The 54145-nt window shown below is 65.5% G+C and carries 55 protein-coding genes (1 of these 55 running past the window's edge); 25 read left to right on the top strand and 30 right to left on the bottom strand.

The features are described 5' to 3' along the window. The 5 genes in view from HV753_RS23150 to HV753_RS23170 are tightly spaced (at most 17 nt apart) and all read right to left on the bottom strand, a layout consistent with a single transcriptional unit that may run on beyond the window. On the bottom strand, positions 1-453 hold the 5' portion of the coding sequence (locus tag HV753_RS23150; protein WP_175176917.1) for a COG4648 family protein. Its footprint begins 96 nt before the window's first position; 453 of the gene's 549 nt are visible here — the first part of the coding sequence; it begins with the start codon at positions 451-453; its stop codon lies off the left edge, out of view. Next, entirely contained in the window at positions 450-704 is a 255-nt protein-coding gene (locus HV753_RS23155; protein WP_175176918.1) for an acyl carrier protein, read from the bottom strand. Before HV753_RS23155 ends, HV753_RS23150 begins: the two co-directional genes overlap by 4 nt. A gap of 17 nt (positions 705-721) precedes the next feature. Continuing rightward, on the bottom strand, positions 722-982 hold the full coding sequence (locus HV753_RS23160) for a phosphopantetheine-binding protein (RefSeq protein WP_175176919.1): 261 nt from the start codon (positions 980-982) through the stop codon (positions 722-724). A 5-nt stretch (positions 983-987) separates the two neighbouring features. Beyond that, positions 988-1827 (bottom strand): lysophospholipid acyltransferase family protein, encoded by an 840-nt coding sequence (locus HV753_RS23165; protein WP_175176920.1) that lies wholly within the window; start codon positions 1825-1827, stop codon positions 988-990. Beyond that, positions 1824-2552, bottom strand: a complete 729-nt coding sequence (locus HV753_RS23170; RefSeq protein ID WP_175176921.1) for a beta-ketoacyl synthase chain length factor — start codon at positions 2550-2552, stop codon at positions 1824-1826. The genes HV753_RS23165 and HV753_RS23170 overlap by 4 nt, the downstream gene beginning before the upstream one ends. Before the next feature lie 134 nt (positions 2553-2686). On the opposite strand from HV753_RS23170, the gene HV753_RS23175 reads away from it, so the two are divergent. The 7 genes from HV753_RS23175 (at position 2687) to HV753_RS23205 (ending at position 9457) form a co-directional block, all read left to right on the top strand. Then, positions 2687-3343, top strand: a complete 657-nt coding sequence (locus HV753_RS23175) for a 4'-phosphopantetheinyl transferase family protein (protein ID WP_246288364.1) — start codon at positions 2687-2689, stop codon at positions 3341-3343. 88 nt (positions 3344-3431) lie between these two features. Continuing rightward, entirely contained in the window at positions 3432-4649 is a 1218-nt protein-coding gene (hmpA, locus tag HV753_RS23180; protein WP_175176923.1) for an NO-inducible flavohemoprotein, read from the top strand. Between the two features lie 58 nt (positions 4650-4707). Continuing rightward, positions 4708-5145 (top strand): RrF2 family transcriptional regulator, encoded by a 438-nt coding sequence (locus tag HV753_RS23185; protein ID WP_175176924.1) that lies wholly within the window; start codon positions 4708-4710, stop codon positions 5143-5145. A 105-nt stretch (positions 5146-5250) separates the two neighbouring features. Then, the gene (locus HV753_RS23190) at positions 5251-6498 is read left to right on the top strand and encodes a D-amino acid dehydrogenase (RefSeq protein WP_175176925.1); all 1248 of its coding nucleotides are present in this window, start codon (positions 5251-5253) and stop codon (positions 6496-6498) included. Positions 6499-6681: 183 nt separating this feature from the next. Then, on the top strand, positions 6682-7590 hold the full coding sequence (locus HV753_RS23195; RefSeq protein WP_175176926.1) for a DMT family transporter: 909 nt from the start codon (positions 6682-6684) through the stop codon (positions 7588-7590). Between the two features lie 79 nt (positions 7591-7669). Continuing rightward, a complete protein-coding gene (locus HV753_RS23200; protein ID WP_175176927.1) occupies positions 7670-8629 on the top strand; it encodes a proline dehydrogenase family protein in 960 nt (319 codons plus the stop codon). A gap of 21 nt (positions 8630-8650) precedes the next feature. Beyond that, positions 8651-9457, top strand: a complete 807-nt coding sequence (locus tag HV753_RS23205) for a helix-turn-helix transcriptional regulator (RefSeq protein ID WP_175176928.1) — start codon at positions 8651-8653, stop codon at positions 9455-9457. Here HV753_RS23205 and HV753_RS23210 read toward each other — a convergent pair. Beyond that, positions 9427-10071, bottom strand: coding sequence for a flavodoxin family protein (locus tag HV753_RS23210; protein WP_175176929.1), 645 nt, complete (start codon positions 10069-10071; stop codon positions 9427-9429). The genes HV753_RS23205 and HV753_RS23210 overlap by 31 nt on opposite strands. A 141-nt stretch (positions 10072-10212) precedes the next feature. On the opposite strand from HV753_RS23210, the gene HV753_RS23215 reads away from it, so the two are divergent. Beyond that, entirely contained in the window at positions 10213-11097 is an 885-nt protein-coding gene (locus tag HV753_RS23215; RefSeq protein WP_175176930.1) for a LysR substrate-binding domain-containing protein, read from the top strand. Here HV753_RS23215 and HV753_RS23220 read toward each other — a convergent pair. Then, positions 11054-12376, bottom strand: coding sequence for an MFS transporter (locus HV753_RS23220; protein WP_175176931.1), 1323 nt, complete (start codon positions 12374-12376; stop codon positions 11054-11056). The two genes, HV753_RS23215 and HV753_RS23220, sit on opposite strands and share 44 nt — an antisense overlap. Positions 12377-12484: 108 nt before the next feature. Between HV753_RS23220 and HV753_RS23225 the strand changes: the two genes are divergently transcribed. From HV753_RS23225 to HV753_RS23240, 4 genes are all read left to right on the top strand, one after another. Beyond that, positions 12485-13393, top strand: a complete 909-nt coding sequence (locus HV753_RS23225) for a LysR substrate-binding domain-containing protein (RefSeq protein WP_175176932.1) — start codon at positions 12485-12487, stop codon at positions 13391-13393. A 14-nt stretch (positions 13394-13407) separates the two neighbouring features. Then, the gene (locus HV753_RS23230; protein ID WP_425485925.1) at positions 13408-14295 is read left to right on the top strand and encodes a LysR family transcriptional regulator; all 888 of its coding nucleotides are present in this window, start codon (positions 13408-13410) and stop codon (positions 14293-14295) included. A gap of 119 nt (positions 14296-14414) precedes the next feature. Continuing rightward, complete coding sequence (locus tag HV753_RS23235) at positions 14415-15044, top strand: glutathione S-transferase family protein (RefSeq protein WP_175176934.1); 630 nt, start codon at positions 14415-14417, stop codon at positions 15042-15044. 31 nt (positions 15045-15075) lie between these two features. Further along, positions 15076-16047, top strand: a complete 972-nt coding sequence (locus HV753_RS23240) for a pyridoxamine 5'-phosphate oxidase family protein (RefSeq protein WP_175176935.1) — start codon at positions 15076-15078, stop codon at positions 16045-16047. A gap of 12 nt (positions 16048-16059) precedes the next feature. Here HV753_RS23240 and HV753_RS23245 read toward each other — a convergent pair whose 3' ends face one another. Continuing rightward, positions 16060-16515, bottom strand: coding sequence for a winged helix-turn-helix transcriptional regulator (locus tag HV753_RS23245; RefSeq protein ID WP_175176936.1), 456 nt, complete (start codon positions 16513-16515; stop codon positions 16060-16062). Positions 16516-16629: 114 nt separating this feature from the next. Here HV753_RS23245 and HV753_RS23250 point away from each other — a divergent pair, with 114 nt between their 5' ends. After that, a complete protein-coding gene (locus HV753_RS23250; RefSeq protein WP_175176937.1) occupies positions 16630-17856 on the top strand; it encodes an MFS transporter in 1227 nt (408 codons plus the stop codon). A gap of 73 nt (positions 17857-17929) precedes the next feature. Here HV753_RS23250 and HV753_RS23255 read toward each other — a convergent pair whose 3' ends face one another. From HV753_RS23255 to HV753_RS23280, 6 genes are all read right to left on the bottom strand, one after another. Further along, positions 17930-18223 (bottom strand): hypothetical protein, encoded by a 294-nt coding sequence (locus tag HV753_RS23255; RefSeq protein WP_175176938.1) that lies wholly within the window; start codon positions 18221-18223, stop codon positions 17930-17932. A 1-nt stretch (position 18224) separates the two neighbouring features. Then, the gene (locus HV753_RS23260; protein WP_175176939.1) at positions 18225-18965 is read right to left on the bottom strand and encodes an ABC transporter ATP-binding protein; all 741 of its coding nucleotides are present in this window, start codon (positions 18963-18965) and stop codon (positions 18225-18227) included. Further along, positions 18953-19783, bottom strand: a complete 831-nt coding sequence (locus tag HV753_RS23265) for an ABC transporter permease (protein ID WP_246288365.1) — start codon at positions 19781-19783, stop codon at positions 18953-18955. The genes HV753_RS23260 and HV753_RS23265 overlap by 13 nt, the downstream gene beginning before the upstream one ends. Further along, positions 19783-20790 (bottom strand): ABC transporter substrate-binding protein, encoded by a 1008-nt coding sequence (locus HV753_RS23270; RefSeq protein WP_175176940.1) that lies wholly within the window; start codon positions 20788-20790, stop codon positions 19783-19785. Before HV753_RS23270 ends, HV753_RS23265 begins: the two co-directional genes overlap by 1 nt. A 217-nt stretch (positions 20791-21007) precedes the next feature. After that, on the bottom strand, positions 21008-22777 hold the full coding sequence (locus HV753_RS23275) for an acyl-CoA dehydrogenase (protein ID WP_175176941.1): 1770 nt from the start codon (positions 22775-22777) through the stop codon (positions 21008-21010). Between the two features lie 30 nt (positions 22778-22807). Beyond that, positions 22808-24493, bottom strand: coding sequence for an acyl-CoA synthetase (locus HV753_RS23280; protein WP_175176942.1), 1686 nt, complete (start codon positions 24491-24493; stop codon positions 22808-22810). 163 nt (positions 24494-24656) lie between these two features. Between HV753_RS23280 and HV753_RS23285 the strand changes: the two genes are divergently transcribed. Further along, positions 24657-25367, top strand: a complete 711-nt coding sequence (locus tag HV753_RS23285; RefSeq protein ID WP_175176943.1) for a Crp/Fnr family transcriptional regulator — start codon at positions 24657-24659, stop codon at positions 25365-25367. Here the strand turns inward: HV753_RS23285 and HV753_RS23290 are convergent. Together HV753_RS23290 and HV753_RS23295 are read right to left on the bottom strand one after the other, a co-directional pair. Further along, on the bottom strand, positions 25364-26077 hold the full coding sequence (locus tag HV753_RS23290) for an aspartate/glutamate racemase family protein (protein ID WP_175176944.1): 714 nt from the start codon (positions 26075-26077) through the stop codon (positions 25364-25366). The two genes, HV753_RS23285 and HV753_RS23290, sit on opposite strands and share 4 nt — an antisense overlap. Beyond that, complete coding sequence (locus HV753_RS23295) at positions 26074-26532, bottom strand: MarR family winged helix-turn-helix transcriptional regulator (RefSeq protein WP_175176945.1); 459 nt, start codon at positions 26530-26532, stop codon at positions 26074-26076. Before HV753_RS23295 ends, HV753_RS23290 begins: the two co-directional genes overlap by 4 nt. A gap of 237 nt (positions 26533-26769) precedes the next feature. On the opposite strand from HV753_RS23295, the gene HV753_RS23300 reads away from it, so the two are divergent. Together HV753_RS23300 and HV753_RS23305 are read left to right on the top strand one after the other, a co-directional pair. Continuing rightward, the gene (locus HV753_RS23300; protein WP_175176946.1) at positions 26770-29055 is read left to right on the top strand and encodes a nitric-oxide reductase large subunit; all 2286 of its coding nucleotides are present in this window, start codon (positions 26770-26772) and stop codon (positions 29053-29055) included. 65 nt (positions 29056-29120) lie between these two features. After that, positions 29121-29993, top strand: a complete 873-nt coding sequence (locus HV753_RS23305; protein WP_246288366.1) for a formylglycine-generating enzyme family protein — start codon at positions 29121-29123, stop codon at positions 29991-29993. Between the two features lie 4 nt (positions 29994-29997). On the opposite strand, the gene HV753_RS23310 is transcribed toward HV753_RS23305, so the two are convergent. Continuing rightward, entirely contained in the window at positions 29998-30777 is a 780-nt protein-coding gene (locus HV753_RS23310; protein WP_175176947.1) for a Crp/Fnr family transcriptional regulator, read from the bottom strand. A gap of 191 nt (positions 30778-30968) precedes the next feature. Here HV753_RS23310 and nirK point away from each other — a divergent pair, with 191 nt between their 5' ends. The 3 genes from nirK (at position 30969) to aceE (ending at position 35270) form a co-directional block, all read left to right on the top strand. Beyond that, positions 30969-32051: a copper-containing nitrite reductase gene (nirK, locus tag HV753_RS23315; RefSeq protein ID WP_175176948.1), complete on the top strand. Its 1083-nt coding sequence runs from the start codon at positions 30969-30971 to the stop codon at positions 32049-32051. 82 nt (positions 32052-32133) lie between these two features. Then, on the top strand, positions 32134-32460 hold the full coding sequence (locus HV753_RS23320) for a c-type cytochrome (RefSeq protein WP_175176949.1): 327 nt from the start codon (positions 32134-32136) through the stop codon (positions 32458-32460). Positions 32461-32606: 146 nt separating this feature from the next. After that, a complete protein-coding gene (gene aceE, locus HV753_RS23325) occupies positions 32607-35270 on the top strand; it encodes a pyruvate dehydrogenase (acetyl-transferring), homodimeric type (protein ID WP_175176950.1) in 2664 nt (887 codons plus the stop codon). 14 nt (positions 35271-35284) lie between these two features. On the opposite strand, the gene HV753_RS23330 is transcribed toward aceE, so the two are convergent. Continuing rightward, positions 35285-35908, bottom strand: a complete 624-nt coding sequence (locus HV753_RS23330) for a LysE family translocator (RefSeq protein WP_175176951.1) — start codon at positions 35906-35908, stop codon at positions 35285-35287. Between the two features lie 177 nt (positions 35909-36085). On the opposite strand from HV753_RS23330, the gene gorA reads away from it, so the two are divergent. Then, entirely contained in the window at positions 36086-37444 is a 1359-nt protein-coding gene (gorA, locus tag HV753_RS23335; protein ID WP_175176952.1) for a glutathione-disulfide reductase, read from the top strand. A gap of 57 nt (positions 37445-37501) precedes the next feature. Here gorA and HV753_RS23340 read toward each other — a convergent pair whose 3' ends face one another. Further along, positions 37502-38326, bottom strand: a complete 825-nt coding sequence (locus HV753_RS23340; RefSeq protein WP_175176953.1) for a DUF72 domain-containing protein — start codon at positions 38324-38326, stop codon at positions 37502-37504. Positions 38327-38635: 309 nt separating this feature from the next. On the opposite strand from HV753_RS23340, the gene HV753_RS23345 reads away from it, so the two are divergent. Then, positions 38636-39268, top strand: coding sequence for a LysE family translocator (locus tag HV753_RS23345; protein ID WP_054422234.1), 633 nt, complete (start codon positions 38636-38638; stop codon positions 39266-39268). Beyond that, complete coding sequence (locus tag HV753_RS23350; RefSeq protein ID WP_175176954.1) at positions 39268-39564, top strand: hypothetical protein; 297 nt, start codon at positions 39268-39270, stop codon at positions 39562-39564. The genes HV753_RS23345 and HV753_RS23350 overlap by 1 nt, the downstream gene beginning before the upstream one ends. A gap of 27 nt (positions 39565-39591) precedes the next feature. Here the strand turns inward: HV753_RS23350 and HV753_RS23355 are convergent, their stop codons facing one another. From HV753_RS23355 to HV753_RS23385, 7 genes are all read right to left on the bottom strand, one after another. After that, positions 39592-40599, bottom strand: a complete 1008-nt coding sequence (locus tag HV753_RS23355; protein ID WP_246288367.1) for a porin — start codon at positions 40597-40599, stop codon at positions 39592-39594. Between the two features lie 107 nt (positions 40600-40706). Next, the gene (locus tag HV753_RS23360) at positions 40707-42623 is read right to left on the bottom strand and encodes a CocE/NonD family hydrolase (RefSeq protein ID WP_175176956.1); all 1917 of its coding nucleotides are present in this window, start codon (positions 42621-42623) and stop codon (positions 40707-40709) included. Beyond that, a complete protein-coding gene (locus tag HV753_RS23365; protein WP_175176957.1) occupies positions 42620-44203 on the bottom strand; it encodes an ABC transporter substrate-binding protein in 1584 nt (527 codons plus the stop codon). The genes HV753_RS23360 and HV753_RS23365 overlap by 4 nt, the downstream gene beginning before the upstream one ends. Positions 44204-44235: 32 nt before the next feature. After that, positions 44236-45240, bottom strand: a complete 1005-nt coding sequence (locus tag HV753_RS23370) for an ABC transporter ATP-binding protein (protein ID WP_217481493.1) — start codon at positions 45238-45240, stop codon at positions 44236-44238. Next, positions 45237-46223: an ABC transporter ATP-binding protein gene (locus tag HV753_RS23375; protein ID WP_175176958.1), complete on the bottom strand. Its 987-nt coding sequence runs from the start codon at positions 46221-46223 to the stop codon at positions 45237-45239. Before HV753_RS23375 ends, HV753_RS23370 begins: the two co-directional genes overlap by 4 nt. Positions 46224-46231: 8 nt before the next feature. Next, the gene (locus HV753_RS23380; protein ID WP_175176959.1) at positions 46232-47140 is read right to left on the bottom strand and encodes an ABC transporter permease; all 909 of its coding nucleotides are present in this window, start codon (positions 47138-47140) and stop codon (positions 46232-46234) included. Beyond that, complete coding sequence (locus HV753_RS23385; protein WP_175176960.1) at positions 47137-48111, bottom strand: ABC transporter permease; 975 nt, start codon at positions 48109-48111, stop codon at positions 47137-47139. Before HV753_RS23385 ends, HV753_RS23380 begins: the two co-directional genes overlap by 4 nt. Before the next feature lie 270 nt (positions 48112-48381). Here HV753_RS23385 and HV753_RS23390 point away from each other — a divergent pair, with 270 nt between their 5' ends. Then, positions 48382-49332, top strand: a complete 951-nt coding sequence (locus HV753_RS23390) for a LysR family transcriptional regulator (protein ID WP_175176961.1) — start codon at positions 48382-48384, stop codon at positions 49330-49332. On the opposite strand, the gene pdxR is transcribed toward HV753_RS23390, so the two are convergent. Continuing rightward, complete coding sequence (gene pdxR, locus HV753_RS23395) at positions 49322-50809, bottom strand: MocR-like pyridoxine biosynthesis transcription factor PdxR (protein ID WP_246288368.1); 1488 nt, start codon at positions 50807-50809, stop codon at positions 49322-49324. The genes HV753_RS23390 and pdxR overlap by 11 nt on opposite strands. Before the next feature lie 123 nt (positions 50810-50932). Between pdxR and HV753_RS23400 the strand changes: the two genes are divergently transcribed. Next, positions 50933-51661 (top strand): GNAT family N-acetyltransferase, encoded by a 729-nt coding sequence (locus HV753_RS23400; protein WP_175176963.1) that lies wholly within the window; start codon positions 50933-50935, stop codon positions 51659-51661. Then, positions 51652-52551, top strand: a complete 900-nt coding sequence (locus HV753_RS23405; RefSeq protein WP_175176964.1) for a DMT family transporter — start codon at positions 51652-51654, stop codon at positions 52549-52551. Before HV753_RS23400 ends, HV753_RS23405 begins: the two co-directional genes overlap by 10 nt. Positions 52552-52574: 23 nt before the next feature. On the opposite strand, the gene HV753_RS23410 is transcribed toward HV753_RS23405, so the two are convergent. The 3 genes from HV753_RS23410 to HV753_RS23420 form a co-directional block, all read right to left on the bottom strand. Continuing rightward, entirely contained in the window at positions 52575-53459 is an 885-nt protein-coding gene (locus HV753_RS23410; protein ID WP_246288376.1) for a DMT family transporter, read from the bottom strand. Positions 53460-53515: 56 nt separating this feature from the next. Then, positions 53516-53851, bottom strand: a complete 336-nt coding sequence (locus HV753_RS23415; protein ID WP_175176966.1) for a thioredoxin family protein — start codon at positions 53849-53851, stop codon at positions 53516-53518. 114 nt (positions 53852-53965) lie between these two features. Continuing rightward, the coding region (locus tag HV753_RS23420; RefSeq protein WP_175176967.1) for a M20/M25/M40 family metallo-hydrolase at positions 53966-54145 on the bottom strand (180 nt) is incomplete at its 5' end.

The raw sequence follows: 54145 nt of genomic DNA on the forward strand, positions 1-54145 counted from the left end.
CCAGCTCCATGGCGCCCACGCGGCCAAGCCTGCGGCAATGGCGCCGTTGAAGGCAAAAAAAACGCACCACGCGCGCGTGACGTTGCGGGTATATCGCACGCCTTCCGCCGGCAGGTCGGGATGGCGCAAACGCGCCAGTTGTTCGACCACCGGTCGGCCCACCCGCAGGCTGATGCCGAAAACGGCAAGCATCATGGCGTTGATCAGGACCGGATACCAACGCAGCCACGCGGTTGAGTTCGAGACCGCCAGCACCAGACAGAAGGCGACTGCCACGGCGGGCAGCAAGCGGCCACCAGGCTGTCCTGCGCGCGCGGTCAGGCCGCGCGCCAGCCACAGCATGGCCAGCGGCAAAGCCAGCCAAGCCGGATTGACACGTCCCAGCGTCGCATGAACGACAAAGGGATACGCCACACCGGCGGCAGCCAAGCCTGCCGCGACGCCGCGCCTCATGCGTCGGGAGCCTGCTTTTGCCACATGGCCTGGACGACGTCCTCGACGGTGCGCACCGTGCGGAAATCGTTGGCATCCAGCTTGCGGCCGGTCTGGCGGCGGACGTGGTCGATGAGGTCGATGGCATCAATGCTGTCGATCTCAAGATCCGTGTAAAGATTGGCTTGAGGCGTGACGCGCTCCGGTTCGATCTCGAAGAGTTCGACCAGCGCATCGCGCAACGTATTGAAGATGTCCTCGCGGGTTTGCATCTAGGACTCCGTGTGCGTTAAGTGCGCCGTTGCGCGGTGACGAAAGCCGCAAGGCTGGTGATGCTGGTGAAGTGCTCGCGCATGTTGCGCGTTTCGGGATCAATGGTGATGCCGTAGCGCTTTTGCAGGGCAAGGCCCAGTTCCAGCGCATCTACCGAGTCCAGCCCCAGGCCGTCGCCAAAGAGTTGCGCGTCGGACGCGATATCGTCGGGTGTGATGTCTTCCAGCCCCAGCGATTCGATGACGAGCGTTTTGAGCTCAAGTTCCAATTGATTCATCTCGCTTAGACTCCGCTACCACCATCCTGGGTGGCTTGTTCGTTCAGGTGAGCGCCGGCTGGCGCGATGCGCGCCAGCTCGGCTTCGAAATAGGCATGCAGCCAGGCGTTCATTTTGCGTCCGGCGATGGGCAGGGGGTGCGCGCCGCTCCAGCGGGCCGGGTCGATGTCCTCGCCGACCTGGATCACGTAGCGCATGCGGCGGGGGGGAATCCGGTACCAGGGTTCGCCCTTGGTCAGGCTGCGCGGGGTCATCTTGATGACCACGGGTGTCACGACGCGCGCGCCGCGCAGCGCGATTGCGCAGGCGCCGCGATGAAACTGCGGGGGCGCGTCGGGCGGCGTGCGCGTGCCTTCGGGAAAGACGATCAGCGTTTCGCCGTTGCGCAGGACATCGGCGGCGCGGTCGAACATGTCGAAGCTCTCATCATTGGTGATGTAGCCGGCGTTCGCGATGGGGCCGCGCGTGAAAGGATTGGTGGCCAGCCCATGCTTGACGATGCAATTGGCGTTCTTGACGTGGCCCACCAGAAACACGACGTCGAGCAGCGACGGGTGGTTCGCCAAAATCATCTGGCCAGGCTTGCCCAGGCGATCCGCCCCTTTGAATTCCACGGTCAGGATGCCGACGCGGACCATGAACCGGATAAACAGCTGGAAGGTGCGGTTCAGCGCCGAGCGCGCGCGGCGCTGGCGCTCTTGTTTGCCACCGGGCAATAGGCGCTGCGGCGGAAACACCAGAACTCGCAGCAGCAGGCCGCCCAGGCCGAACATCGTGAATGCCATGCCCGTGGCGACCAGGCGCCAAAGCCAGAAGTCCTGGCGGGGTTGCGTGGTGCTTGTCATGCGGCGCGTGTCCAGGTCCAGCGCCGGGCGTGATTCTGGTGCGCCCAGGCGGGGGTTTGCAATGTCAGGTGGCGCAGCAGGCTCAAGGGATTGGGCCAGGCCTGCGCAGCCTGGGGGAATGCGTCGGCGGGACTGGCCGTCATTGCCAACGTCCAGTCCGTTCCCGGACGCAGGTGGAACGCCGTGGCATAGGTGTACGGCACGTCGTCGATCCAGGGGGCGTAGGGGGCAGGCGGGCGCTCTTCCGCCAACACCACCAGGACGTCGTCGTGCCCTTGGTCGAACAGCATTGCGCCTTCGATGAAGGCATGTTCCAGGCCGTCGTCTTCGACGGAGAGGGCGATCGATTCAGCGGTTTCGCGGCGTATGATCGACCACTGCGCGGCGATCGCGTTGTGTACCGACAAGCCGAATGCAGTGGGCGACAGCGGTTCATTGGCCGCCAGGGCTTGCAGCAGGCCGAAGTTACGGGTGGTTTCCCCGTGACGTGATGCAAAAACCAACGGCATGCCGGGGCATTCCGCAGCCAGCGGCCAGGCGCACTCGAACACCGCGCGCGCCAGCGGGCTGAGCCGGCGGCGCTGCATGGGCGGCAGAAAGTCGAGGCAAGGTGCGCGTTGGTCGCCAAGGGGACAGTAAGGTTGTTCGGCCCACCGTAACCAGTCCGCGGGCGTATCGATTCCTTGCGCCCACCCTTGCCATTGCGCGATTGAAAACGTCAACATAGCGCGCGATTCTACTACGCCGGTATAGGTTGATTTTGTTTTTGATAGTTACTTTGTAGCCAAATCGACACTCTGAACGCCGGCTTAATTAAAACAAATTGATACTTTTTGCTGTGGAAATTCAGGAACTAATCATGTATTGGGCGGACAAAAGCGCCGCCGATCATTATCAAGAGAAGGATTTGTCCGCCGAGGACGCTCGCCGGGTGCCCGGGCCGGGTAGCCGTCAGGCAAGAAAGGACGACTGGCAGGTCAGCCGTGCCTTGCTCCACCACGTCAGGCAATCCCCCGGAGCGGAAGGCGTCACCTCGCTCAGCCATAGCGGCGGCCACGCAATCTGCGCCCGAGCGCCGGCTGGCTGGGCAGTGGGCGCTGATCTTGAACGCATGCGTGCACGGGATGAGGCGCGGCTGGCGGAATGGATCTGTTCCCAGGCAGAGCAAGAGGCGCTGTTGGCCTTGGAAGACACGGCACGGCGGCAGCACTTTTATCTGCTTTGGACATTGAAAGAAGCCTTTATCAAGGCGGCTGGATTGGCGTTCCCAGCGGACATGGCCTCCGTTGGCTTGATGCCGGACGCATGCGGCGGATGGCGTCTGAGGGCGCCGCCAGGCAAGTGGCACGCGCGGAGCTGGCGCCTGGGGAAGGAATGGATGGCGTCGGTGGTCTGGTCCGCGCCCGATGCTGAAGTGGAGGGGCCGCCAGTGGGGGAGCCGCAGTGGCGGGCCGCGGCGGATTGCGCATTGCCGCGATTGGCCGTTGCCGGCGATTGGCCGCATTCCGCGTCTTGAATGCGCCAGGTATTTTCCTGCTGCTTTTAAAGATGTATTATAAATGCATCTTTAAAAGCGAGCCTGCTCGCAACCCCAGGAGCACTTGATGTTGACCCCTCAAACCCGCGCGCTGGTCAAAGCCACGGCCCCCGTTCTCAAGACGCACGGCGTGGCGCTGACGCGGCATTTCTATGCGCGCATGTTCGACCACAATCCCGAACTCAAGCACATCTTCAATCAGGCGCATCAGGCTGGCGGCCAGCAGCAGCATGCGCTGGCGGGCGCGGTGACGGCCTATGCGGAACACATCGATGATCCGTCGGTGCTGATGCCGGTAGTGACGCGCATCGTGCACAAGCACGTCAGCCTGGGCATCCGGCCGGAACACTACGCCATCGTGGGCAAGCATCTGCTGGCTTCCATCCGCGAGGTGCTGGGCGAGGCCGCGACGGATGAGCTGATCGACGCCTGGGGCGCGGCCTACGGTCAACTGGCGGATCTGCTGATCGCTGAAGAATCGCGCTTGTATGCGGAGTCCGCCGGAAAGCCGGGGGGCTGGACGGGCTGGCGAGCGTTCCGGGTGGTGGGAAAACAGGCCGAAAGCGCTGAGATCACGTCCTTCTACCTGGCGCCGTCCGATGGCGGCACGGTGCCCGGCTATCAGCCGGGCCAATACGTGTCCGTGCGGGTCTATGTGCCCGAATTGGGGCTGATGCAGCCCCGCCAATACAGCTTGTCGGACGCGCCGGGACATGACCGCCTGCGTATTTCGGTCAAGCGGGAGCCGGCAGGCGTAGAGACGCCGGCGGGCCGCGTGTCCAATGCCCTGCATGATCGTCTGGAAGAGGGCGGGGTGCTGGACGTGGCGCCGCCGCAGGGGGATTTCCACCTGAAGGAAGGCAGCGACGCGCCCGTGGTGTTGTTGAGCGGCGGCGTGGGGCTGACGCCGATGGTGTCGATCCTGAATCATTTGGTCAGCAACAATGACACGCGCCAGATCCGCTTTGTCCATGGCTGTCGCAACCGGTCGGTGCATGCCATGAAAGAGCACGTCAACCGCATTGCCGCCGAACGGGACAATGTGCGCAAGTCCGTGTTCTACGAAGAAATCAGCCATGGCGACGAACCGGGTCGCGACTATGACCATGCCGGCCGCCTGGATCTGCGTGCCATCCGCGACGAAGTTATCGTGCCCGGCGCGGATTACTACCTGTGCGGCCCGGCCCCCTTCATGCTGGCGCAGCGCGAAGCCCTGTTGGCGCTGGGAGTTGGATCCGACCGCATTTACGCTGAAGCCTTTGGCAGCGGCGGTGCGCCGGCCTGAGCGGTGTATCCTGGCGGCCTGACCTGCCTGGGCCGCCCGGCACCCTGCCTTCCATCCTATGCAACTGACCCGATTCACCGACTTCGGCTTGCGCGTGCTGATGTATTTGACGCAATGCCGCGACCGGCCCGCCGCCGTCACCATCCCTGAGATCGCGGGGCGGTTCGACGTGTCCCGCAATCACCTGGTGAAGGTGGTGCACTTCATGGCGCAGCGGGAATGGGTGGTCACGACGCGCGGCAAGGGCGGCGGCCTGAGCCTGGCTCGGGCGGCGTCGGATTACCGGGTGGGGGATCTGATACGCGAATTGGAACAGCAGGGGCCGCTCATCGATTGCCGCGAACCGCCCTGTGCGCTGGACGGCTCCTGCCGCCTGTCGGGCGTGCTGGCGCAAACCCTGAACGCCTTCTACGACGCGCTTAACGGCTACACGCTGGCCGACCTGGTGCGGGACCCGACGGCCGCGGCCATTATCAAACTGCATCGCGCCGCCTGAGCCGGGGCATGACGTTTTGTTATGGATGCTGCGGCATTTGGCATTTGCCGCGCTGGCGCCGCGCGTACCAGAATGGGGGCATGTTCCTTTTTTTGAGTTGCAGGTATGCGCGTGTGCGTAATCGGTGCGGGCGTTGTCGGCGTGACGTCCGCCTATTTCCTGGCGCGGCAGGGTCACGATGTCGTGCTGGTGGACAGCCAGGCGCGTCCGGCCGAGGTATCCAGCTACGCCAATGGCGGCCAACTCAGCTATAGCTACGTGGCGCCGCTGGCCGGCCCGGGCGTGCTGTCCAGCGTGCCCGGCTGGCTGCTGCGCCAGGATTCTCCGCTACGTTTCCGGCCCCGGCTGGATCCGCATCAGTGGCGCTGGTGCCTGCAATTCGCGTTGGCGTGCCGGGCGTCGGTGGCCAAGGCGTCGACCGCCCAATTGCTGGGCCTGTCCTATCTCAGCCGCGATGTCATGCATACCTTGCTGGCGCAGGAGGATCTGGATTTTGGCCATTTGAAGAACGGCAAGCTGATCGCCTACCGCAGCGCGGCGATGCTGGACAAGGCGCGCGCGCAGGTGGCGTACCAGGCGGGGCATGGCGCGCAGCAGCAGGTGCTGGACGCCGCGCAGACATTGGCGATGGAGCCGGCGCTGGCCGCCATGGGCGGCAAGCTGGCCGGCGCCATCTACACCCCCAGCGAAGAGGCGGGAGATTGCCGCCAGTTCACCGAAGCCTTGTTTGACCGCTTGCAGGCGATGGGCAACGTGGAGTGCGCCATGTCGAACCCGGTATCCGGCTTGCAGCGTGAAGGCCGCCGGGTTGTCGCCGTGAATACGCGCGACGGCGATATTGGCGCCGATGCCATCGTGCTGGCCACCGGCATCGGCACACGCGCCTTGCTCAAGCCCCTGGGGCAGGATGTGCCCCTGTATCCGTTGAAAGGCTACAGCCTGAGCGTGCCGCTGTCTGGCGACGATGCCGTCGCGCCGCGCATCAGCGTGACGGACTACGAACGGCGCATCGTCTATGCCCGCGTGGGCGCCGTACTGCGGATTGCGGCCATGGTCGACATCGGCAGCGCCAACGCTGATATCGATACGGCTCGTGTAGCCCTGTTGAAGCGGCAGGTGCATGAGGCCTTTCCATCGCTGGACTTGCGCCAGGCCATCCCCTGGGCCGGCTTGCGGCCCGCCACGCCGACGGGCAAGCCGCTGATCGGGCGCAGCCAGGCGGCGGACAACCTGTGGTTGAACATTGGCCAGGGCGCGCTGGGCTTCACCTTGGCCTGCGGCAGTGCCGCCTTGTTGACGGCACAGATGGCGGGTTTGGAACTGCCGCTGGACCCGGCGCCGTTCCGCCCCTGAGCGTTCTGGCAGTGCTGCCGTGGCAGGAATGGCCAAATGTCCATTTTGCGATAGTCACTGTCTTTTCATCGGGAGACGGGCGAATCCGCGCTCAATAGGATAGCGATCGTCCCCCCGTGCCCGCCGTTTTGACGGCGCGGTTCACGGCGGGATCCGATTCCCTCTCCTGCGAGCGCATTCATCATGTCCTATCTGTTCCCCCTGTTCGCCATTCTGTTCTGGGCGGGCAATGTCATCGTGTCAAAGATGGCCGCCAGCGCCATCTCGCCCACGGCGATCACGTTCTACCGGCTGATCCTGGCGCTGTTCCTGATGGGCCTGTTCACGGCGCGTCCGGTTTGGCGCAACCGCAAGACGATCTTGCGGCACTGGCCCAAGCTGGCGTTGTATGGCGCCTTGTCGTCGGCGGTGTTCCAGGCGCTGTCCTACCGCGCGGCCGAAACCACGACCGCCACCAACATGGCCATCCTGACGGCGCTGATCCCCTTGCTGAGCATGCTGCTCAGTGTTGTCATTCTGCGCGACCCGCTGACCCTTGGCATGGCCGCGGGCGGGGTGATGTCGTTCCTGGGGCTGCTGTACCTGGTGGGGCAGGGCGACATGCTCAGCGTGTTCCAGCACGGCATGCACACGGGTGACGGGTTGATGCTGCTGGCGGCCTTGTCCTATGCGCTGTACGGCGTGTTGCTGCGCCACTGGAAGGTGCCGGTTCCGGCCTGGCAGTCCACGTTCGTGCAGTCGATTTTTGCGTTGTTGTACATGTTGCCCTTGTACCTGCGCGTGCCGGCGGCGCAGGCCTCGCTGGATGTGAACACCATCCCGCTGATTCTCTACGCGGGCATCTTTTCGTCGGTGCTGCTGTCGTACTTGTGGATTGAAGGCGTGCATCGGCTCGGCCCCAACCAGTGCAGTATTTTCATCAACCTGCTGCCCTTGTTCACGGCGTTGGCGGCATTTGTCATGCTGCGCGAGCAGTTGCATGGTTATCACCTGCTGGGCGGTGCCGTGACCTTGGCGGGTGTGCTGTTGGCGCAGACCGTGCAGCGTCCCCTGTTCCGCCGCGCGCCAGCCCAGGCGCTGGGCGCCCGATAGGCACGGCTGGCGGGTTCACGGGCGTTCAAGACACGCAAGCGCCGCCACGCGATAGTGCAGCGCTTTAGCGGGAGCGCTCATGAGCCTATTCCAAAGAACCACCATCGCGCTGGCGCGCAGCCCCACGATGGGCCGCGCGATGCGGGCGCTGGCCGCCCGGTCATCGCTGGCACGTCGTTTTGTCGGCGGCGCGGACGTCGATGCGGCGGTGCAGACCGCCTTAAGGCTGCGCGACGTGCATGGCATCCGGGCGTCGCTCTTCTATCTGGGCGAGTATGTGGCGGACCCCGTTGCCATCGAACACAACGTGGCCCAGGCCATCGATGCCTGCAACGCGCTTGGCAAGGCGGGGCTGGACGCACATGTGTCCGTCGACCCCACCGCCATCGGGTACATGGAGAGCGACGCGCGGGGCGCGGAAAATGCCCGGCGCATTGGCAACGCCTTGCGGCAAGCCGCGGGTGGCGGGCGCGACTGGATGGTCCTGGACATGGAAGACTCAGGCATTCGCGACCGCACCTGCGCGCTGCATCGGGACTTGCTGGAGGCGGGTCTGCCCGCAGGCCTGACCTTGCAGGCGCGGCGGCGGCGCACACCGGAAGATCTGGTCTGGGCGATTCAGCAGCGAACCTCGTTGCGGCTGGTGAAAGGGGCGTTCCCGGAACGGGCGCTTGACCACGCGGGCCGCGAACGCATTGATCAGGCCTATCTGGATGCGGCGTCCATCATGCTGTCGCGCGAGGCGCAAGAGTCCGGTTTCTACCCGGTCTTTGGCACGCACGATGACCGTCTGGCCGGCGCGATCATGGCACTGGCGCGCGCGCGCGGCTGGTCGCCGGACGCCTTTGAATTCGAGATGCTCTACGGCGTGCGCCCGGATTGGCAGTTGGCCCTGCGCGGCTTGGGCTATAACGTCAGGGTTTATCTTCCCTTCGGGGGCGACTGGTGGCCTTACGCCATCCGCCGGGTGGGGGAAAATCCTCGTAATGCGTGGCTGCTGGCCCGTTCCCTGACCTCGGACGGGCGTTATTTCAGCTAAGCGCACGCGCTTGAAGGCTTCATGGCGGGTTCTCAACACATCTGGCATTGCGGCGCCGGCCTGCCCGGCGACGTGCTGATCGCGGAGTTGCGCGCGTATCGCTACGCGCCGCATTTCCACGACGCCTGGTCCATCGGTGCGATCGAACATGGCTGCTGCACGTTCACCGTCCATGGTGAGGCCCACGCGGCCAGCGCGGGCGATCTGGTTGTGATCGCGCCTGGACAAGTGCACACCGGCGGCACGTCCGCCGCGCCGCTGGCCTATCGCATGGCGTACATCGACGCCCAGTGGTTCGACGACCACGCGCACGCCTTGTTTGCCGGTGGAGCGCGATTGCCTGGGGCGGTCATCACGGCGCCCAGCCTTTGCGCGCAATGGTTGGCCGCGCTGACCCCGGATCCGATGCCTGACCCTGTGCGCCGCGAACGCCTTTCCGCCGCCTTGTTCGGCCTGCTGGCCGCGCATGCCGACGCGCCGGAACCGGCGTTGGCGGATGCGTCCGACGTCTGCGCCTTGCTGCGCGAGCGCATGGCGGCAGACCCGTCATGCGCGCTGGATTTGGAGGCGCTGGCGCAATCGCAGGGCCGCCATCGCACGACGCTGGTCAAGCAGTTTGCCCGCCGCTATGGCTTGCCGCCCCAAGCCTGGCTGCGCAATTGGCGGGTGGCGCGCGCCCGGACGCTGCTGCGTGGCGGGTTGCCACTGGCGCAGGCTGCCCACGCGGTGGGATTTGCGGATCAGGCTCATCTGACCCGCGTCTTCAAGCAGGTTTACGGCAGCACGCCGGGCGTGCTTCAACGGGCAGGCGCATCCCACACGTTGTGAGCGCGGGGCGTTTCCACTCGGTAGTCCGAGTATTTCCGCGTGAAGAAGGCGCCGCCCAACCGTTCCGCCGCCAGCAGGGGCTGGCTGGGATCCGCCGCGACTTCCCCGCGCTTATTGCCCGCCCCATGCACATAGCCGACAAAGTCGGAATGTGTGTAGCGCGCGTATTCCTGCACCTGATGCACGATGCCCAGCGCCGCGCCAGGATAGGTTTCCTCGGACGCGACCGTCAGGCCCAGCCGTTTGCCGGTCATCGCAGCCTTGACCCGTTCCGGTTCAGGGCCCGATCCGGCGTAGTGGCTGAAAGAACGGTCGAAGAATGCCTTGGTCTGCGCCGACATCCCATACCAATAGATCGGCGTGCAGATCAGGACGCCATCGGCGGGCAGGAAATGCTCCAGGAACAATTCACCGTAGCGGTCGGTGGGCGCGGACCCATGCCGCAGATCGGGCAGGAAGCCCTGGATGTAATCGTCCAGGAACAGCAGGGCGGTGGAGGCGCCTGCGTCGTGGGCGCCGCGTTGCGCGGCCGCCGCCAGCGCGGCGCTGTTGCCGTCGCGCCGGGGGCTGCCCACCAGAATCAGCAAGTTTTTTTGGTGATGAGTTGAATTCATGTTTTGTTCCATGGTTCTTGATCGCTACGCATGACACGGGTTCCGCCATGCTTGGTATCCAATGTAGGGAGATGGGGACCAGGCGACAAATGAAGATTCCTTGTTTAAGATGAATTCATTTCATGTGAATGGTGAAGCCTCATGTTTGCCTCGCTTCCCGTCACGGCGTTGCGCGCGTTTGAAGCCGCAGCCCGGTTGCGCAGTTTCAAACTGGCCGCCGCCGAGCTCGCCGTGACACCCACTGCGGTATCGCATCAGATCAAGACGTTGGAACGTCAGGCGGGGTTCGCGCTGTTTGATCGTGTGCCGCGCGGCGTGCGGTTGACCGACAAAGGCGCGCGCCTGTTTGTCAGCGTGCATGGCGCGTTGCTGGACGTTGCCCAGACCTTGGACGCCTTGCGGCCAGCGCCGGCATCGGGGGCGCTGACGGTATCCACCACGCATTCCTTCGCGGCGCTCTGGCTGGTGCCCAGGCTGGGCCGTTTTTACGAGGCCTACCCGCAATATCAGCTGCGCCTGAACGCCAGTGCCGATGCCATTGATCTGTTGCAGGATGCCAGCGTGGATGTGGCGATTCGGTACAGCCTGCATGCCTATCCCGCTTTGCACACCGCCTGCAAGCTGCCCGAATGGTTTGGCGTGTACGGTGCGCCCTCGATGATTGCGCGGGCGGGAAAACATGCGCCGGCGCTGGTGACGGTGCGTTGGCGCGATTCCCAGCTGTATGAGCAGGGCTGGCAGGCGTGGTGCGTAGCGGCGCGGTTGCCAGCGTGGCGCAAGCCCGCCGCCGTGCATGCCTACACGGAAGAGCACTACGCGCTACAGGCCGCCATTGCCGGCCAGGGCCTGGTGCTGGCCAGTTCCGTCATGGTGTCGGACAGCGTGGCCGCGGGCACGCTGGCGGCCTATCGGCCCAACGTGCGGGTGGCTGGGTCGGCCTATGCCGCGTTGTGTGCGCCGGGCCGCGAACGCCATCCGCCGGTCAGGGCATTTCTGGACTGGCTCGGCCGGGAGTTCCAGGCGTAGTGCTGATGCCATGCCAGTCCGTCCGAAGGGCCAAGGGTCCAGGCAGCAGAGGCAGCGCCACCAGCATGCACAGGCCGGCGAGCACCCAGGTCAATGGCCAAGAGCCTGCCGCGACCACATGCGGGATGGCCAGCGGGGTCAGGAACAAGCCCAGGTAGACGCAGCTGTTGGCCATGCCCAGCGCCGTGCCCGCGCGCGACGCCCCGGCCAAGGTCGCCAGTTCGGTGTAGGCCACGCCATGCCATGCGGACGCGCAGATGCCCGCCGCCGCCAGCAGACCGCCCGTGGCCAGCACCGCGCCTGGGGTAGCCGGTGCGTCACTGACCACCCAGCCCACCGTGCCCAGTGTTGCGAACAATAGAAAACTCAGCCACGCGCAGCGGCGTAGAAAAGAGCGCCGGTTGCCGTGACGATCCGTCCATCGGCCACTTGCGATCCGTGCCACCATGGCGCCCAGTTGCACTGCGACCATCACGCCGGTCAGGGTGCCGATGCCGGCCTGGCTGAAGTCGTGCAGGAAGACGGTGGCGAACGTCAGCACCGCGAATTGCGGGCAGCACATGATGCCGATGGCCAGCGCAGCCCGCCAGGCACGGGCATCCCGTAACGGCGAGGCCCCCGCGTGGCCAGGGTTCGACGGCGCGCAGCGGACATGCGGGGGTTCCCGCAACCAGCATGCGGCAAGGGCGACGGCCATCCCGCATAGCAGGCTCAGCACGCCAAAGACCGCTCCGAACCCCGCGTGCGCCGCCAGCCATGGCAGCAGCAGGGCGCCCGCGCCACCGCCCAGCGGCACGGCGGTTTGCCGGATGCTCATCGCCAGGCCGCGCTCGCCTTCGTCGAACCAGGCCATGACCGCCCGGCCGCTGGCGCCGTTGACGCTTCCGCCCAGGATGCCGACCAGGATCAGGCCCAGCGCCAGCAGTCCCAGGCTGGGTGTGGCGCCGGACGTGGGCACCGCGAAAGCGCTCATCCAGGCCAGCGCCGCCGCCGTGGTGCCCAGGCCGGTCAGGAGCACCGGGCGGTCGCCCCAGCGATCCGTCAACATGCCCCAGGGCAATTCAAACAGCGCCACGCCCAACCCCATCAGCCCCAGCGCCAGGCCCAATTGGTCATTGTTCAACTGATAGCCTGAACGCATGAACACGGCGGTGGTGGGCAGGCCTGCCGCCGCGGCAGAGAACGCGGCATTGGCGGCCACACCCACCGTCAGCACTTTCCAACGATGGGTCGGGCGTTCGGCAAACGCAGGCGTCGCCAGGGTGGGAGATAGGGACATGCTGGGCTCCGGAGGTCATCAAGAAAAGTCCAAGCCAGTCTGCGCTTCTGCTATCGTTCTGAAAATCAGGAAATTTTGGTTTAACTGTTTTGAATATCAGGACTGTTCATGCGACCGGTCACCTTTGACCTTGATGTGCTGCGCAGCTTCGTTGCCGGGGTCGACCTGGGCAGCTTCGGGCGTGCCGCGGATCGTCTTGGCCGGTCCACCTCCGCCGTCAGCGCTCAGCTGAAAAAGCTGGAGGAGCAGGCCGGTGTGCCGCTGCTACGCAAGGAAGGACGCGGCCTGGCGCTGACCGATGCTGGCGAGACCATGCTGGCTTACGCGCGCCGGCTGCTGGAGTTGAACGATCAGGCCTCGCGTGCGGTGCGTGGCGTTGAACTTCAGGGGCAGGTGCGCCTGGGATTGCAGGAAGACTTTGGCGAAATGCTGCTGCCGCAGGTGTTGGGGCAGTTTTCGCGGGCGCATCCCAAGGTCAGAATCGAGGCGCGCGTCGCACGCAACGCGGATCTGCTGGAGCGCATTGCGGTGGGGCAGTTGGATCTGGCGCTGGCCTGGGACCACGATGTGCGCTTGCCGCTTGGCCAGCGCCTGCTGGAACTGCCGATGTGCTGGATCGGCCCGGCGCAGCCCCCGCCGTCCGTGTTCAATGACGACGGCGAGGTGCCGCTGGTGGGATTCGAGGCGCCTTGCCTGTTCCGGGGGTGTGCGACGGAAGCGCTGGACCGTGCGAATTTGCCTTGGCGGATTGCCTTCACCAGCCCCAGCCTGGCAGGGTTGTGGGCCGCGGTATCCGCTGGCTTGGGACTGACGGTGCGCACGTCGTTGGCGCTGCCCGCCGCCGTGCGTGCGTTGGCGCCGGGAGAGCAGGGCTTGCCCGACCTGCCATCGATTTCGCTTTCCTTGTACCGCGCCCAGGCCCAGCCGGATGCCGCTGTCGCCGCCTTGGCCGATATCGTGCGGCAGTGCATTCACGACAGTGCCGCCGGACGCTTGGGTTGGAGATCCGCGCCGTGAATCGATTCCATGAAATGGCCGTGTTCCTGGCCGTGGCCGAAACCCAGGGCTTTGCCGCCGCTGCCCGGCGGCTGGAGATGTCCGCGCCCACGGTGACGCGCAGCGTCGCGGCGCTGGAGCGCCGCTTGGGCGCCTTGCTGCTGGTTCGCACGACCCGTAGCTTGAGGTTGACCGAAGCCGGCGAGCGCTACGCCGCCGATTGCCGCCGCATTCTGGAAGACGTGGAACAGGCCGACGATGCCGCCGCCGGCGTGATGGCCGCGCCGCGCGGCGCGCTCAGCATCACGGCACCTGCGTTTTTTGGTGAATTGCACGTGATGCCGGTCGTACTGGGCTACCTGCGCGCGCATCGCGACGTGTCGGTGCGCACCTTGCTGGTGGATCGCGTCGTGAACCTGCTGGACGAAGGCGTGGACGTGGCCGTGCGCATTGGCGCCTTGCCGGATTCGACGCTGACGGCGGTTCCCGTGGGGCAGGTGCGCCGCGTGGTCTGCGCCACGCCCGGCTTTCTGCGCCAGCATGGGGAACCCAAGGATCTGGACGCGCTGCCGGGCTTTTGCACGATCACCGCAGCCATGGAGGGGCGCGGCGCGCAATGGCGTTTTCAGCAAGACGGCCAGCCCAGGCGGCTGAACGTGCAATCGCAGCTGACCGTGACGTCATTCCAGGCCGCGGTGCTGGCGGCTTGCGAGGGCTGGGGGCTGACGCAGGTCGTGTCCTATCAGGTGGCCCGGCATCTGGCCAGCGGCGCCTTGCAGGTTGTGCTGCGTGACTTTGAACTGCCTCCGTTGCCGGTGCACGTGGTGTATCCCGAGGGCCGCCGCAGTTCGGCCAAGGTACGCAGCTTCGTCGAATTCTGCGTTGAAGCGCTGCGCCGCGACCTGGCTACGCTGCCGGGCTGATCCGGCGTTTTGCCGGGGTTTCTTTCACGGCGCGCAAGAGTGTCTTGCCGGCGGTGGCGGTTCTCGTTCGGCGCGGATCGGACCAAGATGGAGGCCTGTTCATCCCCTTGGGAACTCGCATGACCACCGCCGCTTTGACCTTCTACAGCTTCCCCCTGTCCGGCCACGCGCATCGCGTCGCGCTGATGCTGTCCCTTCTGGATGTGGCGCACCGCCGCGTTGACGTGGATCTGCGCCAGGCGGAGCAGAAGCGTCCCGAATTTCTGGCAATGAACGTGTTCGGCCAGGTGCCCGTCATCGATGACGACGGCGTGGTGGTGGCGGATTCCAATGCCATCCTCGTCTATCTGGCCAAACGCTATGGGGGCGGGGCCTGGTTGCCCGAGGATCCGGTGGGCGCAGCGCGCGTGCAACGCTGGTTGTCGGTGGCGGCGGGCCCGTTGGCAAATGGCCCGGCGGCGGCCAGGCTGGTGACGGTGTTCGGAGCCTCCTATGACGTGAACGCCACGTTGGCGCGCGCCCATGGTTTGCTGGGTGTGATGGACAGTGAATTGGGTCAGCGGGATTTCCTGGCGGATAGCGCGCCGACGATCGCCGACATTGCCTGCTACGCCTACGTGGCCCATGCGCCCGAAGGCAATGTGTCCTTGGCGGATTACCCGCATGTCCGCGCCTGGCTGGCGCGCATTGAAAGCCTGCCGCGCTTTGTGCCCATGGCCAGCACCCCCGCGGGGTTGCTGGCCGCTTGAACGCCGATGCCGTGCCGGCAAGGAGTGCATCATGAATCCATTCGATCCCGTCACCAGCAAACCGCCCTGGCATGCCGGCGAACGGCTGTTGCAGACGCACGTTGGCATGGCGGAGCGCATGGCGCAGATTGGCCCCAAGGTCATGCGGGATTACATGCCGGACCAGCACCGCGAGTTCTTCGCCCAGCTGCCTTTCCTGGTGATGGGGACGGTGGACGGCCAAGGCGATCCGTGGGCGGGCGTGCTGGAAGGGCTGCCGGGGTTCGCCATGTCGCCAGACCCGCATACCTTGCGCGTGGCGGCCATGCCGGACGCCGATGATCCGCTGCGCGCCGGGCTGGGCCCGGACCAGGCCGTGGGACTGCTGGGAATCGAACTGCACACGCGGCGCCGCAACCGCATGAACGGCCGGATCGCGGCGTGGGATGGCAAGCGCTTTGACGTCGCCGTGGCGCAATCCTTTGGCAATTGCCCGCAGTACATCCAGACGCGCGATTTCCATTTTTCACGCTCGCCTTCTTTGCGTTTTGCCGCTGCGCCGCGTGAACGCGACGGGTTGGACGACGCCGCGCGCGCCTTGATCGCGGCGTCCGACACCTTTTTCGTTGCGAGTTACGTGGACGGCGACGAGCGCGGCGGCCGTGCGGTGGACGTGTCCCATCGCGGGGGCAGGCCGGGGTTCGTGCGCGTGGACGACAATGTGCTGACCATCCCCGATTTCTCGGGCAATCGCTTCTTCAATACCCTGGGCAATCTCGTGGCCAATCCGCGTGCCGGCTTGGTCTTCATCGATTTTGCCCGGGGCGATGTCTTGCAACTGTCGGGACGGGCACAAGTGCTTCTGGATAGCCCGGAGATCGACACGTTCGCGGGGGCGGAACGCCTGTGGCGCGTCGAGGTGCAGCGCGTCGTCTGGCGGCCGGGCGCGTTGGCGCTGCGTTGGCAGTTTGAGGCGTACTCGCCCACGTCGCTGGCGACGGGGCAGTGGCCCGCGGCCGCCTAGGGCTGGTTCACCCTACGTGGCAGGCGTGGTCTTTTGCACCACGGTGTCGTCCGGATCCAGCAGCCGGCCATCTTGTGCGCGTATCTCCAACCGGCGCACCGTCTGGCCGCGCTTGCGGTCGATCAGGGTGGAATGGGCTTCGTTGGGTGCGTAGTAATGGTCTTCGCCCCATTGGCGCAAACCGACGATGACGGGGAACAGGGCGCGGCCCTTGTCCGTCAGCACGTATTCCTGATAAGCGCTGCCGTCGGATGCCGGGACCGCCGTGAGGATGCCATGGGCCACCAGCGTGCGCAGCCGGTCGCTAAGGATGTTCTTGGCGACGCCCAGGCTTTTCTGGAATTCGCCAAAGCGCCGCAAGCCATCGAACGCATCGCGCACGATCAGCAGCGACCACCAATCGCCGATCGCGTCTAACGAGCGCGCCACCGGACAGGCGGCGCCTTCAAGGCTGGTGCGTTTGACCATGTCGGGCCCTTTAGCTAGAGGATGACGGGGACAGCGGATCGAACTTTATGGTTGCATTATAAAACCTTAAGAACTAGCATTCTGGTTGCTTAATAAAACCATATTGAAAATACGATGCCAACCCGATCCGATCCTCCCCCACACGATGCCGGCGGCCCCATGCCGGCCTGGCTGGTCATGCTGTTGGCCGTGGCCTGTGCGCTGAGCGTGGCCAATGTGTATTACGCGCAGCCCTTGCTGGATGCCATCGGGCGCGAATTCGCCATGGATGAAAGCGCGGTGGGCATCGTCATCAGCGCCACGCAGTTGGGATGCGCGCTGGCGTTGCTGTTTGTCGTCCCTATGGGAGATCTGCTGGACCGGCGCCGGCTGATGATCGGGCAACTGGGCTTGCTGGTGTTGGCGCTGGGCGCCGTGGCGCTGTCAGACAACGCGCCGTGGTTGCTGGCGGGCATGGTGGCGCTGGGGCTGCTGGGCACGGCGATGACGCAGGGCTTGCTGGCCCTGTCCGCTGCCTTGGCCGCGCCCGCCGAGCGGGGCCGCGTCGTGGGCGCGGCGCAGGGGGGCGTGGTCATTGGCCTGCTGTTGGCGCGCACGGTGGCGGGGCTGGTGGCCGATGCCTGGGGTTGGCGGGCGGTGTATGTGGTGTCGGCGGCGCTGGCCGCCTTGTTGGCGTGGGTACTGGTCAGCAAATTGCCGCAACGGCGTTTGGCCCGGGCGAATCTGTCGTACTGGGCGCTGCTGCGATCCCTGTACACGTTGATGGCAACGGAATCCGTGCTGCGCGTGCGCGGCATGATTGCCTTGCTGATGTTCGCGGCCATCAGCGCGTTCTGGACGGCGCTGGTGCTGCCGCTGAGCGCGCCGCCTTATTCGCTGTCGCACACGGCGATTGGTGCGTTCGGACTGGTGGGCGTGCTGGGGGTATTGATGGCGGCCCGCGCCGGCCGATGGGCGGACAGCGGATTGGGACAACGGACCTCGGCCGTGGGCTTGTTGCTGTTGTGCCTGGCCTGGGTGCCGATTGCCTTGTTGGAGCAAAGCCTGTGGGCGCTGGCGCTGGGCGTGTTGATCCTGGATGTGGCGTTGCAGGCGCTGCACGTGACCAATCAGACGATGATCTTCAGCATCAGCGCGCAGGCGCACAGCCGGCTGGTGGGGGCTTACATGATGTTCTACGCCGTGGGCAGTGGACTGGGGGCCATTGCGTCAACGGCTGTCTATGCGCGGGCGGGGTGGTTGGGCGTCTGCGCGCTGGGCGCGGGCATCAGCATGGCGGCGTTGTTTTTCTGGGTGGCGACGCTACCGCGAAAGGCAGCGGCGAGCGCGGTGCGGTGCTGAATCAAACCCGAATCCATGCCCGACTGCGTGCCTGCATTCATGCCCGACGTCATGCCCGTAGTCGTGCCCGACTTCATGCCCGCATATACGCCCAGCCATCCGCCTGCCGCTGCGCGATATGCAGCACCGCGGCAGCCACCGTTTGAATGTGCGCAGGGGCTTTGCCGCCGGTGGCTGTCAACGTGTTCTGGCAAAGCCGCAGGTGTTCATCCGTCGGGTGCGGGTCGGCCAACGCCGCAGCGACGGCGCCCGCATTGGCGACGATTTCCACGGTGGCAAGCGGTTCCGCCTTGACCAGATTGGCGGCGTTGCGGCGGGCGCGTTCCAGCGCAGCGGGCGTTGGCGCGTGTATCAGCAGCCGGATCATGTCAGTGATGTTCCAGCGCATGGGCGACGGCCGTGACTTGCGCGGCGAACGCCGCCGCGCCACGGTCGCGCGGGCGTGGCAGGGCAATGTCGAAATTGCCCACGACGTTGGCGGGATGCCCGCCCAGCACCACGACCTTGTCGGCCAGGAACACCGCTTCCTCGATATCGTGCGTGACGAACAGCACGGCGGCGCCCGAGGCCTGCCAGACGCGAATCAGTTCCTGTTGCAGATTGCGGCGGGTGATGGCATCCACCGCGCTGAAGGGCTCGTCCATCAGCAATAAGTCCGGCTTGACCGCCAAGGCGCGGGCGATGCCCACGCGCTGTGCCTGGCCGCCCGACAACTGATGCGGCCAACGCCGGCCGTAGTCGCGCAGGCCCGTCAATTGCAGCGCGGAATCAATGCGTTGCGTGCGCTCTTCGCGGCCCAGCCCCAAGCCTTCCAGGCCATAGCCGACGTTGCCGCCCACCGTGCGCCAGGGCATCAGGCGGCTGTCCTGGAAGACGACGGCGCGAGGGCGTCGCCCGGGACGCGGCTGCGCCTGGAAACGCACTTCGCCCGCCGTGGGGTCCGTCAGGCCAGCGGCGGCGCGCAACAAGGTCGACTTGCCCACGCCCGACCCACCGACCACCGCGACGAAGCTGCCTGCCTCGATGGCCAGAGACAAGCCCTGGATGACGGGTGCGGCGGCCCCGGGGTGCTGATAGGACAGCTTGGAAAATTCGATTACGGACGCCATTGCAGCACCTTGCTTTCGACGGCGGAGAACGCCAGGTCGCAGATTGTGTAGACCAGGGAGATGATCAGCATGTAGACGACCACGGCGTCATAGGCGCCCACGCCGGCGGCGGCGTTCATCTCTTGGCCCATGCCGGGCACGCCTAGCAGTTCGGCGGCGATCAAGGTCATCCACGCTTGGCCGATGCCGGTGCGCACGCCCGACAGGGCACCCGGAGCGATGGCCGGCAGCGTGACCGAGAACGCGCGCGCCAGATAACCGCCGTGACCGAAGGCGCGGGCCAGTTCGTAGTAACGCGGATCCACGTTGCGCACGGCGCTGTAGGTGGCGAAGTAGTTCACCCAGAACACGCCGATGGCGATGACGAAGGCCGCGCCCGCGTGGCTGACCTTGAACCAGGCAATGGCAAACACCACCCACGCCAGCGGCGGAATCGGGCGCAGGATGCGCACCAGATACGCCTGCATCAGATCAAAGCGTGGCAAGGTGGCCGCCGCGAGTCCCACGCCAAAGCCCAGCGCGGTGCCCAACGCCAGGCCCCAGAAATAATGCACCAGGCTGGAGCCGATGGCGGGCCACAAGCGGCCCGATTGCCATTCCTGCGCCAGCGTGCCGGGCAAGGCGAAAGGATCAGGCAGGGTGCCTCGCGGCGCCCATTCCCAGACCAGCGCGGCTTTCCAGATACCAATGAACAGGATCAGCCCGGCGATGCCGTAGGCCGCGCGGCGTGCAGCGGCCAGCCAGGGCGGCGGGCCGCTGCGTGCGGGGGCGGCTGGCGCGGCGATCGCTTGGGCGGCCTGGCTGCTTGCCGAATTCATTACTTGGCGGCCTTGTCGTAGTAGCGGGTGTCGAACAACTGCTTCACGTCAACTGACGGCGCTTCGACGGTACCGAGCGTGGCCTGGAACGTTTGCAGTTCGGCGGTGGCGCCGATGATGGCGTGCGGGTCCGCCACGAATTGGTCGTGCGAGCTGCGGATGGCCTTTTCAACCAGGGCGCGGTCCAGCCGGCCGCCACCCACGTATTTCTGCACATAGCCCGCAGCCTTGGCGGGATCGTTCTTCAAGAGCGCGGTGGCCGACAGATGCGCGTCCACCAGCTGTTGCACGGTGTCGGGGTGTTCGGCGATCAGCTTCTCGCGCACCAGCAGCACGGCGCCGGGCTGTTTCGGGAACAACTGCGATCCGCGCGCAACCACGCGGGATTCCGGCACGCGGGTCAGCACGGTGGTGACCGTGGGCTCCAGGATGGCGGCGCCGTCGATGGCGCCCGTCAGCAGCGATTGCTGGATCTGGGCTTCGCCCTGATAGATCAGTTCCACGCTGGCCGGGTCGGCCTTGATCTGGTTGCGCAGCCAGTACTGAAGCGCGGCTTCGGGCACGGCGCCCTTCGGGTAACTGGCGATCACGGGCTTGCGGCCGTGGTCCTTGGCGAAACGGGCGAACGCAGTGGCAGGGTCACCAGAGGCGAAGTAGGGAGCCAGGGGACCGAGCGCCACCACATTGACCTGTTCGACGATGTTCGAGGCGATGACTTTGATGTCCGCGCCCTTGGCGCGCGCGACCAGCGCCGGCCCGATGCCGACATAGGCAGCGTCCAGCTGGCCGGCGATCAGTGCCTGGGTCAACGCCGGGCCGCTTTGGAACTGCACCAGCTTCGGCGCAGGTGCGCCCTTGGCCTGCAACGTGCCTTCTTCCAGCCCGATGAAGAGTTGGGCATCGGGCAGGATGGGCAGGTAGCCGATTTCCAGCGCGGGCGGCGCGGACAGGGCGGGGGCGGAGGCGGCGGCGGAGAACAACGTGACAGCCAAAAGCTTACGGAGCATGGGGAATCCTGTGAATCGCGCCTTGATGTGGCTGGCGCCTTGCCTACGGGCAATGGAGTTTCCGGTGTCCGTTTAATGATTTTAAATATGTTTATTTCGTTTCTATATTCATTGTGGTTATATGCTTAACGATGCGGAATCCCTGGGATAAGCGCCGCCCTCCCATGAAAAAAGACCGCGAAATCGCGGTCTTCATGCCAAGCAGCGGTCAGTCGGGTCAGGGCTGGACTTCGTATTCCTTGGAACCCAGCACCACGGCCGCCAGGCCCGGCGCTTGCGTCAGTTTGTGCAGCGCATAGCACTGCACCGTGGCGATCTTGGCTTGGTGGAATTCGGGATCTTCCTGCTGATGCTCCAGGCTGGCCAGCAATGCGCGCGCCATCTGCCAGCCGGCCAGCGTGGTGCCCGCCAGCAACAGGTAGGGCACCGCCGAGCCAAACACGGCATTGGGGGCGCCAGCGGCGTTGGCCAGCACGAAGTCCACCACGTTTGCCAGCGCCAGCCGCGCTTGGCGCAGCGGCTTCAGCACCAGATTGGCGGCGGGTTCGCTGCGCGATTCCAGTTCCGTTTCCGTTTGGCGGATGGCTTCCAGCAAGGCCTGGGCCACGGCGCCGCCGTCACGCAGGGTCTTGCGGCCGATCAGGTCATTGGCCTGGATGGCGGTCGTGCCTTCGTAGATGGTCAGGATGCGGGCGTCGCGGTAGTACTGCGCGGCGCCGGTTTCCTCGATGAAGCCCATGCCGCCATGGACCTGCACGCCCAGGCTGGCCACGTCGATGGACATCTCGGTGCACCAGCCCTTGACGATGGGCACCAGGAATTCCTGGATAGCCAGATGGCGCTTGCGGGCGTCGGCGTCCGGGCTGGCGTGCGCCAGGTCGGCATGGCCGGCCGTGACGTAGGCCAGCGCACGGCCGGCTTCGGTCAGGGCGCGCATGGTACCCAGCATGCGGCGCACGTCGGGGTGCTGGATGATGGGCACGGCCTCGCGCGAGGAACCGTCCACCGGGCGGCTCTGCACGCGCTCGGCGGCATAGGCCAACGCATGCTGGTAGGCGCGGTCAGCAATGGCAATGCCTTGCACGCCCACGGCATAGCGCGCCGCGTTCATCATGATGAACATGGCGTCCAACCCGCGGTTTTCCTGGCCGACGAGATAACCCAGCGCGCCGCCCGCGTCGCCGAATTGCAGCGTGGCGGTGGGGCTGGCCTTGATGCCCAGCTTGTGCTCGATGGAGACGCAGGTGACGTCGTTGCGCACGCCCAGCGTTCCGTCTTCGTTCACCAGGAACTTGGGCACCAGGAACAACGAGATGCCCTTGACGCCTTCGGGAGCGTCGGGCAGGCGGGCCAGCACCAGGTGCAGGATGTTCTCGGTGAGATCGTGGTCGCCGTAGGTGATGAAGATCTTGGTGCCTGACAGGCGGTAGGTGCCGTCGCCCACGGGCTGCGCGCGCGTGCGGATCATGGCCAGGTCGGAACCTGCCTGCGGTTCGGTCAGGTTCATCGTGCCGGTCCATTGGCCGGAGATCATGGGGCCGATGAAACGCTTTTTCAGTTCGGGTGAACCGGCCGTCAGCAACGCTTCGATGGCGCCATTGGTCAGCAGCGGACACAGCGCGAACGACAGATTGGCGGCGTTCAGCATTTCAGAGCAGGGCGATCCGATCAGGCCGGGCAGGCCCTGGCCGCCATATTCGACGGGATGCGACATGCCCTGCCAGCCGGCCTCGGTGTATTGGCGGAAGGCCTGCTTGAAGCCGGGCGCTGTCGTGACGGCGCCATCGCGCCATGCGCTGGGCTCGCGGTCGGCGGGATGGTTCAGCGGCGCCAGCACCTCGGCGGCGAAGTGGGCGGATTCTTCCAGCACCGCCTGGGCGGTGTCGGGGGTGGCCTCCTCGAACCCGGGCAGGGCGGCGACTTGGCGCAGTCCGGCCAGATGGTTCAACACAAACAGCATGTCTTTCACGGGGGCTTGGTACGTCATGGCGTCGGAGCTCCTGGGTGGCGGCGGCGTTCAGCCGGCCGGATCGGGTTTGGGTTTGGTGTGGGTGGTGGAATTCGGATCGGCCACATCGATGGCTTGGGTCGCGCCGACCGCCGCGCGCAGTTCAAACTTCTGGATCTTGCCGGTGGAGGTCTTGGGCAATTCACCAAAGCGCACCGCGCGGGGCACCTTGAAACCCGGCAGCAGCAGTTTGCAGTGCGCGATGATCTCGTCGGCGGTAGCGGTGCAGCCGGGCTTCAATTCGACGAAGGCGCAAGGCGTTTCGCCCCACTTGGGATCGGGCATGGCGACCACCGCCACGGCTGCGACGGCGGGGTGGCGATAGAGCGCGTCCTCGACCTCGATGCTGGAGATGTTCTCGCCGCCCGAGATAATGATGTCCTTGCTGCGGTCCTTGATGCGGACGTACCCATCGGCCGTCATCACGCCCAGGTCGCCGGTGTGGAACCACCCGCCGGCGAAGGCCTCTTCGGTGGCGCGCTCGTTCTTCAGGTAGCCCTTCATGCAGATGTTGCCGCGGAACATGATTTCGCCCACGGTTGCTTCATCGGCGGGTACCTCTTGCATCGTGTCGGGGTGGCGCACCGACACGCCGGCCTGCAAGTGGTAGCGCACGCCCTGGCGCGCGGTCAGCAGCGCGCGGCGTTCATCGTCCAGCGCGTCCCAGGATTCCTGGCGGGCGCAGACGGCGGCGGGCCCGTAGACCTCCGTCAGCCCGTACACGTGCGTCAGCTCGAAGCCGATGTCGCGCATCTTGGCAATGATGGCCGGCGCGGGCGCGGCGCCCGCCACCATGGTGCGCACGGTGTGCTGGATGCCGGCGCGCATGTCGGCGGGCGCATTGGCCAGTGCGCTTTGCACGATGGGCGCACCACAGTAATGGGTGACGCCTTCATCGCGGATCAGGTCGAACACGGTCTTGGGATCGAACTTGCGCAGGCAGACGTTCACGCCGGCGCGCGCGGCGACCGTCCACGGGAAGCACCAGCCGTTGCAGTGGAACATCGGCAGGGTCCACAGGTAGACCGCATGCTTGGGCATGTCCCATTCAAGGATGTTGCTGAGCGCGTTCAGGTAGGCGCCGCGATAGTGATAGACCACGCCCTTGGGGTCGCCGGTGGTGCCGGACGTGTAGTTCAGCGCGATGGCGTCCCATTCGTCGGCGGGCGGCGTCCAATCGTAGCGGGCGGGCGCAGCGGCCAGGAAGGCTTCGTAGTCGGTGGCGCCGGGCAGCGTGGCGGGCGCACCGTCCAGGTCATGCACCGAGATGATCTTCAGGTGCGGGAATTCGGCGCGCGCGCGCCGCGCGGCGTCGCCATACTCGGTGTCGACGATCAGCGCGCGGGCTTCGCCATGGCCCAGCATGAACAGCACGCTGGCCGTGTCCAGCCGGGTGTTCAATGTGTTGAGCACGGCGCCCAGCATCGGAATGCCGAAATGGGCTTCGACCATGGCAGGGATGTTGGGCAGCATGACGGCAACGGTGTCGCCGCGCTTGATGCCGGCCTGCGCCAGCGCGTTGGCCAGGCGCTGGGCGCGTTCATAGGTCTGGGCCCAGGTGCGCCGCACCTTGCCGTGCACCACGGCCAGCCGGTGTCCATAGACCTCCGCCGCCCGGGCGATGAAATCAACCGGGGTCAAAGCCTGATAGTTGGCGTCGCGGCGTGCCAGGCCGTGGTCGAACATGCTGCTCATGCGTTGTCTCCAAGTGGCGCGCGCAGGCGCTCCTTATCTATTTTCGGGAAGCTTGATTCCCGTCGCTTGCGTGAGCTTAGTGCTGGCTGGAAAATACTGTCTGTCGCCTGCATGACAGACCGCCGGCCGACCCTGCAAACTCCAGTTTTACACGGTTCTGCCCATGTCCGATGTTTCAAACATTGTTTCCGCCACGGAACTGTCCCGCCTGTTTCGGGAGTGCGCCTGGTTCGGCGCGCTGGACGCCAGCCATCAGGATCTGGTGCTGGCGACGTCGCGTGCGGAACACGTCGGCAATGGCGCGTGGATCGCGCGGCGCAATGCACCGTCGGACCATTGGCTGGGCGTGCATACCGGTCTGCTGAAGCTGGCGATCTACAACGAATCGGGGCGCAGTTGCACGTTTTCGGGGGTGCCGCGGGGAGGTTGGTTCGGCGAGGGCAGCGTGATCAAGCGCGAACTGCGCAAATACGATGTGGTGGCGATCCAGCCGTCGCTGGTCATGTCGGTGCCGGCCGTGACGTTTCACGCGCTGCTATCGGCCAGTCTGCCGTTTTCGCACTTTGTCATCGGCCAGTTGAATGACCGGATGGGCGAATTCATCGCGTCAATCCAGAACCACCGTTTGCTGGACGCGGATGCGCGGGTGGCGCAGTCGCTGGCGCAGTTGTTCAATCCGCAACTGTATCCGTCCACCGACCTGACTCTGGCGATCTCGCAGGAAGAGCTTGGCTATCTGACGGGCCTGTCGCGCCAGCGGGTCAACCAGGCCTTGCAGGCGTTGACCGACCTGGGCATCCTGGCGCTGGCGTACAACCAGATCAAGGTGCTTAGCCTGGACCGCCTGCGGCAGTACGGGCTGGACCAGATCTAAGCCACTTGGCGGGGCAGCAGGGCGCGCGTCAGGGCGGCGCGTGCCAGGATGCGGGTGGAGTCCAGGGTCGGCAACGCGGAATTGCCATCATTGAGCACCAGCGGAAGCTCGGTGCAGCCCAACACCACGGCGTCGCAGCCGGCGTCCCGCATGCGTTCGATGATGGCTTGAAGCCGCGCGACGGAGGCCGGCTTGAAGACGCCGTAGACCAGTTCGTCCATGATGATGCGGCCCAAGTCGTTGCGGTCGTCCTGGCTGGGGCGCACGGCGTCCAGGCCTTGCGCGCCCAGCTTGTCCGGGTAGACGCTGCTGTCGATCAGCCAGTGCGTGCCCAGGATGCCGATGCGCTGGTAGCCACGAGCCACGGCTTCCTGGGCGACGGCTTCGGCGATGTGCAGCCACGGTAGCGGAGACCGCGGAAGCACGTGGGCCAGCGCCTGGTGGATGGTGTTGTCCGGGCAGATCAGGAAGTCGGCGCCCGTGCGCGCCAGCTTCGTCGCGGACGAGAGCATCAGCGCGCCCACGCCGGCCAGGTCGCCCTGGTCCAGACAGGCCACATAGTCCGCCAGCGAATGCGTGTGCAGCGAGATCTCGGGGTGGGCGTGCGGCCCCATGCGTTGCGCGCCTTCCGCGCACAGCGTGCGATAGCACAGCGCCGCGCCCTCGGCCGAGCACGCGACGATACCGATGTGCAGGGGCGTGGCCGTCATGCTGAAGGTTCCTTGTTCAAGGCGCGGACATGGCGGGCGATGTGGCGGAAGCTCTCTGCCATGGCCGCCTGCTGCGACGCGGGCAGTTGCGACAGGAACAATTCGTCGATGGCAGGCCCGTAGACCTTCCACATCTGAAGCCGTAGCGCCCGGCCCTTGGGCGTCAGCCGTGCATAGGTGGCGCGGCGGTCCTCGTCGGAACGGAAGCGCTGGACCAGCCCGGCGGCCTCGATGCGGTCCATCAGGCGCGTCAGGTTGTAGCGCGCGATCACCATGCGTTCGGCCATCTCGAACATGCGCGCCGTGCCGTCAGGGGCGCGCTCCAATGCCCACAAAGCGTCATACCAGGCCAGCGGCGGCAGGTCCGCCGCGGACAGCCGCTTTTCTATTTCCTCGACTACCAGCGCATGCGCGGTCAGGAAGAGGCTCCACGCATCAGGCTTGCCCGTGGCCATGCGGTTGGTTCCTTTGATAAAGAGGGGTGCAGCGGGAATTGTAAGAGGCCGAAGCCGCTTCCGGTGCCCATATGTCAGGGTAGAAATAACCTGATGGGGGTGATTTATACCCTTTCGATGCGGGGTGAAAACCACCCTGGGTAAAACAAGCTGCTGATTTAACGCCTTTTTTTTCTGGCACGGCCTTTGCATTAGGAGACGCACCCACTAACCGCAACACTGGAGGGCGTTCCCATCATGGGTCCGTATCGGAAATTATGGTTCACCTTGATCGCCGTGGTGGCGATCACTTTCGCACTGCTGGGTTTCTACGGCGGCGAGGTCTACCGGCAGGCGCCGCCGATTCCCGGGCAGGTCGTCACAACAGAGGGGACGCGCCTGTTCGGCCGCGACGACATCCTGGATGGCCAGACGGCCTGGCAATCCGTCGGCGGCATGCAATTGGGCTCTGTCTGGGGACATGGCGCCTATCAGGCGCCGGACTGGACGGCCGATTGGCTGCATCGTGAACTGATGGCGTGGCTGGACCTGGCCGCGCAAGACGAGCATGGCCAGGCCTATGCGCAGTTGGCGGCCCCTGCCCAAGCCGCCCTGCGTGAAGCGCTCAAGGCCGAATACCGCGCCAACCGCAGTGATGCCGCGACCGACACGCTGACGGTCAGCCCGCGCCGCGCACGCGCCATTGAGCAGACGGCCGCGTACTACGACCAGTTGTTTTCCGATGCGCCCGCGCTGCATGCCAGCCGTGAGCACTTCGCGATGAAGGAAAACACCTTGCCTGATGCGTCACGGCGCACCCGGCTCACGCAGTTCTTTTTCTGGACGGCCTGGGCGGCGGCGACCGAACGCGAGGGCAAGTCGGTCACCTACACCAACAACTGGCCGCACGAACCGCTGATCGGCAACCAGCCCAGCGCCGAAAACGTGATGTGGTCCATCATCAGCGTCGTGGTGCTGCTGGCGGGCATCGGCTTCCTGGTTTGGGCCTGGGCCTTCTTGCGCGGCCAGGAAGAAGAGGCGCCGCCGGCGCCCGAGCGTGATCCGCTGACCACGTTTGCGTTGACGCCGTCGCAGCGGGCGCTGGGAAAGTACCTGTTCCTGGTCGTGGCGCTGTTTGGCTTTCAGGTGCTGCTGGGCGGGTTTACCGCGCACTACTCGGTTGAAGGGCAGAAGTTCTATGGCCTGGACGTGTCGCAGTGGTTTCCGTATTCGCTGGTACGCACGTGGCATATCCAGAGCGCGCTGTTCTGGATCGCCACCGGCTTTCTCGCGGCCGGTTTGTTCCTGGCCTCGCTGATCAATGGCGGACGCGATCCGAAGTTTCAGAAGGTGGGGGTGGATATCCTGTTCTGGGCGCTGGTGCTGGTGGTGGTGGGGTCGTTCACCGGCAACTACCTGGCCATCGCGCAGATCATGCCGCCCAACCTGAATTTCTGGCTGGGGCATCAAGGCTATGAATACGTGGATTTGGGCCGGCTGTGGCAGATCGGCAAGTTCGCCGGCATCTGCTTCTGGCTGGTGCTGATGCTGCGTGGCATCGTGCCCGCGTTGCGCACACCGGGCGGCGACAAGAACCTGTTGGCGTTGCTGACCGCATCCGTCGGCGCAATCGGCTTGTTCTATGGCGCGGGCTTTTTCTACGGCGAACGCACGCATCTGACCGTGATGGAGTATTGGCGCTGGTGGATCGTGCATCTGTGGGTGGAAGGCTTCTTTGAAGTGTTTGCCACCACGGCGCTGGCCTTCATCTTTTCAACCCTGGGGTTGGTGTCGCGCCGCATGGCCACCACGGCCAGCCTGGCCTCGGCATCGCTGTTCATGCTGGGCGGCATTCCGGGCACCTTCCATCATTTGTACTTTGCGGGGACGACCACGCCCGTGATGGCGGTCGGCGCCAGCTTCTCGGCGCTGGAAGTGGTGCCGTTGATCGTGCTGGGCTACGAAGCATGGGAAAACTGGCGCCTGAAGTCGCGCGCGCCATGGATGGCTGATCTGAAATGGCCGTTGATGTGTTTCGTGGCGGTGGCGTTCTGGAACATGCTGGGCGCGGGCGTCTTCGGGTTCATGATCAACCCGCCGATCTCGCTCTATTACATCCAGGGCTTGAATACCACGCCGGTGCATGCGCATGCGGCGCTGTTCGGGGTCTACGGTTTCCTGGCGTTGGGCTTTACCTTGCTGGTGCTGCGCTACATCCGTCCGCAATACGCGCTTAGCCCCGGCCTGATGAAGCTGGCGTTCTGGGGCATGAACCTGGGCCTGGCGTTGATGATCTTCACCAGTTTGCTGCCGGTGGGGCTGATCCAGTTCCATGCCAGCGTCAGCGAAGGGCTCTGGTATGCCCGCAGCGAAGCGTTCATGCAGCAGGATGTGCTGAAGACGTTGCGCTGGGGCCGGACCTTTGGCGACGTGGTGTTCCTGCTGGGCGCGCTGGCGATGGTGATGCAGGTCATTCTGGGGCTGTTGAGCGCCCGGCCCGCGCTGGTCGAACCGCGCTTGCAGACCAAGACGGCGCGCGGGTAGGAAAAAGGCGCAAGCGTCCGGCTCTTTGCGCCAACGCAAAGAGGGCGGACGCCTCGGCCGGTTCAATGGAGACTCGCTCGCACCGGTTGGATGCGGGCATTCTGGAGCACCGTCCCATGCGTTTCCTGCGCTTGCTGCCGATCACTGTTCTATCCGTGTTGTTGACCGCTTGCGGGCCCGGGGATCGGGCCCGTCTTGCATTGCCGGAACTCACGCGGGTGGCGCCAGGCGAACTGCGCTATCTGCCGCCCGGCCAGACGCTGCGCAATGGCTATCCTGAGACGCCCGCGCCGGTGCTTGCCCGCCATGCCCACGGCTTTGCCATCATGACGCGCCAGGTCAGCCAGGCCGAGTATGCGGGCTGCGTCGCCGCCGGCGGCTGCAAGCCGCTGGATGCGGCGCAGCGCAAGGCGTCCGCGTCCGATCGGCCCGCCGTCGGCATCAGCTGGACCGATGCCGTGGCCTATGCCGCGTGGCTGTCGGCGCGCACTGGGCAACGGTTCCGGTTGCCGACCTATGCGGAATGGGTCTACGCGGCGGGGGATGCCTACCGCGAGGAAGCCCTGACCGATTTTCCCGACCGCGTGGACCCGGCTCAGCGCTGGCTGGCGGAGTACGAATTGGAGAGCCGCCGTGGCGCCGGCGTGGATGTCGAGGTGCGTCCGTTCGGCGCTTTTGGCATCAATCGGGCGGGGCTGAAGGACATGGCCGGAAGCGTGTGGGACTGGACGTCGGACTGCTACGTGCGCCGCGAATTGACGGGGGCCCTGGCCGACGCGGTGCAGAAGGATGCGGGCGCCAATTGCGGCATTCGCGTGGCCGCGGGCCGTCATATCGCCTATCTGCCGGATTTCATCCGTGACCCAAAGAGCGGGGCCCGCTCCGTAGGCGTGCCGCCCAGCAACCTGGGCCTGCGGCTTGTCATGGACGCGGGATAGCGGGTCAATGCGTGATCGTGACGTTGACGCTTGGGGCGGCCGGCGGCCCGTCCCGGCAGGACAGGCAGGCCGCGCAATCCATCGGCGGCGGGGCGGGTTCGGTCAAGCGAACCAGGGCGGCGGGCGAGCGCAGCACGATGCGCTTGCGGCCGCTGCTGACGATGCCGCGCTGCTTCCAGTCGCTAAGCAGCCGGCTGACGGTGTGCAAGGTGGTGCCGGTCATCTCGGCGATGTCCTGGCGTGTGATGGGAAATCCGACGTCGATGCCTTCGCGCGTGGGCTGTCCCGATTGCTTGATCAGCCGCAGGATCGTGCGGGCCACGCGCTGTTCGACGTCATCGTTGGACAGCTCCTGGATGCGCACGTGGGCATCCTGCAAGCGCTGGCCCATGGTTTGCAACGCAAGAGCGGCCAGTTGCGGATGGCTGGCGGTGAAGGAATGCCAGGCGGCGGCCGGCCAGGCCAGGCAGATACTTTCCTGCACGGTCAGCACGGTTGCGGGATAACAGGACCGCCCCATGGCGCAGGCCAGCCCGAACATGTCGCCCGGGTTGACGTAGCGCACGATGATCTGTTCGCCTTCCGGCGTGACCTGAGTCACCTTCAGGCAGCCATGCAGCAGTACGAAGAAGTGCGTGCCCGGGGCGCCTTGCCCGTAGACCACGGCGCCCGCCTCAAGACGGCATGGCGAGGCGCCGCGCAACGCGGCGTCCAGTTGCACGTCGGACAACGGCCTGAACAGATCCAGGTTGCGCAACAGGGCATGGCATAGGGGCGACGGCATAGTGATCCGCTTGAAGGCGTGGATCAGATTTCCACGCCTTGATGGTGGCATCGCATCCCCCACCTGGCAATGCGTGCCGGGCGCCAGGTTGGTCCGGAGTTTGCGCTACAGCAAAGAAGGGAAAGACCGCCGGTCCTTCAATGGAACTGCCGACAGACTCGGCTTTGAAGAATCGGAAAGAGGAGTAGCACATGAAAGCGTTGCGTCCCACCCTGCTTGCCGTGGCCCTGGCCTTGACCCTGACGGGCGGCCTGGCTTCTGCCCAGAATGCCGACCAACTGCCGCGCGCCAAGGTCACGCTGGTCGCCCCGCCCATGGTCCACCCGCATGAGCAGGTGGCGACCTCGGGCCCGAAAGTGATCGAATTCGTGATGTCCATCGAGGAAAAGAAGATGGTCATCGACAGCAAGGGGACCACCTTGCAGGCGATGACGTTCAACGGTTCCATGCCCGGCCCGACGCTGGTCGTGCACGAGGGCGACTACGTGGAGATCACGCTCGTCAATCCCGCCAGCAACGCGATGCCGCACAACGTGGACTTCCACGCGGCCACGGGGGCGCTGGGCGGTGCCAAGCTGACCAACGTGAACCCGGGCGAACAGGCCACGCTGCGCTTCAAGGCGGATCGCAGCGGCACCTTTGTCTATCACTGTGCTCCGGAAGGGATGGTGCCGTGGCACGTGGTATCGGGCATGAGCGGCACGCTGATGGTGCTGCCGCGTGACGGTTTGAAGGATCCGCAGGGCAAGCCGCTGCACTATGACCGCGCCTACACCATTGGCGAATTCGACCTCTACATCCCCAAGGACGAGAACGGCAAGTACAAGGAATACGCGACGTTGGCGGAGAGCTATGGCGACACGGTGGAAGTCATGCGCAAGCTTGTACCGTCGCACATCGTGTTCAACGGCAAGGTCGGGGCGCTGACGGGCGATAACGCCCTGACCGCGAAGGTCGGCGAGACCGTGCTGCTGATTCATTCGCAGGCCAACCGCGACACGCGGCCGCACCTGATCGGCGGCCATGGCGATTGGGTCTGGGAGACCGGCAAGTTTGGCAATCCGCCCGAAAAGAACCTGGAAACCTGGTTCATTCGTGGCGGTTCGGCGGGCGCGGCGCTCTACACCTTCAAGCAGCCAGGCGTGTACGCCTACCTGAACCACAACCTGATCGAAGCCTTCGAGCTGGGCGCGGCCGGGCATATCAAGGTCGAGGGCAAGTGGAACGACGATCTGATGAAGCAGATCAAGGCGCCGGGCCCCATCCCGCGTTGACCTTGCATTGATCGCGCGGCTGGACGCGGCATCCGTGTCTGGCCGGCGGGTTCATCCACCCCTTGCGCAGGAATCCCGTGCCATGCCTTCCCTTGTCCAAATCGCGTTGCTGCTGTTCCTGGCCATGCTGCCCGTCCCGCATGCGGGGGCGGACACCTTGGCCGCTGTCAATCCCGCGGGCGAAAAGCTCTACAAATCCGCCTGCGTCGTCTGCCATGCCAGCGGCGTGGCCAACGCGCCCAAGCTGGGCGACAAACAGGCGTGGTCGCCTTTTGTCGCGCAGGGCGTGGACGTGGTGATGGTCACCGTGCTGAAGGGCAAGGGCGCCATGCCGCCGCGCGGCGGCTCGTCTGCCGACGAGGCCACTTTGCGAGCGGCCGTGGAGTACATGTTGGGTTCGGCGCGCTAGCCGCTCCTGAATAGTTGCACTTGCAATTGTTCAGGATCCTCCATACGATTGCAATTGCACATGATGCAATTGCAATTCACGATGTGAAATGACGGCGCCGGCTATCCCGACCCAGGCGCCGCCCACGCACCCAAAGGAGGACGCCCATGGACACCCCGATCGACCCGATCGACGCTGACCCGCAGGAAACCCAGGAATGGCTGGAGGCCATGCAGGCCGTGCTGGCTCACGAAGGTCTGCCGCGCACGCACTATCTGCTGGACCAACTGATCAATCAGGACCGCGCGGCCAATGGGCGCTATGCGGCGCCGGGCGTGACGCCTTACGTGAACTCCATCGCGCCCGCGGCCCAAGGGCTGTTCCCGGGCGACGTGGGCATCGAGCTGCGCCTGGACGCCTACCTGCGCTGGAACGCCATGGCCATGGTGTTGCGCGCCGGCAAGACCTCCGGCGTGGGCGGCCACATCGCGACCTATGCGTCGGCCACCACGTTGTATGAAACCGGCTATCGCCATTTCTTCCGCGCGGCCACGCCGAATTTCCTGGGGGACATGCTCTACATCCAGGGACATTCGGCCCCGGGCATCTATGCGCGTGCCTATCTGGAAGGCCGGATTTCGGAAGCCGAGCTTGACCGCTTCCGCCGCGAGATCGGCGGGGGTGGATTGCCGTCGTATCCGCACCCGCGCACCATGCCGTCGTTCTGGCAGTTCCCTACCGTGTCGATGGGTCTGGGGCCGTTGATGGCCGCCTATCAGGCGCGCTACATGCGCTATCTGGAAGACCGCGAACTGATCCCGGCACAGGGCCGCAAGGTCTGGGGGTTCCTGGGTGACGGTGAACAGGATCAACCCGAGACCCTGGCCGCCGTGGCCATGGCGGGCCGTGAAAAACTGGACAATCTGATCTTCGTGGTCAATTGCAATCTGCAACGCCTGGATGGTCCGGTGCGCGGCAATGCCAAGATCATCCAGGAACTGGAAAGCGTCTATCGCGGCGCAGGCTGGAATGTCATCAAAGTGATCTGGGGCGCTGGTTGGGACGCGCTGCTGGCGCAGGACCATGACGGCCGGTTGCGCCAGCGCATGATGCAATGCGTGGACGGCGAATACCAGGTGTTCAAGGCTCGCGGCGGCGCTTATGTGCGTGAACATTTCTTTGGCGCGGACCCGGTGCTGCTGGAGCGGGTGGCGCATTTGTCCGATGATGAGATCGGCGCGTTGAACCGCGGCGGGCACGATCCGGCCAAGGTGTATGCCGCCTACGCCACGGCCACGGCGCATCGCGGCCAACCCACCGTCATCCTGGCCAAGACGGTCAAGGGCTACGGCATGGGCGCGGCAGGCGAAGCCGCCAACACCAATCACCAGCAAAAGAAAATGGCTGACCCCGCCGTGCGCGCATTCCGCGACCGCTTCGCCATCCCCGTTCCCGACGATCAGCTGGAGCAGATTCCCTACATCAAGCCCGCACCGGGCAGCGCCGAGCAGGCCTACTTTGAGGCTGCCATCGCGCGGGCAGGCGGCCATTTGCCGCGTCGTCCCGCAGGCCCTGGCCCGCTGGCCACGCCGTCGCTGGACGCATTCGCGTCGCACCTGAAAGGCAGCGACGGGCGCGAGTTCTCCACCACGATGGCTTTTGTGCGCGTGCTGGCGCAATTGTTGAAAGACCCCGAGATCGGCCAGCGGGTGGTGCCGATCGTGCCGGACGAATCCCGCACGTTCGGCATGGACGGCATGTTCCGGCAAGTGGGCATCTATTCGCATGTGGGGCAGTTGTACACGCCGCAGGACGCCGACCAGCTAAGCGTCTATCGCGAGGACCGCAAAGGCCAGATATTGCAGGAAGGGATCAATGAGTCCGGCGCCATGTCGTCGTGGATTGCCGCGGCCACCGCCCATAGCACCCATGGCGTGGCCACCATTCCGTTCTACATTTTCTATTCGATGTTCGGTTTCCAACGGGTGGGCGACCTGGCCTGGGCGGCCGGTGACATCCGCGCGCGGGGGTTCCTGCTGGGAGCGACGTCGGGCCGGACCACGCTGGAAGGCGAAGGCTTGCAGCACGACGACGGCCATAGCCATGTGTTGGCCTCGGTCATCCCGTCGTGCCGCGCCTACGATCCCGCCTACGCCTATGAGATTGCGGTGATCGTGCAGGACGGCATGCGCCGCATGTACCAGGAGCAAGAGGACGTCTTCTACTACCTGACGCTGATCAACGAAAAGACCGCGCATCCGGCCATGCCTGAAGGCGCCGAGGCCGGCATCCTGCAAGGCATGTACCGCTTGCGTGAAGGAGAGCCTGGCGCCTTGCGCGTGCAATTGCTGGGTAGCGGCGCGATCCTGCGCGAGACCTTGGCCGCGGCCGATCTGCTGCAACAGGATTTTGGCGTGGCGGCCGATGTCTGGAGCGTGACGAGTTATTCGGAACTGGGCCGGGATGGGCAGGAAGCCGAACGCTGGAACCGCCTGCATCCGCTGGAGGACGCACGCCGTGGCCATGCGGAAACGGCGTTGGCTGGCAGCATCGGCCCGGTCGTGGCGGCTACCGACTATATGAAGACGGTGCCCGAGCAGATCCGCCCGTTCATGGCGGGCCGCCGTTACGTGACGCTGGGCACGGACGGGTTTGGCCGGTCAGACACGCGGCAGGCGTTGCGTGCGTTTTTCGGAGTGGACCGCCATCACATCGCGCTGGCGGCCTTGAAGGCGCTGGCGGACGAGGGCTTGCTTGAACCGGCCAAGGCGGCTGATGCCATCGCGCGTTACGGGATCCCCCCCGACGCCGTGTCCGCCGCCTTGCCTTAACGGGAGCGGCTGGCCTAGACCCGGCGTGCCAGCAGGGCCCAGATGCCTGCGGCGGACAGCATGGCGCCGCCACCCAGGTTGAAGCCGCGCTGCGCCCGGGGCGACGTCAGCAGCCGGCGCGCGGCCCCTGCGAAGATGGCGTAAGCGGTGGCGTTGATGCCGGCGCAGGCGACGAACGTGGCCGACAACATCCACAGTTGGCGCGTCACGTCGCCGGTCGGGTCAATGAATTGGGGCAGGAAGGCGACAAAGAAAATCATGCCCTTGGGATTCAACGCCGTCACCAGATAGGTGTTGGTGAACAGCTTCCAGCGCGATCCGGCAGCCGTGGCCTCGGGCAGGGTGGCTGGCGCCACGCCCGCGCGCAGCAGCTTGAAACCCAGATACAGCAGATACAGCCCGCCGACGGTCTTCACTACCGTGAACCAGAACGCCGACGCCGCCAGTAGCGTGCCCAGGCCCACCAGGGACAGCACCAGGGCGGTGGAGTCGCCCAGCGTCACGGCGGCCACCAGAGGCAGGCGCGCGCGCTTGCCATGCGTGATGGAATAGCTGATGACGGTCAGGATGGTGGGGCCGGGCAGCATCACCAGCAGAGCCGAGGCGCCCAGAAAGGCCAGCCAGGTTTCAAATGACATGAGACACGCGCTCCAGTAAGGGTGAGGGCGGCTGCGGGGCAGCCTGGCCACTGACTGTATGCCAATCACCCTGCGTTGGGAATGCCCTGCGCGCAGGCCCGGTGGCCGGGTGGTGTTAAATATGGTTTTCCCGGACAGTGAACGCGAGGCCGCAGGGCTTCTCGCGAAGGAAACACCATGGCATTCGATTTTGATCTGTTTGTGATTGGCGCAGGCTCAGGCGGCGTGCGCGCGGCCCGGTTCGCGGCGGGCTTTGGCGCGCGCGTGGCGGTGGCGGAGAGCCGCTACCTGGGCGGCACCTGCGTCAACGTGGGTTGCGTGCCCAAGAAGCTGCTGGTCTACGGCGCTCACTACAGCGAGGATTTTGAACAGGCGCACGGCTTTGGTTGGACGGCCGGCAAACCCTCGTTCGACTGGCCCACCCTGATCGCCAACAAGAATCGCGAAATCGAGCGTCTTAACGGCATTTATCGCAACTTGCTGGTCAATAGCGGCGTCACGCTGCTGGAAGGCCACGCCCGCATCGTCGACCCGCATACGGTCGAGATCAATGGCCAGCGCCACACCACCGCCAATATTCTGGTGGCCACCGGCGGCTGGCCGCAGGTGCCCGATATTCCGGGCAAGGAACACGCCATCACCTCGAACGAGGCGTTCTTCCTGAAGGCGCTGCCGCGCCGCGTGCTGGTCGTGGGCGGCGGTTACATCGCGGTGGAATTCGCGTCGATCTTCAACGGCATGGGTGCGCAGACCATCCAGGCCTACCGCGGCCCGCTGTTCCTGCGTGGCTTTGACCAGGGCGTGCGCGAACACCTGCGCGACGAGCTCGTCAAGAAAGGCATTGATTTGCGCTTCAACACCGAAGTCACGCGCATCGACAAACAGGCCGACGGCACGCTGGCCGCCACGCTGAAAGACGGTTCGGTCATCCAGACGGATTGCGTGTTCTACGCCACCGGCCGCCGGCCGATGCTGGACAACCTGGGCCTGGAGAACACAGGCGTCAAATTGAAGAAAGATGGCTTCATCGAGGTGGACGACGAATACCGTACCGCCGAGCCGTCCATCCTGGCGATTGGCGACGTGATCGGCCGCGTGCCGCTGACGCCGGTGGCGCTGGCCGAAGGCATGGCGGTGGCCCGTCGCCTGTTCCGCTCCGAGGAATACCGCAAGGTGGACTACAAGCTGATCCCGACCGCCGTGTTCAGCCTGCCGAACATCGGCACGGTGGGCATGACGACGGAAGAAGCACGTGGGGCCGGCCACGAGGTCAAGCTTTTTGAAAGCCGTTTCCGCCCCATGAAGCTGACCTTGACCGAGTCGCAGGAAAAGACGCTGATGAAGCTGGTCGTGGACGCCAAGACGGATCGCGTGCTGGGCGTGCACATGGTGGGCCCCGACGCAGGCGAAATCGTGCAGGGCATTGCGGTGGCGTTGAAGGCCGGCGCGACCAAGCAGGTCTTCGACGACACCATCGGCATCCATCCCACGGCTGCCGAGGAGTTCGTTACCCTGCGCACGCCAGTGGCGCAGTAATCAATGACGCAGTAATCAATGGCGTTGTAATCAATGCCGTTGTAATGAGAGGCCGCCCTACAGGCGTTCGATCATGGCGCGCGCCGCAGCCGGCGCGCGTTCTTTCGCGCCATTGATGAAAAACGCATAGACATCCTGCGGTCGTGCGGCCGAGGACGGGTCGGGACCAATGCGATGCAGGTCCGCCGGGTCGGCGCCGCGCGCCCAGGTGTGCAGCCGCTCTGCCCAGGCATCCAGCACTTTCGGCGCGTAGCCCGCCTTGAAGGTGGCGCTGGCGCGCATCAGCCGGGCGTAGACGAAATCGGCCGTCCGGTCGGCGATGGCCGGGTAGTCCTCGCTGTCGGTGTAGACGGTGGCCGCATGGTGGCGACGGGCGAGCTCCAGGTATTCGTCGCAGGCAAAACTGGGGTGGCGAACATCCAGCACATGCCGTAGCGGCAGGCCGTCAACCTTGTCCGGCAACAACGCCAGGAAGGCGCCGAAATCGACGGCGTTGAAGGTCTTGGTGGGGGCAAACTGCCAGATCACCGGGCCCAGTTTCGGCCCCAGTTCAGCGATGCCGCTGTTGACAAAGCGCTGAATGGAATCCTTGGCCCCCGCCAGTTCTCGGCGGTTGGTCGCGTAGCGCGATGCCTTCAAGGAAAAGACGAATTCGTCTGGCGTTTCGTCGCGCCATTTGGCGAACGTGGCCGGTTTCTGGGTGCTGTAATAGGTGCCGTTGATTTCGATGGCGGTGAGCTGGCGGCTGGCATATTCCAGTTCTCGCGCATGCGGCAGGCCTTCCGGGTAGAAAGGGCCACGCCAGGGAGCGTAAGTCCAGCCTCCAATGCCGACGCGGATGATGGGGGGCCTATCCACCACGGACGGGTGACGATGCGGCATGTCCAGGTGCTCCATGCAATCGAACGAACCAATCCACTGTATCGCCGGCAACCCGTTGCCGTAAAGCATGAAGGCCCGAATCGGGGCGTTGCGCCGGCGGGATTGTCGTATCCGCGATACGCCAATCCGACGATTTGAGATCATCGGAAAAGTGCCTTCAACACCGCGTCTGCTTGGTGAGCTTGCCGCGCCCAGGAGGGCGGTTCTTGTCTTGAGGCGGCCCGGCGACAAATAATCCCTGTTCCGATACAGTTTTGGGATAACGTACACGCATCCCATTGAATTTCGTCCGGCGCCCGCCGGCTCATCATGCCCGACCTGACTCATCTGCTGACTTTCGCCCTGGTTGCCCTGGGCATGGTGCTTACCCCCGGGCCCAACATGATCTACCTGGTGTCGCGCTCCATTTCGCAGGGGCCCCAGGCGGGGTTGATTTCCTTGGGCGGCGTGGCGGTCGGATTCATTTTCTATGTTTGCTGCGCGGCGTTTGGCATCACGGCATTGCTGCTGACGGTGCCCGTGGCTTATGACGCATTGCGCATCGGCGGCGCCTTGTATCTGCTGTACATGGCATGGCAGGCGATCCGTCCGGGAGGCCGTTCGCCGTTCCAAGTGCGGGAACTGCCCAAAAGCAGCCCGCGCACGCTGTTCACGATGGGCCTTGTGACCAATTTGTTGAATCCCAAGATCGCGGTCATGTATGTGTCGCTGCTGCCGCAATTCATCCAGCCCGACCACGGCAGCGTATTCACGCAATCGCTGGTGCTGGGCATGACGCAGGTGGCGGTCAGCCTGTCGGTCAACGCCGTCATCGCCATCACGGCGGGATCGATCGCCGGTTTCCTGGCGGGCCGTCCGTTGTGGATGGTGATACAGCGCTGGCTGATGGGGACCGTGCTGGCCGGTCTGGCCGTGCGCATGATCATGGACACGCGCCGCTGATGGCGCCGGAAGGCGGTTTTTTCGCATCGCTGGGCGGCATGCTCGGCGAGGCGCTGCGCGGCATCGTCGGGGGGATCAAGTGGCTGTTGGGCGGCCTGGGCGGCGCTTTGGGCGACTTCTATTCCGGATTGGCGGGCGCGATGGGCATGAGCCCGTCGATCTTCAACTTCGTCTTGCTGGTGCTGGGCCTGATGTTCCTCTGGGCCGCGATCAAGGCGCTGCTGCGCCGCGCCATCGTGGGCTTCATCTTCTGGTTGTTCCTGGCCGTGCTGGTGCTGGGCGGGCTGGTGGACTAGGGCCAGGCCCTAGTCCGCGCGGCACCGTTAGAACAGGTGCCGGATCCCGATCGAGGTCTGGAGCGTGTGCGATTCACGGATGTCCAGGCGGTTGGCGTAGGCGTACAGATTGGTGCGCTTGGACAGGTCGTACTGATAACCCAGCGCCCAGCCCGTGATGTCCGAACTTGTGGCGCGCTGATACGAAGCCAGTACCGTGCCCGACTTTCCGACCGGCACGCTGACGCCGCCTATGAAGGAATTGACGCGATCGTAGCCGGCCGATGGGCCGGTATTGGCATTGCGCAGGTTGCCGTAGGTCGCGTGGACCTTTACCCATTCAAAGTCATAGGAGCCCGCCGCTTGCAGGTTGGTCGCGATCTTCTTGCCGGGCTGGGCCGCGTTCGGATTCAGGCGTTCGTAGGTCAGTGCCGTGGCGATGGGGCCCTTGGTGTAGCGCAGTCCCGCCGTCAGCACGCGGTCGTGCGCGTCGGTGGCGAAGGCGCTGCCGTCGTGGGCTTCAAAGCTGTAGCCCAGGCCGGCCTGTAGCCCGCCCATGTTGGGCGTGGTGTAGAACACGGCATTGTTGACCCGGCCTCCCGCGCCGAAATCGCCGTCGTTGTAACCCAGGCTGGCGTTGTTGGAGCTTTGTCCCCAGCCGCTGCCAAATGGCGAACCCACCGCCGCCCATTCAAATCCGTAGACCCATTGCCGGCCCAACCGCACTTCGCCGAAATCCCCGGCCAGCCCCACGTAGGCCCAGCGGCCGAACATCCGGCCTTGGGCTTCGGTGCCGTTGTTGGCGTTGAAGCCGCTTTCCAGGCGGAACACCGCCTTGTAGCCATTGCCCAGGTCTTCCGCGCCGCGCAAGCCCCAACGCGATCCCGACTGGTTGCCGCTTTTTTGGCGCAGGCTGGATTCCCCATTCTTGCGTTCATAGGTCATGCCCAGGTCGACCAGGCCATACAGCGTGACGGCGCTTGTCTCCGCGGCCTGCACCGGGCTCAGGCAGGACAGCGCCAAGGCGGCGCCCAAGGTGCGTCGGTGTCTGATCATTCTTTTCATGGAGGATCCCCCTATTGATGATGGAAAAAAGGACAAAAGAGGCCCCTGCCACCGGCGCAAGGCGCGGGCGGCCGAGGGTAAGGCAAGGCGGTGGCGGCTTAGCCCGGCATGGCGTCGGGGACCAACGGAGTCAGCGACTGCGGGTCAGCCAGGCATAAGGTGACGTGGGAAGCGTGCCGGGACGACAGGTGCAACGTGTTCAGTGCGATGCGTTTCTCCCGCGCGTCGGCCGCCGTTTCCCCGCTGTTGGGATTGACGTCGTACTTGGGGAAATTGCTGCTGGCGATATCCAGCCGGATACGGTGGCCGCGCTTGAACAGGTTGCAGGTGGCGAAGGGTTCGATCGTGATCTCGTAGACCCGGCCGGGTTCCAGCGGGGAGGCCTGTTCCCAGCTCGCGTGGAAACGGCAGCGGAAGATGCCGTCGGTCAGATTCAAGGCATAGCCTTGTGGATAGTCTTCGCTGGGCGGGTAGACGTCGATCAGCTTGGCCGTGAAGTCGGTATCCGGGCAGTCGGACGAGATGAACAGCTTGACGGTGACGGGGCCGACGACCGCCACGTCGCGTTCCAGCGGCTCGCTTTGAAACACCACGACGTCGTCGCGCGACGCCAGCGGCAGGCCGGGTTGTTGCACGCCGAAAAAGCGTTCGTCTTCACGTTGGTCAAAGCCGCCGCCCACGAACACGGGCTGGCCCGATGTCAATGACCCGCCGATGGTGGGCACGGGCAGGCGCGGGTCGGACTGATAGCGCACGCGCGCATCCGGCGACTCGGGCGCCGTGCCGTCCAAGCGGCCGTCCGCGTGCAGGTACAGGGGCGTGGCGGCCGCTTGAGGCACGGGCCAGGCGTTTGCGCGCACCCACTGGCCGCCGTGGTCGAAGCGGCCATCACCCAAGCGCCGGCCGCTGCCGCCGCCCATCAGGAACAGGCGTGCCTCGGGGGAGTCGGTCGATGCGGGCGATTCGCCTTGCAGCCAGCGCCGGAACCACGACAGGCGGAACGCCAGCCAATCGGTCGCGACGTGGCCGTCAAAGGCGGCGGCCGGACCAAATTCGGCATCGCCGCTGTGGGTGGTGTTGCGGTCGCCATGCAGCCATGGTCCCATGACGAGCTGGACCGAGGCGTTGCGGCCGCGAGCGGTCAGGGCCGCGTAGTTTTCCAGCGTGCTGCGGACATAGGCGTCGTACCAGCTGGACATCAGTACCACGGGCACGTCGGGGATGGCGTCGCAATAACCTTGCGCGTAGATGCCCAGCTGGCGCCAGGAATCGTCGAAGGCATCGGCTCGCCATTGTTCGAACAGGTAGTCCTCGTATTCGGGCACCAGCGCCAGCGGCGAATGTCCTGGCCGCCAAGGCATGCGCGTGAACCACTGGCGGATGTCCTGTGCCTCCAGCCCCGCCAGCACCAGGGGATCCTGCTGCGCGGCCGGGCTGAGCTTGGCCTGCTTGAAGGCCCAGGTGGCTTGCTTGAGCTCAAACGCGCCAGACTGCCTGATGCCGCATTGATACCCGTTGGAGAAGCCGCCGGAATCCAGCACCATGCAAGCCAGCCCCGGCGGATTCAAGCAGGCCAGCGCCAGTTGCGTGTGGGCCGCATAGGACAGCCCCATGGTGCCGACCTTGCCGTTGCTCCAGGGTTGGTCCGCGATCCAGGCCAGCGTATCGAAGCCGTCGGGGCCTTCCGACAGGTACTTGGTGAACTGGCCTTCGGACCCATAGCGGCCGCGGCAGTCCTGGAACACAACGGCAAAGCCGTGGTTGACGAAGTAGCGCGCCACGTCGGGGCGCGGCACGCCCAGTTGGCCGTCGATCTGTTCGGAACGTGAAATATCGGCCTTGCCGTAAGGCGTGCGCTCAAGAATGACGGGTAGCGGCGCATCCACGCCAGGGCGATAACCCGCGGGCAGATGCACGTCGGTGGCGAGCCGCACGCCATCACGCATGCGGACCATCTGGTCGGTCAGCACGTGCACGGCGAGCGGTGCGGTAAGAGTGTCGACGGGGGGCGTCATTTTGCTTCCTGTATGTACAGTAGTGAAGTCCGTTCCAGCTTGTTGGCGCGCATGACCGTGCCGTTGCGGGCGGCCCAGAAGGCCACCGGGAAATACAGCGGCACGATGCCGACATCGTTGAAGCCAGCCTCGGCGGCACGGCGCAGCAGCGCATCGCGCTTGGTGGCGTCGAATTCCTGGGCGGCCTGGCCCAGCAGGCGGTCCAGTTCGGGGTTGGAATAGCGTGAACGGTTGAAGGCGCCCGTGCCGGCCGCCTTGTCATGGGTCGCCAACACATTGGTCAGTCCGTTGGACGAATCCGCCGTGTTGTTGCCGTAAGAGAAGATGAACGCGCTGTACTGCTGCTTGCCGCTGGCGCCCGCGTAGACGTTATAGGGCTGCGTGACCACGCCGTTGATGCGCAGGCCGGCGCGCGCCATCATCTGCGCCAGGGCTTGCGCCAGATCGCTGTCGCCAGCGAAGCGATCGTTGGAGGAATGCAGCGTCAGGCCAAAGCCATTCGGGTAGCCGGCCTGGGCCAGCAGCGCGCGTGCGCCGTCCGGGTCGTAGGCGGGGGCGGGCAGCGCGGGGGAATAGCCGCCCAGCCCTTCCGGCACCATCTGCCCGGCGGGTACGCCGGCCCCGCTAAGCAGGCGGGTGGTGATGGGCTCGCGCATGAACATCTTTGAAATGGCCTGGCGCACCCGCACGTCCTTCAACGGGTTCACGTGCATGGGCTTGCCGTTCGCGTCCGTCACGAAGGGGCTGGTGTCGCGCGCCGAGTCCAGCGCCAGGTAGATCAGGCGGGCCGAGGGCGATTGATAGAGCGTGTAGCCCGGTTTGTTCTTCAGGTTCTTGGCGTCGGTGGGGGGCACGCTGTCGATCAGGTCGACCGAACCGGACAGCAGGGCAGAGATCCGGGCGGCGTCGTTGGCGATGTACCGGATCACCACGCGATCAAAATCCGGGCGGCGGCCCCAGTAATGTTCGTTGCGCGCCAACTCCAGGCTATCGCCGGGCTGCCAGCGCTTGAATACATAGGGGCCGGTCCCGACAGCGGCCACGCCCGAATTGAAGTCTTCGGATCGCTTTCCTTCGGCCGCGTGGCGCGACAGGATGTAGACCAGTCCGATCTGTTCCATGAGGTCGGGGGTGGGCGCCTTGGTGCGGATGCGCAGCGTCAACGGATCGACCACGTCGATGTGGGCGATGGCGCGCACGGCACCCGTGAATGGGGCTGGGCTGTTGGGCACGGTGGGCGCGCGCTCCAGCGAAAACACCACGTCGTCGGCGGAGAAGGGCGTGCCGTCGTGGAACGTGACGCCGGCGCGTAGCCGGATCTCCCAGGTGGTCGGGTCCAGCGTCTTCCATGACACGGCCAAGCCTGGCTGCATCTGCATGTTCTCGTCAACGGACACCAGCCGTTCAAAGATGTTCTCGGCGGCGGCCTGGTTGTTGCCGGTGCGGGAGAACAGCGGATCGATGGATGAGGGTTCGCTGGAATGGCCAATGGTGAGCAGCGGACGGGCCAGGGCGCCGGTGGCTGCGGCGGCCAGCGCCAGCGCCAGCACGCCGCGCAACAGCAGGGGGATGGCTTTCATGGGGAAGAGGCTCCTTATGGTCGCGGCGTGCGTCATGCCGCGTCATCCAGCAGGTGGCAGGCGGCTTGGTGAACGGCCCCCACGGTTTGCAGCGCTGGGGCTTGCGTCTTGCAGCGCGCGATGGCGCGCGGGCAGCGAGGGTGGAAATGGCAGCCGGCGGGCGGATTCAAGGGCGATGGGATCTCGCCCTTGATGGCGTGGAAGCGGCGCTTGCGGTTCGACAGGCGCGGCACTTCGTCCAGCAGCGCCTGGGTGTACGGATGGCGGGGCGCCTTGAAGACTTCAGCCGTGGGGCCGGTTTCGACAATGCGGCCCAGGTACATGATGACGGTGCGGTCGCTGATGCGCTGGACCACGCCCAGGTCGTGGCTGATGAACAGATATGTCAGCCCCAAGTCCTGGCGCAGGTCCATGAACAGGTTGAGGATCTGCGCCTGGATCGACACGTCGAGCGCAGCGATCGATTCATCGCAGATCAGGAATTCTGGTTTCACCGCCAAGGCCCGGCCGATGCCCACGCGCTGGCGCTGGCCGCCCGAAAACTGATGCGGGAACCGATTGCGGTAGTCGGGGTCCAGGCCCACGCGCTGCATCACATCGACCACATAATCGTCGTAGTCGCGCCGCGCGATGATGCCGTTGGCAAGTGGCGCCTCGCCAATGATGTCGCGCACCCGCTTGCGCGGATTCAGCGATGACATCGGGTCTTGGAAAATCATCTGCGTGGCCATGCGTTGGGCATGTGCCGCCTGGCCCGTCAGGCTGCGCAATTCCCCGGCGGGCGTCTGGATGGTTCCCGACGTGGCAGGCAGGATGCCGGCCAGCACGCGGCCCAGCGTGGACTTCCCACAGCCGGATTCGCCCACCAATCCCACCACTTCGCCTTGGTGGATGGTGAGGTCCACCCGGTCCACCGCGTGCACGGTATGCGAGGCCACCTTGGCACCCAGCCAACCGGCCAGCCGTTCGGCGTAATCGGGCCGCTTCACGAACAGGCGCGATACCTCGCGGGCTTGCATCAGGATCGGCGCGTTCACGAGAGGGCTCCTGTCTGGGGGTGGAAGCAGCGGTGCGTGCGGATGCCGGCCACGCTGATGGGCGGTTGTTCCGTGCGGCAGCGGTCGGTGGCGTGCGCGCAGCGCGGGTTGAAGGCACAGCCGGCGGGCAGCGCCAACGGCGACGGAGCCATGCCCGGGATCTGGTAGAGCCGGTCGCCCATGTGTTCGTTGCTGGGCACCGAGCCAATCAGGCCGATGGTGTAGGGATGCCGTGGATGGTCCAGGATGTTGTCCGTGTCGCCGGATTCCACGACGCGCCCGGCATACATGACGCACACGCGGTCGGCCAGGCCGGCCACGACGGCCAGGTCATGGCTGACCCAAACCATTGACGTGCCGGTCTCTGCACAGAGTTTCTGCATTTCCGCCAGGATCTGCGCCTGGATGGTGACGTCCAGCGCGGTCGTCGGTTCGTCGGCGATGATCAGGTCCGGCTTGTGCAGCATGGCGATCGCGATGGCCACGCGCTGCCGCATGCCGCCGGACAACTGGTGCGGATAGGCCTTCATGCGTTCGGCGGGTGACGGAATGCCCACTGCGGCCAAGGTGTCGCGCGCCCGTGCCCAGGCCGCCTTGTGACTACAGCGCTCATGCGTGCGCACGGTTTCGACCATCTGGGTTTCGATGCGGAACACCGGATTCAAGGTCATCATCGGATCCTGGAACACCATCGCGATGCGGTTGCCGCGCAACTGGCGCAACTCTTCCTTGGACAAGGTCGCCAGGTCGGTGCCCTTGAACAGGATCTGCCCGCCGTCGATGCGGCCTGGTGGGTCGATCAGGCCCAGTATCGAGAAGCCCGTGATGGATTTTCCCGAGCCTGATTCGCCCACCAGCCCCAGGATTTCGCCGGGGTGGACGTCGAAGCTCACATCGTCGACCGCGCGCACGACGCCGGCGCGGGTGTGGAACCAGGTGCGCAGATTGCGGACGGACAAGGTGGGTGTGGAAGATGAAGTCATGGGTTGTCCTATTTCTGCAAGCGCGGGTTCAGCGCTTCGCGGACGCGGTCGCCTACGATGTTCATCGTGAAGACCACGGTCAGCAGCAGCACGCCGGGGAACACGCTGATCCAATACAGGCCCGCCAGCATCTGTTGGTAGCCATTGGCGATCAGCAGGCCCAGCGACGGCTCGGTGACGGGCAGGCCGATGCCCAGGAAGCTGAGCGTGGCTTCGGCCGCGATGGCGTTGGCGGTCTGGATCATCGCGATGACGATGACGGGCGGAATGCAATTGGGCAGCAATTGCGAGAACAGCGCGCGCCGGTGGCTCAGCCCCAGGCATAGCGCCGCTTCCATGTATTCCTTGCGGCGTTCGACGACGGCGGTGGCACGCACGGCGCGGGCGAAGTAGGCCCACTGCACGACCACCAGCGCCAGGATCACCTTGTCCACGCCCTGGCCCAGGATGGCCAGCATCATCAGGGCGACAAGGATGGTGGGAAAGCCCAGCATCAGGTCGACCAGGCGCATGATCAGCGCATCGATGCGGCCGCCGAAGTAAGCGGCGGTCAGGCCCAGCACGGTACCGACGGCCATGGCGAACAGTCCGCTCAGCACGCCGACGCTAAGGCTGGTGCGCAAGCCATACATCATGGCCGACAGCATGTCGCGCCCTTGGGCATCGGTGCCAACCCAATAGGTGTCGCCATAGACGCCATGGCTGCCGGGCGGCATGCGGCCATCCAGGATGGTGATGGCGGCCAGGTCATACGGATTCTGCGGTGCGATCCAAGGCGCCAGCACGGCGGCCAGCACCAGCAGCAGGAAGACAACGGCGGCTACCGTCGCCGGACGGCTGTCCAGCACCCCGTGCAGCGCCTGGCCGAAGGTGGTGTCGCGGCTGGGCAAGCCGATTTTGGAGAAAGCGGTTTTCATTCGGAAGCTCCCACGCGGACACGGGGATCCAGGACGGAATAGATGATGTCCACCAGCAGGTTCAGCACGATGAACATGGTCACCACGATCAGCAGGTAGGCGACGACGACGGGACGGTCCAGTTTCATGATGCTGTCGATGATCAGCTTGCCAACGCCGGGCCACGCGAAAATGGTTTCGGTGACGGTGGCAAACGCGATCAGCGATCCGAACTCCATGCCCACGACCGTCACGATCGGGATCATGATGTTCTTGAGCACGTGCATGAAGATCACCCGTGATTCGCGCAAGCCCTTGGCGCGCGCGAACTTCACGTAGTCCAGCGGCATGGTTTCGCGCACGCCGCTGCGGGTCAGGCGCACGATCAGCGCGATCTTGAATAGCGCCAGATTCAGCGCGGGCAGGATCAGGTGGCGAATACCGTCCCACGAGGCCAGGCTGGTGCGCATGCCCAGCAGCTCGCCAGTGGGCCCGCGCCCGGTCGATGGCAGCCAGCCCAGCGTCACCGAGAAAATCAGGACCAGCATGATGCCTTGCCAGAAATTCGGCAGGCTGAATCCCAGGATGGAACCCGTCATGATGCCGCGGTCCAGGGCCGAATCCGGCTTCAGGCCCGCCACCAGCCCCAGCGGCAGCCCGATCGCCAGCGCCAGCAGCAACGCCACGAACGCCAGTTCAAGCGTGGCGGGCAGGCGTTGCAGGATGAGCTGGATGGCGGGTTGGTTGAAGACGAAGGAATTGCCCAGGTCGCCATGCAGCGCGTTGCCGACGAATTTGAGGTACTGCTGGTACAGCGGCAGGTCCAGGCCAAGCGAGCTCACGGCCTGCGCGATCTCGGCCTGCGATGCGTCGGCCGGCACCAGGATCTCGATGGGGTCGCCGATGGCGTAGACGCCCGCGAACACGATCAAGGAAGTCAGCGCCAGGATCACGACGCTTTGGCAGAGCCGGCGGATGATGAAGGCGGTCATGGCGCGGCGCGGCGACAGGGATCGCGGAAGAGGGGAATGCGCATCAGGGGCTCCTTGGCCGAGGCGGGTCGGCGGTATCGCGTATTGATTACGGCTTCATGAATGGGGAGAATCCGTAGTGGCCGAATGTTCGGGCCATCCCGCAACGCTGGCAACCGTATGTGAAGCGCGCATGCGGCTATGTGATTTGCGAGAAATTTGGTGTTAACCCTAGTTGCGGGGGCTTATTCCCGTTCGCTTCCTTCGGCGGCGCCGTCCCCAAGAGACCCGATGAATTTCAAACAGCTCGAGGCGTTTCACGCCTTCATGACCACCGGCTCCACCATTGAGGCAGCGCAACGGCTGGGCGCCTCTCAACCGGCCGTCAGCCGCCTGCTCAGCCAGTTTGAACAAGACCTGGGCGTGGCGCTCTTCGTGCGCCGCAAAGGGCGGCTGCATCCCACCAACGAGGCCGAGGCCTTGCTGCCGGACGTGCAGAACATGATCGCGGACGCCGAATCGCTGCACCGCCACGTGAACCAGTTGCGGCTGGGCGGCCTGCGCCGCACCCTGATCCGTGTGCAACTGCCCAGCACGGTGGCGCAAAGCGTCATGCCCGACGTGACGGAGGTGTTTCTGTCTGATTTTCCTGACGTGGCGCTGGAGATACTGGTGGGGACATATGAAACCAGTGAAGTGGCCGTGCTGGGCCGCGAGGCGGATCTGGCGCTGGTCAGGTCGCCGCCGATGAATTCGGGCTTGAACATGGTGTTGCAGCTGGCGACCGAGGCGGTGTGCATCTTGCCGCCGGGCCATGCCCTGTTGAAGCAGGAGACGATCTCGGCGGCCGATCTGATCGGGGAAGACCTGGTGTTGCTGGGCCGCCAACGCTCATTGCGCCATCAGATCGATCTGGTGTTCCGCCAGGCGCGGATGATGCCGCAGATACGCGCTGAAGTGCATTCCGTCGAAATGGCGTGCAGATTGGTGGCGCAAGGGCTGGGCGTGTCGATCGTGAACGGTCTGTTTGCGCATTTGTGCCGCGACATGGGCATCGAGTGCCGCCCGTTCCGGCCGAAGATCGACTATTACCTGGGCATGGCGACGCTGGCTGGACAGCCGCCGCACGCGCTGGTGCCCGAGCTGACGCGGCGCATCCTGGAAGCGATGTCGCACCGTGCGGGGGCCGATGCGTTCCAGGTGCTGCCGCCGGAATCCGGCGACGCCGGCGTCAGTGCTTGATCGCCAACGCGATATCCCGTATCCGGCCGACCAGGGCCGGGAAGCGCTCGGCCGCCGTGTTGCCATAGCCGATCACCAGCCCGTTGTCTTCCGGCAAGGGCGTGATGGCGAATGATGACAGCGCGCCCGGATTCATCCCCAGCTTGCGCGCCTGTTCCACGATCGCCACATCGGAAAACGCCGTTGGCAGCCGCACGGTCAAATGCAGCCCGCTATGGCCGCCCAACACCTGGTGGTCGATCTTCAGATGCGTGGCCAGCGCGTCGCGCAGCGCGGCCTGGCGTTCGCGGTACAGCCGCCGCATCCGGCCCAGATGGCGCGAGAACTGGCCATTGTCGATGAAGGCCGCCATCGTCAGTTGTTCCAGGCGGTGGCCGCCTCGCAGCATTTCAATGACGGAAGGCATCGCTTGCGCCGCGATGGTTTCGGGCAGCACCAGGAAGCCCAGGCGCAGCGCGGGAAACATCGTCTTGCTGAACGTGCCCACGTACAACACGGGAGCGTCCGGTAGCAGGCCCTGCATGGCGGCGATGGGCTCGCCTTGATGACGGAATTCGCTGTCGTAATCGTCTTCGATGATCCACGCGCCTGCGCGCCGGGCGCGCTCCAGCAGGTCCAGCCGGCGGGTCACCGACAGGACGGCGCCAGTGGGGTACTGATGCGAGGGCGTGGTTTGGATCAGCCGCGGTGGACGGGTGTGCCAGGCGTCATCGGGGATGACCATGCCATCGGCGTCCACGCGCATCGCCACGACGTCCAGGTCGCCCGAGTGGAATGCGGACTTGGCGCCGCGGTAGCCGGGGTCTTCCAGCCAGGCGGTGTCGCCGGGGTTGGTCAGCAATTGCACGCACAACGCTAGCGCGCCCTGGGCGCCTTCGGTGATGACGATGCGCGAGGCATCGCAGCGCACGCCGCGCGATACGCGCAGGTACTGGGCAATGGCTTCGCGCAGCGCGGGCTCGCCCACGGGATGGCCGTAGCCCAGCGTGGTGGCGGGGGCGGCTTGCAAGGCGCGGTCCTGCGCGCGGCGCCAGGCGCTGATCGGGAACTGCGTCAGCGCCGGGGTGCCAGGCGTCATTGGCAATGAGCCGTCGTGCAGGTAGCGCGTGGAGACAATGCGCGACAACCGCTTGGCGGTGAACGTCGATGCGGCGGGCTGGGGCGCTGCCTGTCTGGCGGCATTGCTGGCCGCCGCGGACAACGGGGCGACGCGGGTGCCTTGGCGGTCGGCGATGACATAGCCTTCGGCCGTCAGTTGTTCGTAGGCGATCAGTACCGTGTTGCGCGAAATATCCAGGTCTTCGGACAGCGCGCGGGATGACGGAAGCTTGCCGCCGGCCGGCAATTGGCCGGCCAGGATGGCTTGCTTGAGCCGCTGGATCAGCTGGCGCTGACGGGGCAACGCCCCGGGGCCGCGCGCAAGCGGGCTGGACAGCAAGGCGGCGTCTGCGGGATGGCCCAGGCTAGGGGTGGTCATGGCCCTATTAAATTCAATGAACGTGGTGCTTTTTATCATGCCACGAATCCGATATCGTGAGTTCATGCGTGTTGCGTCCGCCACCGCCGGCGACGCGCGCTAACCTGGATGAGGCCTCGTAGCATGCAATCCCGCGTCAACGCTTTTGAACAACCCATTGGCCCCGACGTTCCCGGCTGGACCGCGCGCGCGCGTCCGCCGCTTGCGCCCGCCATCGGCCGTTACTGCCGTCTGGAACCGCTGTCCGCCGAACGCCATGCCGCAGACTTGTATCAGGCGTTCAGCCAGGCGCCGGACGACAGTGACTGGACCTACATGGGCATTGGTCCCTTTGCCGACGAAGCGGCCTATCGGGCGTTCGCCGAGTCCGCGCAGGCGGGCAATGACCCGCTGCATCACGCGATCATTGATCTGGAAACGGGCCGCGCCATCGGTACGCTGGCGCTGATGCGCATCGACCCCTCCAACGGCGTGATCGAAGTCGGTTTCGTGTCGTTCTCACGCCAGCTCAAGCGCACCCGCATCGCGACCGAAGCGCAGTTCCTGCTGATGCGCCGCGCCTTCGATGAACTGGGCTATCGCCGCTACGAATGGAAGTGCGACAGCCTGAATGCGCCATCGCGCAAGGCCGCCGCGCGGCTGGGATTCCAGTTTGAAGGTGTTTTCCGCCAGGCCACGATCTACAAGGGCCGCAGCCGCGACACGGCGTGGTTTTCAATCGTCGATGGCGAATGGCCGGCGCTGCGCACGGCTTACGAGCGCTGGTTGAATCCCGAGAATTTTGATGCCGAAGGCAATCAGCGCAAGGGCCTGGCGGAACTGGCTGCCCAGGAAAAGGCCGCGTGCGCCTGATCCCGGTGGCGCTTGCCCTGTTCTGGGGGCTGAACTGGCCGGCGGTGAAGATCATCTTGTCGATCTTCCCGCCGTTCACGCTGCGCGTATTGGGCCTGGGTAGCGGCGCGGTGTTGTTGTTGCTGCTGGCACGCGCCAAGCGGGTGGATTTATTGCCGCCACGCGCCTCGTGGCCGGGCATCGTCGTGGGCGGAATATTGGCCGTGGCGGTGTTCAACCTGGCGGTGGCGTGGGCGCAATTAAGCACCAGTACCTCACGCGCGGCGGTGCTGACCTTCACCATGCCGATGATGTCGGCGGTGCTGGCCTGGGCCGTATTGGGCGAACGCCTGGACCGGCGCCGTTCCGTGGCGCTGCTGCTGGGCGCGACGGGCGTGGCGATCCTGGCGTGGCCGGTGTTGCGCGCCGTCTTCGTCGATCATGACATCGCGGCGACGAAAGGCCTGGCCTTTCCGCTGATCGCCGCGTTGGGCTGGGCCGCTGGCACCGTCTACCTGAAGCGTTGGCCGGTGGCGGGTCACCGCATCGTCGTCACGGCTTGGCAACTGGTCGTGGGCGCGGGTTGTGCGATGGCGGGCATGCTGATCGCGGGTGAATCGTTTCCCACGCAGGGCTGGAACGGCCGTGTGGTGACAGCGTTGTCGTTCCACATCATTCTGGGCACGGCGGTGGCGTACTGGTTGTGGTTCGTGCTGAGCGAAAAGGTCAGCGCCACCGTGGCCGCGCTGACGACGCTGATGGTGCCCGTTGTGGGCGTGCTGGGCGCGATGGCCCTGGTGGGCGACCGGCCGGGCGCGCTGGACTGGTGGGGCTTTGGCCTGGTGTTGGCGGGCGCGGCGCTGATCGTGCTGAATCTGGGCGCGGCGCCACGGCGGATTGAACAGGCTTGAAGTTGCGCGGGTCTGGCGCCGGTTCAGCGCCGGCGCAGTTTTTCCCGCAGCAACCCGGCACCGCTGACCAGCGTGATGCCGGCCAGCACCATGACCGCGCCCAGCACGAAATGGCGGTCCAGCGGTTCGTCCAGGATCAACACGCCGAAGGTCACGCCGAACAGCGGCGTCATGAACGACAGGATCGACAGGCGCGACGCCAGGTAGCGGCGCAGCAGCCAGAACCATGCCAGGTAGCTGGACAGAGCCACCACCACCGACTGGAACGCCACGCTGAGCACGGCGGCCTGCGTGTAGCGAATGCCGTCCTGGCCTGTCATCACGGCGTAGGCCACCAGCACGATCGAGGCGGCGGCCATCTGATAGAACAGTGTCTTGGACGGAGCAGCCTCGGACAGCGAGGTCTTGCGGATGGCAACGGTGGTGGCGCCCCACAGCAGGCCGGCCATCAAGCCCATGGCGTCGCCCAGCAGCATGTTGGCGGCGTTTGCCGCAGAGTCCGCTTGGCCGCCTTTTCCCAGAAAGGCGACGGCGATGCCACCGAACGCCACCGCCACGCCCACCCATTGCAGCGGCTGCATGCGCTCTTCGGGCAGCAGCCAGTGCAGGCCCAACGCGGCGAAGATGGGGGCGGTATACAGAAACACCGACATGTGCGAGGCCGTGGTGTAGCGCAGGCCTTGCGCCACGAACAGGAATTCCACGGCGAACAGCAGGCCGACGATCGCACCCGGCAGGGCGGTACCGTCGCGGAACGCGCGCGCCCCTTCGGTTCGCCACACCACCACCGCCAACACCAGCGCCGCGAACGTCGAGCGCAGGCCAATCTGCATGATGGGCGAGATGTCGTCCGCCACCAGCTTGATGGCGATCTGCTGAAACCCCCAGCACACGCACAAGGCCAGCATGGCGCTGGTGGCCAGCGCGTCCAGCGGCAAGCGCGCGGGCTTGGCGGCGGGGGCGCTCACGGCAGTTCGGCGGGGTAGCTGTCCAGCGCCAGCCCGATCTGTTGGCGCAGGTCCCATTCGGCCAGGGTGGATTGCACGGGGCCGAAGAAGGCGCCGTCGCGCGTGACGAACATGGCAGGCAGGTGAAAGACCTCGTAGCGTTCCACCAGGCCACGGTTGTCGCCCGCGTCCACCCAGCACACCCGTTCCACGGGCAATTCCAGCCCTGGCAGCTGTTCGCGCGCAATGCGGCAGGTGCCGCAGGTGCGGCTGTGAAAGACCAGCAGCGTCAGGCCCGGCGCGTCCAGCAGGAAGCGGTCGGCGGTGCTGTCATTGAGTTCTATCTGTTCCATGGGCGGCAAGGGCGTGTCGTGGGCGCCAGGCGAAGCGGGCGCAAGGCGTTCATTATGGCAGCGCGACGCCCAAGGGTTGCCGATACCCCCGGGCGCGGAATGGGTGTGCGGCGTTCAGGCGCCGCGCAGCACCCGGTCCAGTTCCAGCACCGATTGGTACAGGACCCGGGTGCCGTCCAGCAGCTGCGCGGGCTCTATCCATTCCTCGGGGCAGTGGCTGCGGCCATTCAGGCAGGGGATGAAGATCATGCCGATGGGGCCGGTGGGCGCCATGTACACGGCGTCATGGCCCGC

It is taken from the genome of Achromobacter pestifer (assembly GCF_902859625.1).
Lineage (GTDB): Bacteria > Pseudomonadota > Gammaproteobacteria > Burkholderiales > Burkholderiaceae_B > Achromobacter > Achromobacter pestifer.

Excerpts from the sequence above, each read along its gene's own strand:
- HV753_RS23210 (WP_175176929.1), bottom strand. The coding sequence starts at position 10,071 with ATGAATTCAACTCATCACCAAAAAAACTTGCTGATTCTGGTGGGCAGC.
- HV753_RS23160 (WP_175176919.1), bottom strand. The coding sequence starts at position 982 with ATGAATCAATTGGAACTTGAGCTCAAAACGCTCGTCATCGAATCGCTG.
- HV753_RS23400 (WP_175176963.1), top strand. The coding sequence starts at position 50,933 with ATGCAATCCCGCGTCAACGCTTTTGAACAACCCATTGGCCCCGACGTT.
- HV753_RS23260 (WP_175176939.1), bottom strand. The coding sequence starts at position 18,965 with ATGGCGTCCGTAATCGAATTTTCCAAGCTGTCCTATCAGCACCCCGGG.
- HV753_RS23195 (WP_175176926.1), top strand. The coding sequence starts at position 6,682 with ATGTCCTATCTGTTCCCCCTGTTCGCCATTCTGTTCTGGGCGGGCAAT.
- HV753_RS23390 (WP_175176961.1), top strand. The coding sequence starts at position 48,382 with ATGAATTTCAAACAGCTCGAGGCGTTTCACGCCTTCATGACCACCGGC.
- HV753_RS23360 (WP_175176956.1), bottom strand. The coding sequence starts at position 42,623 with ATGACGCCCCCCGTCGACACTCTTACCGCACCGCTCGCCGTGCACGTG.
- HV753_RS23365 (WP_175176957.1), bottom strand. The coding sequence starts at position 44,203 with ATGAAAGCCATCCCCCTGCTGTTGCGCGGCGTGCTGGCGCTGGCGCTG.
- HV753_RS23255 (WP_175176938.1), bottom strand. The coding sequence starts at position 18,223 with ATGATCCGGCTGCTGATACACGCGCCAACGCCCGCTGCGCTGGAACGC.
- HV753_RS23345 (WP_054422234.1), top strand. The coding sequence starts at position 38,636 with ATGCCCGACCTGACTCATCTGCTGACTTTCGCCCTGGTTGCCCTGGGC.
- aceE (WP_175176950.1), top strand. The coding sequence starts at position 32,607 with ATGGACACCCCGATCGACCCGATCGACGCTGACCCGCAGGAAACCCAG.
- HV753_RS23410 (WP_246288376.1), bottom strand. The coding sequence starts at position 53,459 with ATGCTGGCCTTGTGCGTGTGCTGGGGGTTTCAGCAGATCGCCATCAAG.
- HV753_RS23220 (WP_175176931.1), bottom strand. The coding sequence starts at position 12,376 with ATGTCCCTATCTCCCACCCTGGCGACGCCTGCGTTTGCCGAACGCCCG.
- HV753_RS23185 (WP_175176924.1), top strand. The coding sequence starts at position 4,708 with ATGCAACTGACCCGATTCACCGACTTCGGCTTGCGCGTGCTGATGTAT.
- HV753_RS23165 (WP_175176920.1), bottom strand. The coding sequence starts at position 1,827 with ATGACAAGCACCACGCAACCCCGCCAGGACTTCTGGCTTTGGCGCCTG.
- HV753_RS23205 (WP_175176928.1), top strand. The coding sequence starts at position 8,651 with ATGGCGGGTTCTCAACACATCTGGCATTGCGGCGCCGGCCTGCCCGGC.
- HV753_RS23280 (WP_175176942.1), bottom strand. The coding sequence starts at position 24,493 with ATGAGCAGCATGTTCGACCACGGCCTGGCACGCCGCGACGCCAACTAT.
- HV753_RS23375 (WP_175176958.1), bottom strand. The coding sequence starts at position 46,223 with ATGACTTCATCTTCCACACCCACCTTGTCCGTCCGCAATCTGCGCACC.
- HV753_RS23190 (WP_175176925.1), top strand. The coding sequence starts at position 5,251 with ATGCGCGTGTGCGTAATCGGTGCGGGCGTTGTCGGCGTGACGTCCGCC.
- HV753_RS23250 (WP_175176937.1), top strand. The coding sequence starts at position 16,630 with ATGCCAACCCGATCCGATCCTCCCCCACACGATGCCGGCGGCCCCATG.
- HV753_RS23215 (WP_175176930.1), top strand. The coding sequence starts at position 10,213 with ATGTTTGCCTCGCTTCCCGTCACGGCGTTGCGCGCGTTTGAAGCCGCA.
- HV753_RS23155 (WP_175176918.1), bottom strand. The coding sequence starts at position 704 with ATGCAAACCCGCGAGGACATCTTCAATACGTTGCGCGATGCGCTGGTC.
- HV753_RS23230 (WP_425485925.1), top strand. The coding sequence starts at position 13,408 with ATGGCCGTGTTCCTGGCCGTGGCCGAAACCCAGGGCTTTGCCGCCGCT.
- HV753_RS23310 (WP_175176947.1), bottom strand. The coding sequence starts at position 30,777 with ATGCCGTCGCCCCTATGCCATGCCCTGTTGCGCAACCTGGATCTGTTC.
- HV753_RS23340 (WP_175176953.1), bottom strand. The coding sequence starts at position 38,326 with ATGCCGCATCGTCACCCGTCCGTGGTGGATAGGCCCCCCATCATCCGC.
- HV753_RS23240 (WP_175176935.1), top strand. The coding sequence starts at position 15,076 with ATGAATCCATTCGATCCCGTCACCAGCAAACCGCCCTGGCATGCCGGC.
- HV753_RS23290 (WP_175176944.1), bottom strand. The coding sequence starts at position 26,077 with ATGACGGCCACGCCCCTGCACATCGGTATCGTCGCGTGCTCGGCCGAG.
- HV753_RS23415 (WP_175176966.1), bottom strand. The coding sequence starts at position 53,851 with ATGGAACAGATAGAACTCAATGACAGCACCGCCGACCGCTTCCTGCTG.
- HV753_RS23175 (WP_246288364.1), top strand. The coding sequence starts at position 2,687 with ATGTATTGGGCGGACAAAAGCGCCGCCGATCATTATCAAGAGAAGGAT.
- HV753_RS23295 (WP_175176945.1), bottom strand. The coding sequence starts at position 26,532 with ATGGCCACGGGCAAGCCTGATGCGTGGAGCCTCTTCCTGACCGCGCAT.
- HV753_RS23350 (WP_175176954.1), top strand. The coding sequence starts at position 39,268 with ATGGCGCCGGAAGGCGGTTTTTTCGCATCGCTGGGCGGCATGCTCGGC.
- HV753_RS23305 (WP_246288366.1), top strand. The coding sequence starts at position 29,121 with ATGGAGACTCGCTCGCACCGGTTGGATGCGGGCATTCTGGAGCACCGT.
- HV753_RS23320 (WP_175176949.1), top strand. The coding sequence starts at position 32,134 with ATGCCTTCCCTTGTCCAAATCGCGTTGCTGCTGTTCCTGGCCATGCTG.
- nirK (WP_175176948.1), top strand. The coding sequence starts at position 30,969 with ATGAAAGCGTTGCGTCCCACCCTGCTTGCCGTGGCCCTGGCCTTGACC.
- HV753_RS23275 (WP_175176941.1), bottom strand. The coding sequence starts at position 22,777 with ATGACGTACCAAGCCCCCGTGAAAGACATGCTGTTTGTGTTGAACCAT.
- HV753_RS23330 (WP_175176951.1), bottom strand. The coding sequence starts at position 35,908 with ATGTCATTTGAAACCTGGCTGGCCTTTCTGGGCGCCTCGGCTCTGCTG.
- HV753_RS23385 (WP_175176960.1), bottom strand. The coding sequence starts at position 48,111 with ATGACCGCCTTCATCATCCGCCGGCTCTGCCAAAGCGTCGTGATCCTG.
- HV753_RS23235 (WP_175176934.1), top strand. The coding sequence starts at position 14,415 with ATGACCACCGCCGCTTTGACCTTCTACAGCTTCCCCCTGTCCGGCCAC.
- HV753_RS23225 (WP_175176932.1), top strand. The coding sequence starts at position 12,485 with ATGCGACCGGTCACCTTTGACCTTGATGTGCTGCGCAGCTTCGTTGCC.
- HV753_RS23170 (WP_175176921.1), bottom strand. The coding sequence starts at position 2,552 with ATGTTGACGTTTTCAATCGCGCAATGGCAAGGGTGGGCGCAAGGAATC.
- pdxR (WP_246288368.1), bottom strand. The coding sequence starts at position 50,809 with ATGACCACCCCTAGCCTGGGCCATCCCGCAGACGCCGCCTTGCTGTCC.
- HV753_RS23380 (WP_175176959.1), bottom strand. The coding sequence starts at position 47,140 with ATGAAAACCGCTTTCTCCAAAATCGGCTTGCCCAGCCGCGACACCACC.
- HV753_RS23300 (WP_175176946.1), top strand. The coding sequence starts at position 26,770 with ATGGGTCCGTATCGGAAATTATGGTTCACCTTGATCGCCGTGGTGGCG.
- HV753_RS23355 (WP_246288367.1), bottom strand. The coding sequence starts at position 40,599 with ATGATCAGACACCGACGCACCTTGGGCGCCGCCTTGGCGCTGTCCTGC.
- HV753_RS23200 (WP_175176927.1), top strand. The coding sequence starts at position 7,670 with ATGAGCCTATTCCAAAGAACCACCATCGCGCTGGCGCGCAGCCCCACG.
- HV753_RS23285 (WP_175176943.1), top strand. The coding sequence starts at position 24,657 with ATGTCCGATGTTTCAAACATTGTTTCCGCCACGGAACTGTCCCGCCTG.
- HV753_RS23245 (WP_175176936.1), bottom strand. The coding sequence starts at position 16,515 with ATGGTCAAACGCACCAGCCTTGAAGGCGCCGCCTGTCCGGTGGCGCGC.
- HV753_RS23270 (WP_175176940.1), bottom strand. The coding sequence starts at position 20,790 with ATGCTCCGTAAGCTTTTGGCTGTCACGTTGTTCTCCGCCGCCGCCTCC.
- hmpA (WP_175176923.1), top strand. The coding sequence starts at position 3,432 with ATGTTGACCCCTCAAACCCGCGCGCTGGTCAAAGCCACGGCCCCCGTT.
- HV753_RS23265 (WP_246288365.1), bottom strand. The coding sequence starts at position 19,783 with ATGAATTCGGCAAGCAGCCAGGCCGCCCAAGCGATCGCCGCGCCAGCC.
- gorA (WP_175176952.1), top strand. The coding sequence starts at position 36,086 with ATGGCATTCGATTTTGATCTGTTTGTGATTGGCGCAGGCTCAGGCGGC.